Origin of the sequence: Ponticoccus litoralis, assembly GCF_039769985.1 — a bacterium.
Taxonomy (GTDB): Bacteria; Pseudomonadota; Alphaproteobacteria; order Rhodobacterales; family Rhodobacteraceae; genus Ponticoccus; species Ponticoccus litoralis.
The window spans coordinates 3,363,475-3,421,145 of sequence record NZ_JBDNCH010000002.1 but is presented as its reverse complement, the minus strand read 5'-3'; the positions used below and the strand labels follow the sequence as shown (position 1 = coordinate 3,421,145).

Here is a 57,671-nt window from a genome sequence, read left to right as displayed (position 1 = left end):
AATGCGCCGATCCTCTTCCTTGTGGTGGCCTTCTTTGCCTATATCTGGTCGATCATCGGCATGATCGTCGCGGTGCCGATCCTGATCGTCATCAAGATCTTCTGCGACGAGATCGCGCCCCTGCACAATGTCGGCCATTTTCTTGGCGGCGCCGAGGCCGAAGAGGATTTCGACGTCGACGATACAACGGTGATGCCGCAGCCCGCTCCGGTCGAGGGTCTGGCGTCCTCCCATATCGAGGCCGGGCGGGAGGCGCATCGCGGCTGACCGCAGGGCGCCGCCGCCTGCCCCGATCCTGCGGATTTGATTCACATCATATTCAAATTATAAAATTCGTTTAGGCTGCGTGGAGGTACCCAACCCAGGAGATCTTACGATGTTTGCAAAGAACATGGGCCAGACAGACCGCATTATCCGCGCCGTGATCGGTGTCGTGGCCATGATCCTATTCTTCACGCTCGCGGGCGGGCTGAAATGGCTGGCCCTGATCGTGGGCCTGCTGATGTTGGCCACCGCAGCCATGGGCTCTTGTCCGCCCTACCGGCTGCTGGGGATCAACACCTGCAAGAATAGATAACGCCCGGCAGCCGGACCGCCCGCTGCAGGACAATTTTTCTCTTCTCGGCCCCCTTCGGGGGAACGCAATCTTTGCGACCTGCGTTGCCCCCCGAAGGAAAGGCATCGCTCATGGAAAAGATCATTCTGGGAAGCGTCGTCGCATTTGCGCTGACGACCTCTGCCCTGTCCGCAAATCCGCTCTTCCAGCCCCATGCGGGCGACACCGCCGTGGCGAGTGACCCCGTCTGGCTCGCGAAGAACGAGAAGGGAAACGGCCATAAGCCCTTGGTCAAGGGGAGCGGAAAGCCCGAGAAGGCCAAGGGCAAGCCCGAGCATGCCGGCGGAAACAAGAAGCCCAAGCCTGGCGGAAACGGCAATCCCCAGGCGGCTGGCGGCAAGCCGGACAAACCCGGCAAACCCGCCGCGACCGAGAACGGCAACGGGCAGGGCAAGGCCAAAGCCAAGGCCGGTCCCAAATGGAGCGAGCCCGAACGGCAGGAGCAGGTCAGGCGCTTGGTCGGCACCTCCGCCCCCGAAGGCCGCGACATGGTCCGCATCCTCGGCCTGGCGGCGCTGGCCCTCGCCACGCCGCAGCTTGTGGTGGCGGATGTGCCCGACGACGAACTGATCGGCTATGCCAACTGCCCGCCGGGTCTGGCCAAGAAGGATCCGCCCTGCGTTCCGCCCGGTCTCGCGCGCAAGGGCGTGACCTCTGAGGAATGGCTGGGCTACGACGCGGACCGCTACGACGAGATCTGGATCGAGCGCCGCAGGTCGCTTCTGGATGCCTACGATATCCCCGGGGTCGACGGGCTTCTGTTGCGCTCGGACGAGATTGCCGAGCTCTACGGGCTTGCGCCCGCGCCCGAGGGGCAGCGCTACGCGCTGATCGACGGTCTGCCGATCCTGCTTGATCGGGACGATTACACCGCGCTCTTGCTGCTGAACGAGCTGGCCGAGGTCGCGCGGCTGGACGACGGGTTGCGCGTCGCGCCGACCGCCGCCCTGACGCAACGCGAGCTGATGAGCCTGTATCGCCTGCCGCAATTGGCCGATGGGCAGAACTACAGCGTGGTGAACGGGCAGATCCTGCGCCTCAGCGACAGCGAGTACGAGATGCTGCAACTGATCCGGATCGCGCGCGCGGTGCTCTGATCCGCGCCTCTTCCAGCCCGTGAACGACGAAGGGACCCCTTTCGGGGTCCCTTTTCATGTCTGCCGCAACAGCCGCACCGAAAAGAGCGCGGCTTACTCTGCCGCGACCTTCTTCCGGGCTTCCAGCATCGGTTTCAGGTAGCGGCCCGTGTGGCTGCGCTCGACCTCGGCCACCTGTTCCGGTGTGCCGGTCGCCACGATCTCTCCACCGCCGTCGCCGCCTTCGGGGCCAATGTCGATCAACCAGTCGGCGGTCTTGATGACGTCGAGGTTGTGCTCGATCACCACGACCGAATTGCCCTGCTCCACCAGTTCATGCAGCACTTCCAACAGCTTGCGCACGTCTTCGAAGTGCAGCCCGGTGGTCGGTTCGTCAAGGATGTAAAGGGTCCGGCCGGTGGACCGCTTCGCCAGTTCCTTCGACAGCTTCACCCGCTGCGCCTCGCCCCCCGACAGCGTCGTCGCCTGCTGGCCGACCTTGATATAGCCAAGCCCCACGCGCATCAGCGCATCCATCTTGTCGCGGATCGAGGGCACCGCCTTGAAGAACTCTTGCGCATCCTCGACCGTCATATCAAGAACGTCCGCTATGCTCTTGCCCTTGAAGCGAATTTCCAAGGTCTCGCGGTTGTAGCGCGCGCCCTTGCAGGTCTCGCAGGTGACGTAGACGTCGGGCAGGAAGTGCATCTCGATCTTGATCACGCCGTCGCCCTGACAGGCCTCGCAGCGCCCGCCCTTGACGTTGAACGAGAAGCGACCGGGCTTGTAGCCGCGCGCCTTGGCCTCTGGCAGACCGGCGAACCAGTCGCGGATCGGCGTGAAGGCCCCGGTGTAAGTCGCTGGATTCGAACGCGGAGTCCGCCCGATGGGGCGCTGATCGATGTCGATGACCTTGTCCAGATGTTCCAGCCCCTTGATGGTCTCGCAGGGCGCGGGCGTCTGGCGGGCACCGTTCAGCGCCATCGAGGCGGTCTTGAACAGCGTTTCGATGGTCAGGGTCGACTTGCCGCCGCCGGACACCCCGGTCACGCAGACGAACTTGCCCAGCGGGAACTCTGCCGTGACCTCCTTGAGGTTGTTGCCGGTGGCCTTCACGACCTTCAGCTTTTTCTTGTTGCCCTTGCGCCGTACCGTCGGCACCGCGATCTCGCGCGTGCCCGCCAGATACTGCCCGGTCAGGCTGGCCGGGTCGTTGGTGATCGTCTCGGGCGTGCCATGGGCCACCACCTGCCCGCCATGCACCCCGGCACCCGGCCCGATATCGAAGACGTAATCCGCCTCGCGGATCGCTTCCTCGTCATGTTCGACCACGATCACCGTATTGCCCTGATCGCGCAGGTTTTTCAGCGTATCCAGCAGCCGCGTATTGTCGCGCTGGTGCAGCCCGATAGAGGGCTCGTCCAGCACATACAGCACCCCGGTCAGGCCGGACCCGATCTGGCTGGCCAGCCGGATGCGCTGGCTCTCGCCCCCCGACAGCGTGCCCGCATTGCGCGAGAGGGTCAGATACTCCAGCCCCACGTTGTTCAGGAACCCCAGCCGCTCGCGGATTTCCTTGAGGATGGCGCGGGCGATCTCGTTCTTCTGGTTGGTCAGGTTGGCGGGCACCGTCTGGCACCAGTCGAAGGCCTGCCTGATCGACATTTCAACGACTTGCCCGACGTGCCTCAAGTCATCCCGCGACCCGATCCGCACCGCCAGGGCCTCTTCCCGCAGGCGATAGCCACCGCAGGCACCGCAGGGGCGATTGTTCTGATACCGCTCGAACTCTTCCCGGATCCAGGACGAATCCGTCTCGCGATAGCGCCGCTCCATATTCGGAATGACACCCTCGAAGACGCGGGTGACATTGTAGATGCGCCCGCCCTCGTCGTAGCGGAAGGCAATCTCCTCCTCGCCCGAGCCGTACAGAAACACCTGCTGCACATGCGCCGGAAGATCCTTCCACCGCGCGTTCTTGTCGAAATCGTAGTGTTTCGCGATGGCGTCGATGGTCTGCAGGAAATACGGCGACTTGCCCTTGCGCCAGGGCGCCAGCGCGCCGTCCTTGATCTTCAGCGTCTGGTCCGGCACCACCAGCCGCTCGTCGAAGAACAGCTCTACCCCCAGACCGTCGCACTCGGGACAGGCACCGAAGGGCGCGTTGAAGGAAAACAGCCGTGGCTCGATCTCGGGAATGGTGAAACCGCTGACCGGACAGGCAAAGTTCTCGGAGAAGGTGATGCGCTCGGGCTCACCCTCCTTGGCGCCGTTTCGAGGATGGCAATGCCATTGGCAAGGTCCAGCGCCGTGCGGAAGCTGTCCGCCAGCCGGGTCTCCATCCCCTCGCGCACCACGATCCGGTCGACCACCACGTCGATGTCATGGCGGAACTTCTTGTCCAGCGTCGGCGGCTCGTCCAGCTCGTAGAAGCTGCCGTCCACCTTCACCCGCTGAAAGCCCTGCTTGCGCAGTTCTATGAATTCCTTGCGGTATTCGCCCTTCCGGTCGCGGACGATCGGCGCCAGAAGATAGCCGCGGGTGCCCTCTTCCATGCCCATGACCCGGTCGACCATGTCCTGCACCTGCTGCGCCTCGATGGGCAGGCCGGTGGCGGGCGAATAGGGGGTGCCGACCCGGGCGAACAACAGCCGCAGGTAATCGTAGATCTCGGTCACCGTGCCCACGGTCGAGCGCGGGTTCTTCGAGGTCGTCTTCTGCTCGATGGAAATCGCCGGCGACAGGCCGCTGATGTGGTCCACATCGGGCTTTTCCATCATGTCCAGGAACTGCCGCGCATAGGCCGAAAGCGACTCGACATAGCGGCGCTGCCCCTCGGCATAGATGGTGTCGAAGGCGAGGCTGGACTTGCCCGAGCCCGAAAGCCCGGTGATCACCACAAGCTCATCCCGCGGAATATCCACGTCGATATTCTTGAGGTTATGCTCGCGCGCGCCGCGCACCTCGATATGCTTGAGTTCTGGCATCGCTCGTTCCCCGGTCTCGGCAGTGGTTAAGACATAGTTGAAATGACTCGCGGCGCCAATCGGAAAAGAAGAACGCAACAGGAACACTTGCGCGATGCCAAAAGGACGGTCAGGAATTCCGTCCTTGCCCGGACAGGCGGCGCTGCGCCACTGTGCCCGCACGTGAACCGACCGGGAGATTTCACCATGCAGGCTCGCCTGATTTATGCGGCGGCGCTGACCGCGCTGCCCTTTGCCGCGTCCGGGCAGGACTATGCCAATTCGATCCTCGTGCTTGATGCCTCGGGGTCGATGTGGGGCCAGATCGAGGGCGTGACCAAGATCGAGATCGCGCAGGGCGTGGTCGGCGACCTGCTGAACACCCTGCCCGAAAGCCAGCGCATCGGCCTGACCGCCTATGGCCACCGCACGCGCGGCGACTGCAGCGACATCGAGACGCTGGTGCAGCCCGGCGACAGCTCTCGGGCGCAGATCGCGGCGGCGGTGAACGCGCTTCAGCCGCGCGGCAAGACGCCGATGACCGACGCCGTGGTGCAGGCCGCCGAGGCGCTGAAGTACACCGAGGAGGCGGCCACCGTGATCCTCGTCTCGGACGGGATCGAGACCTGCAACCCCGACCCCTGTGCCGCCGCCCGGGCGCTGGAACAGGCGGGCATCAACCTGACCGTGCACGTGGTGGGCTTCGACGTCACCGATCCCGAGGCGCGGCGCCAGATGCAGTGCCTTGCCGACGAGACCGGCGGGCAGTTCCTCTCGGCTGGCAATGCCACGGAACTGGGCTCCGCGCTCGAAGAGGTCACGCAGGCGGCGCCCTCCTACACGGTGACCTTCGTCGCCATCGAGGGCGAGAACGGCCCGCAAAGCACCGACACGCTGATGTGGGACATCCAGCGCGGCGAAGAGATGCTGGCCGAGTTCGAGCCGGGCGCAACCCTGACCAAGGCGCTGACCGATGGCCGCTACAGCGTCTCGGTGATGCGCCCGCTGGACGAATCCACCGCAGAGGCCACCTTCGACGTATCGGGCGCCGAGCAGACCGTGACGCTGGTGCTGCCCTCGCTTCTGCCCGATGCCACCGTCAGCGGCCCGGCAGAGGCCACTGGCCGGCGCCACCATCCCGGTTGACTGGACCGGCCCGAACACGGATGGCGATTACATCGACGTCAGCCCGCTGGATGACACTGGATACATCAACTACGCCTACACCCGCGACGGCACGCCCGCGCAGCTGGTCATGCCGCCCGAGGCCGGCGATTACGAGATCCGCTACATCATGCGCGACGGGCGCACGGTGCTGGCGACGCAGGCGGTGACGGTCACGCCCGCGCCCGCCTCGATCGAGGTCGCCGAAACCGCCCCGGTCGGCGCCACGATCCCCGTGACATGGGAAGGCCCGAACTACGACGGCGACTACATCTCCGTCGCCCCGCTCGAGGAAGGCGGCTACATCAACTACGCCTATACCCGCGACGGCTCTCCGGCGCAGCTGGTCATGCCGCCCAAGCCGGGCACCTACGAGGTGCGATACGTCATGCGGCAGGACCGCACGGTGCTGGCCAGCCGCATCGTCGAGGTGACAGAGGTCGCCGTGACGCTGGACGCGGCAGAGACCGCCGCCGCAGGCGCGGCCCTGCCGGTGACCTGGGACGGCCCGAACTACGACGGCGACTACATCTCGGTCGCGAAACCCGGCGACAACGGCTACGAGGCCTATGCCTATACCCGCAACGGCAGCCCGGCCTCGGTCACCATGCCCGCCGCGCCCGGCACCTATGAACTGCGCTACGTGATGCGGCAGGACCGCACGGTTCTGGCCTCGCGCACGGTCGAGGTCGGCGCGGTTTCCGCCGCGCTGGACGTGGCCGAGACCGCCCGCGCCGGCGCCCCGATCCTGGTCGGCTGGGAGGGCCCCGGCTACGAACCCGACTACATCTCCGTCAGCAAGGCCGAAAACGAGGGCTACGATTTCTACGCCTATACCCGCAACGGCAACCCGGCGCTCCTGCAACTGCCCATCGAGCCCGGCGACTACGAGATCCGCTACATCGCCGCCAGCGACGGCAAGGTCGCCCTGACCCGCAAGACCATCACCCTGACCCCGATCGAGGCCACGGTGGAAGCCCCCGCGACCGCCCCGCGCGGCGGCTCGCCTCGGCGTGACCTCGGGAGGGGCCGGACTACAAGGGCGACTTCATTTCCGTCGCGGTCGCGGGCGACCCGGACAACAAGTATGCCGCCTATACCTACACCTCCGAGGACAGCCCGCTGCAGGTCAAGCTCCCCGACCTGCCCGGCAACTACGAGGTCCGCTACGTGACCGGTCAGGACAAGAAGGTCCTCGCCAGACAGGCCGTGACCATCGAATGACCCCAAACGGGCCGACCCCATACCGGTCGGCCCGCCCCGGTCCCGGCAAAGCCCGAACAATCGGCGCGACCAGCCCTTCTTCTGTCCCTAAATATCCTGGGGGAGCGCGCGCAGCGCGCGGGGGCAAAGCCCCCCGGTCGCCTGCCGCAGGGCAGGCGACACCCTTCTCAGCGATACAGCAGCGACCGCCCCTCGTGGAACAAATGCACCTTCCCGGGCGCCGCCCTCAGCGACACCTGCCGCCCGCGCATGTCGCGGTGAATACCCGGCAGCTTGCCGATCACCGCCTCCTGCCCCGCAGCCTTCCCGAAGTACAGCAGCGTCACCTCTCCCAGCGCCTCGGTGAAGGCCACCGTTCCGGTAAAGGCCGCCTGCCCCGGCTCGGCGGTCACGAAGTCCTCGGGCCGGATACCGACGTTCACCGCCAGCCCGCTGTCGGCATCGGTCGTCGGATAATCCGAGACCGCCGTGCCGCCGCCCTCCAGCGCCACGGTGGTCTGCGCGCCGGTCGCCGTCACCTTCCCGGGCAGCAGGTTCATCGCGGGCGAGCCGATGAAGCGCGCCACGAACTCGCTCTTGGGCTTCTCGTAAAGCTCCAGCGGCGCACCGACCTGCGCGATGCCCTTGTCGGCCAGCACCACGATGCGCGAGGCCAGCGTCATCGCCTCGACCTGGTCGTGGGTCACGTAGATCATCGTGCGGTCGGGCATCTGCTCCTTCAGTTGCGCGATCTCGATGCGCGTCGCCACCCGCAGCGCCGCGTCGAGGTTCGACAAGGGCTCGTCGAAGAGGAAGACCTTGGGCTCGCGCACGATGGACCGCCCGATGGCGACCCGCTGCCGCTGCCCGCCCGAGAGCGCCTTGGGCAGGCGGTCGAGGTAGGGTTCCAGCTGCAGCATCTTCGCCGCCCGCGCGACCGAGGCCTCGATCTCTGCCGCCGGCTTCTTCGCCAGCTTCAGCGCAAAGGCCATGTTCTCGCGCACGGTCATATGCGGATACAGCGCGTAGCTCTGGAAGACCATGGCGATGCCGCGCTGCGCGGGCGGCACGTCGTTGACCACCTGCCCGTCGATTTCCAGCCTGCCGCCGGTGATCTTTTCCAGCCCCGCGATCATCCGCAACAGCGTCGACTTCCCGCAGCCAGACGGCCCGACGAAGACGATCAGCTCGCCCTGCCGGATGTCGAGGTTGATATCCTTCAGGACGTTGACCGTCCCGCCATAGGTCTTCTCGACATCCGTCAGTTTCAGATTGGCCATAGGTCCTCCCCCTTCGACCGCGGTTAACCCGCCTTCAACGCCAGCGCAGGCTGCCACGGCCCGAGATGCAGCTTGCCGTCCGGCGCCGGTGCCGCGCTGCCCAGCTCCTGCCCGATCTGATGCCAGCCCCCCGCCGGCATCGCGATGGTCGCCGGCTCGGGGCTGAGGTTGATCGCGACGAAGATCTCCTCGCCGCCGCCGATGCGCGTGAAATGCACCACCTCGCCGGTATGCGAGACGCCACCGTGGTCACCGCCGATCAGCGCCGGATGCGCGTGCCGGAAATGGATCGCCTTGCGGTAATGGTGCAGCAGCGCGCCCGGCTCTTCCTCCTGCACGGCCACCGCGCGGTTCAGATGCTCGTGGCTGACCGGCAGCCAGGGGTGGCCACTGGTGAAGCCGCCGTTCTGGTTCGACTGCTCCCAGACCATCGGCGTGCGGCAGCCGTCGCGGCCCTTGAACTCGGGCCAGAACTCTATGCCATAGGGATCCTGCAGATCCTCGAAGGCGACATCGGCCTCGGGCAGGCCCAGCTCTTCGCCCTGATACAGGCAGGCAGAGCCGCGCAGGGTCAGGATCAGCGTGGCATAGGCGCGCTGCGCGGCGGGCGTCAGATCCCAGCGCGTGACATGGCGCGGCACGTCATGGTTGGAAAACGCCCAGCAGGCCCAGCCGTCCGAGGCGACCCGATCCACCTGCCCCATCACATCCGCCACGCGGGCGGCGGTCAGCTGGTCCCCGGCGAGGAATTCGAAGGCGTAGCACATATGCGCCTTGTCATGACCCGAGGTGTATTCGCCCATGATCTCCAGCCCGCGCTGCGCGTCGCCGACCTCTCCGACGCAGGTGGTGCCGGGGTATTCGTCCAGAAGCGCGCGGAACCGCTTGAGAAACTCGAGGTTCTCGGGCTGGTTCTTGGAATAGAGGTGTTCCTGATGATTATAGGGGTTCACCGAGGGCGCGATATTGGCGTTGCGCTTTTCGGGCGGCAGCGCGGGATTGCTGCGCAACTTCTTGTCATGGATGTAGAAGTTGATCGTATCCAGCCGGAAGCCGTCGACGCCGCGATCCAACCAGAAGCGGGTGACGTCCAGAAGCGCGTCCTGCACCTCGGGGCAGTGGAAATTCAGGTCCGGCTGCTCGACGAGGAAATTGTGCAGGTAATACTGCTCGCGCCGCGCATCCCATTGCCAGGCCGGGCCGCCGAAGATCGACAACCAGTTGTTGGGCGGCGTGCCGTCGGGCTGCGGGTCGGACCAGACGTACCAGTCGGCGCGCGGGTTGCCGCGGCTGGCGCGGCTTTCCATGAACCACGGATGCTGCGCCGAGGTATGCGACAGCACGAGGTCGATCATCACCTTCAGCCCCAGCGTATGCGCCATCTCGACCAGCGCATCGAAATCCGACAGCGAGCCGAACATCGGATCGACGTCGCAATAATCGCTGACGTCATAGCCGAAGTCCTTCATCGGCGAGGTAAAGAAGGGCGAAATCCAGATCGCGTCGACGCCCAGAGAGGCCACATGCGGCAGCCGCGCCGTGATGCCGTTGAGGTCGCCGATGCCGTCGCCGTTCGAATCCTGAAAGCTGCGCGGGTAGATCTGGTAGATGACCGCGCCGCGCCACCAGTCCTTGTGTTTGCTGCTCATCTCTGTCCTTTCCCGGCGGGTGCCTGTCCCGCCGTCTTTCCACAGGCCGGGCCTCTCGCCCTGCATTACTTCACCGATCCCGCCAGCAAGCCGCGCACAAGGTAACGCTGCATGGCGAAGAAGACCGCCAGCGGCACCGCGATACTGACGAAGGCGGTCGTGGCGAGGATCTCCCAGTTGCCGCCGCGCGTGCCCAGAAGCTCGACGATCTGGTTGGTCATCACCGTGGTCTGCCCGGTGGCGTCGATCAGGAAAACCTTGGCCACCAGAAGGTCGTTCCACGTCCAGAGGAACTGGAAGATGGCAAAGCTCGCCAGCGCCGGAAACGACAGCGGCAGGATGATCTTGGTGAAGATCTGGAACTCTGTCGCGCCGTCCACGCGGGCGTTCTCGATGATGTCGCGCGGCAGGCCGACCATGTAGTTGCGCAAGAGGTAGACCGCCAAAGGCAGGCCAAAGCCCGTATGCGCCAGCCAGACCCCCAGGTAGCCCTTCCCGATGCCGATATTCAGGTGCAGCTTCAGCAGCGGGATCAGAGCCAGTTGCAAGGGCACCACCAACAGGCCGACCACGAAGGCGATCAGCAAAGCCCGGCCCGGGAAATCCATCCAGGCCAGCGCATAGGCCGCGAAGGCCGCCACGACGATGGGAATGATCGTCGCCGGGATCGTCACCGTCAGCGTGTTGAAGAAGGCCTTGCCCATGCCCTCGGCGCTGTTCGAGAACAGCAGGTAGCGGTAGTTGTCCAGCGTGAACTCGGGCGGGGTGGTGGCGGTGACAAAGACCCGCTCGCCGCGCCGCCCCGCCATCTCGACCTGCGATTCCAGCCGGTAATCGCCGTTTTCCATCACCGTGATGCGCTCGCCGCCGCGCATCTCGGCGGTATCGCCGGGCCGGTAGGCCGCCACGTCGCGCGCATTTGTCCCCCATGCCGAGATCGGCGCCGGGGCCACACCCTCCTGCGCGTAGAGATTGCCCTCGATGACGAAAAGCGCGCCCTCCTGCACCTGCTCTGACGGCGCGGCGGTGCGCAGGGTCAGGCTCTGCTCGGTGGGAACCAGCGCCTTCCACCAGCCCGAGCCGGAGATCTGGTCGGCGGTCCGGAAGGACGAGACCAGCAGCCCCACGGTCGGAAACAGCCAAAGCGCCACCAGCAGCACGACAGAGATATGCACCGCCCATGTCAGCGAGGATTTGGTGCCTGCAATCGTGTCCATCTCTCCGCCCCCTACCGCATTTCCCGGCGCGCGTTGCGCACGTTCCAGACAAGGATCGGTGTCACCAGAACCATGATCACGATGGCCGAGGCCGACCCCACACCCCAGTCGTTTGCGCGGAACAGCTTGTCGTACATGTAGTTGGCCAGCACCTGCGTCTGCCATTGCCCGTTGGTCATGGCAAAGACGATGTCGAAGACCTTCAGAACGACCAGCGTGATCGTCGTCCAGACCACCATGATCGTGGACATGATCTGCGGCACCTTGATCCTGAAGAAGATCTGGAAGGGGTTGGCGCCATCGACGATGGCGGCCTCGACGGTTTCCTCGGGGATGCCGCGTAGGGCCGCGCTCAGGATCACCATGGCAAAGCCGGTCTGGATCCAGATCAGCACGATCATCAGGAAGAAGCTGTTCCAGAACGGGATCGTCAGCCATTGCACCGGCCCCTCGCCCGACAGCCAGACATAGACCGCGTTCAGCACCCCGATCTGCTCGGACCCTTCCGGGCGGGCGTCGTAGACCAGTTTCCAGATCACCGCCGCGCCGACGAAAGAGATCGCCATGGGCATGAAGATCAGCGACTTGGCGATATTGCCCCATTTGATCCGGTCGGTCAGCTGCGCCGCCAGCAGGCCGAAGGCGGTCGAGGCGGCGGGCACCACCACCAGCCACAGCATGTTGTTGCGCATCGCCTCCCAGAACTTCGGCTCGGCCATCATGCGGCTGTAGTTGTCGAAGCCGACGAAGGCCCCACCCTGCGCGCGGCTGGTGAAGGACAGGCGCAGGGTCTCGAAGACCGGGTAGGCAAGGTAAAGCGTCAGCGCAAAGAGCGCCGGAAACAGGAACAGCCAGGGCCGGACCATGTTGGCGCGGTTGATATTGCGCCCGGCGTTCGGCCCCTTCGCCGGGAACAATACCCGGTCCAGCAGCATGTTCGAGAAGTAGAAATAGCCGAGACAGGCGCCGACGCCGATCACGATGGTCAACAACCCAAGCAGCGCCGGATGCATGGCCTTTCCTCCCCCGGTGTCGGGTGGCGGGGACCGGTCCGGCCCCCGCCCGCCGCCTTACTTCAGCGCGTCCCAGCTTTGCTGGATCTCGCCCGCCACGTCCTGTGCCGACTTGCCACCGACATATTCCACCATGCCGGTCCAGAAGGTGCCCGCGCCCACGCCACCGGGCATCAGGTCAGAGCCGTCGAAGCGGAAGGTGGTCGCGTTGGTCAGCACCTCGCCAAGGGCGCGCTGGGTGTCGTCGATATAGGCCTCGGGGTTGGCTGCGGTCAGCGGCGTCAGAAAGCCGGGCTGCGCCATCATCACCTCATGCGCGAAGGGCGTCTGCAGGAACCGCAGGAAGGCCTGCGTGGCCGCGCTGTCCTTGGTGACGCCCATCAGCGTGCCCGCGCCCAGCACCGGCTGGCCCAGGTCCTTGCCCTCGTAGGCCGGGAAATAGAAGAAATCCGCGTCCAGACCGACCTCTGTGCCTTCGGGGAAATAGGCCGGGATGAACGAGGCCTGACGGTGCATCATGCATTGCGGCGGCGCCTCGAAGAGGCCCTTGGGCGAGTCGCGGAAATCCGTCGCCGCCACCGACCCGGCACCACCAGCCACGTAATCGTCGTTCAGCGCGAACCAGCCGAATTCCTCGATTGCCCCCACCACCTCGGGCGAGTCGAAGGAAAGCTCGTTGCTGACCCATGCGTCATAGGTCTCGGGCGGCTGGGTGCGCAGCATCAGATCCTCGACCCAGTCGGTCGCGGGCCAGCCGGTCGCACCGCCCGACCCCAGCCCGATGCACCACGGTGTCTCGCCGTCCGCGACCATCTGCTCGGTCAGGGCCTTCAGCTCTTCCATGGTCTGGGGCACCTCGTAGCCGAAGTCCTCGAAGGTCTCGGGCACGTACCAGACCAGCGACTTCACGTTGACGTTGAAGAAGAAGCCGTAAAGCGCGTCCGTGCCGTCGGGCCCGGCGGCGGTGCCCAGATCGACCCAGGACTGGCCCGCGGCGTAGTTGTCCGTCACCCAGCCTGCGGTCTCTTCGCCCAGCGGTGTCAAAAAGCCACCTGCGGCCATATTGGCGGCCAGCCCCGGCTGCGGGAAGACGGCGATGTTGGGCGGCGATCCGGCCTCGGCGTCGATGACGATCTGCTGCTCCATCGAGATCCGACCCGACATAGGTGGCGTTCGCCCCCGTCGCCTCGTTGAACAGACCCACCAGAATTTTGAAGGCCTCGGCCTCTCCGGCCAGCCAGGGGCCAAGGATGGTGACGCTTTCGCCCGAAAAATCGCTGGCCTCGGCAAAGGCGTCGTAGCCGTCCCAGTCAAAGGGCCCCTCGCCCGGCGTCGGCATGGTCTGCGCCTGCGCCTGCGCCGTGCCCGCGACAAGCGCCGCAAGGGCCAGGCCGAGATAAAGCCGTCTCTTCATGGTATCTCCTCCCGCCGGGGCAGCCGCCCAAGGCCACCTGCCCCTTTTGAAATCCAAGGACGCCTGACCCGCTTTAGCCAAAGCGCTTTGAGTGCAGTCACACTTTCTGACTCGCCCCATCCTGTCAACCAGACATAACTTATTCGTAAAGGAATTTCACGCTGCAACGCAGCTACCAGCGCCGCGATGCGGCATCACCCGGGTGCATGGAATGCCTTGAATAGCCGAAGCGCTTTGGGTCATATGAAGCCATGAACCTGAAGCAACTCTCGGAACATCTGAAGCTTTCGCAGACCACGGTCAGCCGCGCCCTGAACGGCTACCCCGAGGTCAGCGAGGCCACCCGCCAGCGGGTGATGAAAGCCGCGCGCGACCTGCACTACAGCCCCAACCTGCGCGCCAAGGGCCTTGCCACCGGGCGCGCGCAGGCCATCGGTCACGTGCTGCCGATTTCCACCCAGCACGAGATGGTGAACCCCATCTTCGGTGACTTCATCTCGGGCGCCGGGCAGGCCTATGCCGGGGCCGGCTACGAGATCGTCATCAGCCTTGTCGGCGACGACGACGAGGAAGCCGCCTATCGCAACATCCGCCTGCGCGGCAGTGTCGACGGCATCATCGTGCACGGGCCGCGCATGAAGGACCCGCGCATCCCGCTGCTGACAGAGCTTGGCCTGCCCTTCGTGGTGCATGGCCGCGCGTCGCAGATCGACACGCCCTATTCCTGGCTCGACACCAACAACCTGCGCGCCTTCACCCGGGCGACAGAGTTCCTTCTGGATCTCGGCCACCGCCGGATCGGGCTGATCAACGGGCTGGAGTTCATGGACTTCGCCTTCCGCCGCCGCGAGGGCTATGTCACCGCCCTGACGGCGCGCGGACTTGCCCCCGACCCGGCGCTGATGCGGTCCGGCGAAATGACCGAGGTCTACGGCTTTCGCAGCGCGCAGGAGATGCTGGCCGGGCCGGATGCACCGACCGCCTTCCTGGCCTCTTCGATGATCGCCGCGCTTGGCGTGCGCCGCGCGATCCACGCCGCCGGGCTGGAGATGGGGCGCGACGTCTCGGTGATCACCCATGACGACGACCTCGGCTATCTCGGGAACGGGCAGGATGTGCCGCTCTTCACCGCGACGCGGTCCTCGGTGCGCGCCGCCGGGACCCGCGCCGCCGAGATGCTGCTGCAGCTGATCCGCGAGCCGGGGCATCCGCCCCTGACCCAGATGATGGAGGCCGAACTGATCATCGGCAGCTCCACCGGACCGGCCCGCCGCTGAGGAGAGACATGCGACACAAGCGATCCGACTTCCCCGAGGGCTTTCTGTTTGGTGCCGCCACCTCCAGCTATCAGATCGAGGGCCAGTCCTTCGGCGGCGCCGGGCGCACCCATTGGGACGATTTCGCCGAGACGCCGGGCAATGTGGTGCGGGGCGAAACCGGCGCGCGAGCCTGCGACCATTACCACCGCTACGCCGAAGACCACGACCTGGTCGCGGCAGCGGGCCTCGATGCCTACCGCTTCTCGATCAACTGGGCGCGGGTGCTGCCCGAGGGGCGCGGGGCGGCGAATGCCGAGGGTCTCGATTTCTACGACCGGCTGACCGATGCCATGCTGGAGCGCGGGCTGAAGCCCTGCGCGACGCTCTACCACTGGGAAATGCCCTCGGCACTGGCGGACCTGGGCGGCTGGCGCAACCGCGACGTGGCGCAGTGGTTCGGCGATTTCACCGAACTGGTCATGCGGCGGCTGGGCGACCGGATGTTCTCTGTCGCACCGATCAACGAGCCCTGGTGCGTGGCCTGGCTGTCGCATTTCGAGGGCCACCATGCGCCGGGCCTGCGCGACATCCGGGCGACGGCCCGGGCCATGCACCATGTGATGCTGGCCCATGGCACCGCGATCCAGCGGATGCGCGGGCTGGGCATGGGCAACCTCGGCGGGGTCTTCAACCTGGAATGGGCCAGCCCCGCCGACGACAGCCCCGAAGCGCAGCAGGCGAGCCGCCCGCCACGACGCGATCTACAACCGCTGGTTCATGGGCGGCGCTTTCAAGGGCGCATACCCCGCGCTGGCGCTGGAGGGGCTGGAGCCGCATATGCCGGCGGGCTGGCAGGACGACTTCGGCACGATCACCGCGCCGCTCGACTGGTGCGGGATCAACTACTACACGCGCAGGGTGCTGGCCCCGGCCCCCGGCCCATGGCCGCATCTGCAACCCGTGGAAGGCCCGCTGCCCAAGACCTTCATGGACTGGGAGATCTACCCCGACGGCCTGCATGCCTTCCTGACCCGCACGGCGCGGGACTACACCGGCGACCTGCCGCTTTACGTGACCGAGAACGGCCTTGCCTCTTCGGACGAACTGCACGGTGAAACGATCGACGATCCCTGGCGCAGCGAATTCCTCGACGCGCATCTCGACGCCTGCCGCCAGGCCATCGCCGAGGGGGTGCCGCTGAAGGGCTACATGATCTGGTCGCTGCTGGACAATTACGAATGGGCGCTGGGATACGAGAAGCGCTTTGGCCTTGTCCACGTCGATTTCGACACGCTTGAGCGCAGGCCGAAAACATCCTACCACGCGCTTGCCGAGGCACTGAAAGGCTGACCCCCCATGCGAGACGCGCTCTCTGTCGTGGCCGATATCGGCGGCACCAACACCCGCGTCGCACTGGCGCGCGGACCGCAGGTGCTGACCGACACGATCCGGCGCTACCGCAATGCCGAACACCCCGGGATCGCGCCGGTGCTGGAGGATTTCCTGTCGCGCCACGACGCGCGGCCAGAGGCCGCCTGCGTCGACATGGCCGGGCCGGTGAAGGACGGGGTCGGCACGCTGACGAACCTCGACTGGCGCGTCGATGCCACGGCGCTGCAACAGGCGACCGGCGCGGGGGTCGTGGCGGTGCTGAACGATCTTCAGGCGCAGGGCCACGCGGTGGCCCATATCGCCGGCGACGCCCTTGTGCCGGTGCTGCCCGGCGCCGCCGCCGCCCCGGATGCCGCCCGGCTGGTGGTGAACGTGGGCACCGGGCTGAACGCCGTGCCGGTGTTCCGGCAGGCCGGGCTGACGCTGGTGCCCGCCGCCGAGGCCGGGCACCTGACCCTGCAGGCGCTGAACGACGAGGAGATGCGGCTGCTGAAATGGATGCAGGCGCGACACGGCAATACCGGGATCGAAGAGATCCTGTCCGGCCGCGGGCTGGAACGGCTTTACGCCTGGGCCTGCGAGGACGAGGGCGCGGGAAGGCCGCTGGAGGCTGCCGCGATCATGGCGGCCTATACCGCCGGAGAGGCCCGGGCGGCGCGGGTCGTCCGGATCTTCGTGCGCTATCTCGCGCGCTATACCAGCGACCTCGCCCTGATCACCCTGCCCTTCGGCGGCATCTACCTTGTCGGCGGCGTGGCGCGCCACCTCGGGCCCCACCTCTTGGACGCGGGCTTTGCCGAGGCCTTCGCCGACAAGGGCCGTTTCGCCGATTTCATGGGACAGTTCCCCGTGCACCTGGTGACGGATGATTACGCGGGGCTGCGCGGCTGCGCGGGCCATATCGCCGAACGGCTGCCCGGGTGAATGTGGTTTCGCCTGCCCTGCGGGCAGGCGACCTAGCCGGGGAGGCTCTGGCTCCCCGGACCCCTCCGAGGTATTTTGGGACCAAAGAAGCACGGGATCGCCCGGGCCCGCGCGACCCCGAGCCGACCGTCGGCGGCCGAGCCCTCGGGGTGTTGCACCGGGCACAGGGCGCCGGACCTGACGGTGACAGCCGGGCGGATCGGGGCCGCGCCGGTTTGCGCCCCGCTCTTGCACCCCGGCGGGAAACCTGCGTCTTGTCCGCGCGCAACCACCCCGGAGGCCCCATGATCCTGCGCGCCATTTCCCTGATGATCCTCGCCATGGCCCTGCTGGCCGGATCCGACGTCTTCTTCAAGCTCTCGACGGCGCTGGCGCCAGCCGGGCAGGTCATGACGCTGGTGAGCCTTGGCGGCACCGCCGCCTTTGTCGCGCTGGCCGGCGCGATGGGCGCCCCGGTCTTCGGTCGCGACGCCCTGCATCCGCTGGTCATGCTGCGCAACGGGCTGGAGATCCTCGCCGCGATCGGATTGCTGTATGCGCTGAAATACGTGCCGCTGCCGATCTTTGCCGCGATCATGCAGGGCGGGCCGCTGGTCGTGGTTCTGGGCGCCGCGATCTTCCTGAAGGAGCAGGTCGGCTGGCGGCGCTGGACCGCCGTGGGCGTCGGCATCCTGGGCATGCTGCTGGTGATCCGCCCCTTCGGCACCGGCTTCACCGGGCATGAGTTCTGGGCCATCCTCGGCGTCGTCAGCCTGGCCGCGCGCGATCTGGTGACGCGGCTTTCGCCGCCGCATATCCCCTCGCTGGCCATTTCGACCCGGGGCTTCGCCGCGACGATCCCGGTGGGGCTGGTGATCTGGAGCATGGAGGGCCTGCCGCCACAGCTGGAGGCGCCCGCGCTATGGGCCATCGCCGGGGCGATCCTGTTCACCACCACCGGCTATCTTGCCATCACCACCGCCATGCGGCTGGCCCCGGCCTCGGTGGTCTCGCCCTTCCGCTATGCGCGGCTGGTCTTCACCACCGGGCTGGGCATCCTGATCTTCGGCGACCGGCCCGATGCCATGACGCTGCTGGGCGCCGCCATCATCCTCTGCGCCGGGCTCTACACCTTCCTGCGCGAGCGCCGCCTTGCACGCGAGGGCGAGACCGGTGCCTGAGAGCGTTTCCCCGACCCGTTATCGCTAACGCCGTAACATTTGCACGTTCCCCCGCGTTTGCTATGACTGCACGCGACTCAATCCACCGGAGGTTGCCCCATGAGCACCATCATCGACATCCATGCCCGCGAGATCATCGACAGCCGGGGCAACCCCACCGTCGAGGTCGACGTGACCCTCGAAGACGGCACGATGGGCCGCGCCGCCGTGCCCTCGGGCGCCTCGACCGGCGTGCATGAGGCGGTCGAGCGCCGCGATGGCGACAAGGCGCGCTACATGGGCAAGGGTGTGCTGGAGGCCGTGGCCGCCGTGAACGGCGAACTGGCCGAGGCCATCGTCGGTTTCGACGGCATCGATCAGGTCGGCATCGACATGGCGATGATCGAGCTCGACGGCACCGAGAACAAGGGCAGGCTGGGCGCCAATGCGATCCTCGGCGTCTCGCTTGCCGTGGCCAAGGCCGCCGCCGATTACACCGGCCAGCCGCTCTACCGCTATGTCGGCGGCGCCTCGGCGCGCACCCTGCCGGTGCCGATGATGAACATCATCAACGGCGGCGAGCACGCGGACAACCCCATCGACATCCAGGAATTCATGATCATGCCGGTCGCCGCGGAGAACATCCGCGAAGCCGTGCGCATGGGGTCGGAAGTCTTCCACACGCTGAAGAAAGAGCTTTCGGCGGCGGGCATGTCCACCGGCCTCGGTGACGAGGGCGGCTTTGCGCCCGAACTGAAGGGCACCCGCGACGCGCTCGACTTCATCCTGAAAAGCATCGAGAAGGCGGGCTACAAGCCGGGCGAGGACATCCACCCGGCGCTCGACTGCGCCGCGACCGAGTATTTCCGCGACAACACCTACGAGATGAAGGGCGAAGGCAAATCGCTGTCGATCGCCGAGAATGTCGACTACCTTGCCGCGCTGGTCGCGGACTACCCGATCATCTCGATCGAGGACGGCTGTTCCGAGGACGACTGGGAGGGCTGGACCCTGCTGACCGAAAAGCTGGGCGACAAGGTCCAGCTTGTGGGCGACGACCTCTTCGTCACCAACCCCCGGCGCCTCGCCATGGGGATCGAGAAAGGCGCCGCCAACTCGATGCTGGTCAAGGTCAACCAGATCGGCACCCTGACCGAGACCCTGCAGGCGGTCGAGATGGCGCATCGCGCGCGCATGACCAATGTCATGTCGCACCGCTCGGGCGAGACCGAGGACGCCACCATTGCCGACCTCGCCGTCGCCACCAACTGCGGCCAGATCAAGACCGGCTCGCTGGCGCGCTCTGACCGGCTGGCCAAGTACAACCAGCTGATCCGCATCGAAGAGATGCTGGGCGAAACCGCCATCTACGCGGGCCGCTCGATCCTGCGCTGACGACAGATACGGACCGGCCCCTGCCGCAGGGGGCCGGTTCGACGTCTGGCCCCCGGGCCTTTCCCGCTTGGCCGGAAGGCGGCGCAGCGGTCGGGCTGAACAGCCCGCGCAGGGTCAGGTCTTGCGATAGGCGATAGCCGCGGCTCCGGCACGGCAGAGGTTTCGTCCTCATTGCCCTGCGAACAGTCCGGCGCCTCAGTCTCCCTCACGCCTCGGGAACAAAGCCCTGCGCGGCATCAGTCGCAGGCCCGCCATGCCACGGCCACCGAGGCCCGCGCCGCCACTCGGACACCGACCCGAACAGAGCCGCACCCACCCCTGCGCGCTCCGTCAGCTTTCCGGGTCCTGGTAGACCCCCTGCTCCTTCAGCGCGTCCACGACTTCCTTCGGCATGTAGGTCTCGTCATGCTTGGCCAGGATCTCCGAGGCCTGAAAGACCCCGTCGACATACCGCCCGGTCCCCACCATGCCCTGGTTCTCTTCGAAAAGATCCGGCAGCACGCCGGAAAAGACCACCGGCACCGTCGCCCCGCCATCGGTCACGCTGAAGCGGATCTCGCTGCCCGCGCCGCGCACAAGCGTGCCCTCCTCGACCAGCCCGCCGATGCGAAAGACCTCGCCGGGCTGCGGCGGCTCGGCCATGATCTGGCTGGGGGAGCGGAAGAAGTTGATGCCATCGCGCATGGCATAGCCGATCAGCCCGCTGGACACGATCAGGGCCACCGCCGCCAGCGCGATCACCTGCACGCGGCGCTTCTTCTTCAGGGACATCAGGGCCACAGGTCACCTCCCTCTCCGGCACTCGGGCGCAATATAGTCCACGCGGCCCGATGTTGCGAGAGACCGCGCCTTTTGCCGCAGCCCCCTTCTCTTTGGCGAAAGTACCGCGGGGTCCGGGGCAGCGCCCCGGCGGGGGTTTGGGGGCCTCAGCCCCCAAGAGGGGATGCGCGCCGAAGGCGCCCCGCCGGATCACCCCGCCGCAGCCCGTTCAGGGGAAACAGGGCGCCAGCATCAGACCGGCGGTCTCTTCGACCCCCAGCATCAGGTTGGCATTCTGCAAGGCCTGCCCCGAGGATCCCTTGCACAGGTTGTCCAGCGCCGCGACGACGATCACCCGCCCCGGGCGCCGGTCCGCGACCACCCCGATATGCACGAAGTTGGACCCCCGGACGTGATGCGTCGACGGGGTCTCGCCCATCGGCAGCACCTCGACGAAGGGTTCCTCGGCATAGGCCTGCTGCAGCGCCTCCAGCACCGCCTCCGCCTCGCCCCGGACATAGGCCGTGGCAAGGATGCCCCGGTTGAACGGCCCCGGGTGCGGGGTGAACTGGATCTCTACCGGGCGCCCTGCCAGCGCGCTGAATTCCTGGTCGAACTCGCCCAGGTGCCGGTGCGTGCCGCCGACCGCATAGGCATTGGTGCCCTCGGACAGCTCTGCATGCAGCAGGTTTTCCTTCAGCGACCGGCCCGCGCCGGACACACCGCATTGCAGGTCGAGGATGATCTCGTCGAGGTCGATCAGGTCGCGCTCGATCAGCGGCTGCAGGATATACTGACCCGTCGCCGCGTTGCAGCCGGTGCCCGCCACCAGCCGGGCCTCCGCAATGGCCTCGCGGTAGAACTCGGTCAGGCCGTAGACCGCCTCTTCCTGCATCTCGGTGGCGCCATGCGCGTTGCCGTACCACTTGCGGTAATCCTCGGGGTCGCGCAGCCGGAAATCCGCCGAGAGGTCGACGATCTTCACCGTCTTCGGCAGCTTCGAGATCACCTCCTGCGAGGTCTTGTGCGGCAGGGCGCAGAAACACAGGTCGATCGCGTCGAAGTCGATCTCTTCCCATGTCACCGAGGTCCGGCAGGTCGAGGTGGCGCAGGTGCGGAAAGACCGCCCCCATGCCCTGCCCGGCTTTCGAATTCGCGGCCAGCGCCTTGATCTCGAAAGAGGGATGCGTGGCCAGAAGCCGGATAAGCTCTGCCCCGGTATAGCCCGAAGCGCCGATGATGGCGATGGAATGAGACATGTGGGTCCCCTTGGTCTGAGGCGCCTCGCGCGCCGCGTCATGATGGAAGGCAAAGGAAGGGAGGCCGCGAAACGGCCCCAACGGTCACTGTCGTCGCAATACCTGGATGGGCGCTGGGGCCATGAGACGTCTCCTTTGGCAAACAGATAGCCGCCCCCTGCCCGGCAATCAACGCCAAAGGCGCGCGGGACCCACCCCGCGGTGGGCGGTGACAGCCTGCGCCGCACCGGATGCGGCGGGCGTCACGGGCCGAGGGCCCAGGCAGGGAATGCCCGACTTGCCACCACCGCCGACAAGCGCCACCCTGTCAGGGCACGCCCCCCGTCGAAGGACACCCCATGGCCCATGTCGCACAGGATCACCCGGTCTCATTCCTGCGCCTGTTCTGGCGCATGGGCGGATGGCTGGCGCTGATATGCGGGTCCGTCCTGCTGCTGCTGACCCTTGTCAGCCACCTCACCCTTGGCCTTGCGCAACGCTTCGAGGCCGAAGGCATCGAGACCCGCGCCCGGGTGATCGACCGCTATTACACCGAAAGCACCGACAGCGACGGCGACAAGACCATCACCTATTACCTCGAGATCGACTTCGAGACCGACGGCGGCCGCCCGATGCGCCTGAAACCCTCGGTCGGCAGCGGGCTCTACAACCGCACCCGGATCGGCGACGACATCCCGGTCTGGTATCTGCAATCCGATCCCTCGCGGATCGAGACCCGGCGCGGCCAGAACCGCAGCGCCGCCACCGTGACGCAGGTCATCGGCGCGGTCTTCGGGCTGCTCATGCTGGGGGCGCTCTGGTTCCCCGGCAGCAAGACGGTCGCCGCGCTGCGCGCCCGGCGCTACGGGCGCCGCGACAGGGCCGAGGTGACCGGGCTGAAAAAGACAGGCTGGACCGTCAACGGCGAACACCGCTACCGCCTGCAATGGCGCGACAGCGCGGGCCACAGCGGCGAGAGCCTCGCCTACAGGCGCGACCAACTGATACCCTACCGCACCGGCAGCACGGTGCCGGTCTACCACGGCCTCCGGCGGACCTGGTGGGAGGGCGATGTCGGCCCCTCGCGCCACACCCGCGACGCAGAGGGCTACCCGGTACACGGCGGCTGACCCGGCACCCGGATGCCCCGCGGCGGGATCGCTCAATCGTGCGGGCGGTCAGGTCATGCCGGTCCGCAACGGAAAACCCGGCTGCCACAGGGGCGGCTCCAGCCAGCGCGCGAACCTCTACCGGCTAGCCTGCCGGACCCCGGTCGGTGCCGCCCGCGACGCGGACGGCCCCCGACCATGACCGGCACAAACCAAGGCGCCCAGGCCTCGCGCAGAAGCGGCGACGCGGCCCCTGCCGCCTCGGGCAACCACCAAGCGGAACCGCTCAGGCCTTGGTGAAGACGATCTGCCGCTTCAGGAACTGGGTGGCATTGCGCGACACCCGGGCCGGGTCGCCGGTGGTCAGGAACCCGCTTTCCGTCCCCGGGCCGATCATCGAGGGATGGCGCGTCAGGTAATCCGCCAGCGAGGCCGCCACCAGATTGGCCTGCGAATAGACCGAGACCTCGGGCCCCAGCGCGTCCTGAAAGACCTCGTCCATCAGCGGGTAATGGGTGCAGCCGAGGATCGCCGCCTCGGGATGCGGCAGCTTGCGCTTGAGCGCGTCGACATGGCTGCGCACGAGCGCCTCGGCAAGGATCATGTCCCCCTCTTCGATGGCATCGACCAGCCCGCCGCAGGCCTGCGCCTCGACATCGACGCCGATGGCGCGGAAGGCCAGTTCGCGCTGGAAGGCGCGGCTGCTGACCGTCGCGGGCGTCGCGAACAGCGCCACATGTTTCACCGCCACCTCGCGCGGGGGCGAGTTGTCGCCCCACTGGCGCTCTGTCAGGGCCTCGATCAGCGGCACGAAGACGCCCAGCACCCGTTTGTCGCGCGGCACCCGGGATTCCTGCATCCGGCGCAGCGCCGCCGCGCTTGCGGTGTTGCAGGCGAGGATCACCAGGTCGCAGCCCGCCGCCCAGAGCCGTTCCACCGCCGCCGTGGTCAGGCGATAGATGTCATCCGCATCGCGCACCCCGTAAGGCGCGTGACTGTTGTCGCCAAAGTAGACGAAGGGCACGTCGGGAAGACGCTTCGACACCGCGTCCAGCACCGTCAGTCCCCCAAGCCCGGAATCGAAAATCCCTACTGCCATCTTGCCTCTCCCGGCGCGCTCGTTCGTCTCGATCGGGGTGGGAACCGGATCGCCACCGCAACGGCCCGATCCGCTATGTCCCGCCGTGCAATCGACCCGTTCTAATGCCGCGCCTTGTGTTTTTCCTCGAACTCGAAGCCGTAATCGTAAGACCTCAGCGGCACCGGGGAAAGCTCATAAGTGGCGCGCCGCAGGAAATCCATCAGCGCGCGCGGATCGCCGGCGCGCGCCGCGATCTGGTCGGGCGCGATGGGGGCACCGATGGCCACGCGCACCGGCGTATCGACGCGCTTGCGGAACTCCTTGATCAGCAGCCCCATGCGCAGCGTGACGTGCAGGTGGCTGGCCAGCTGGAACAGCCGCGAGGTGTGGCCGTCGAAGTAGATCGGCACCACCGTGGCGTTCGACCGGGCGATCATCTTGGCGGTGAAGGTGCGCCAGCCCGGGTCCATGGGACGACCGAAGGGCCGCTCTGCCGTGGCCACGGTGCCGCCCGGGAAGACGCCGATGCAGCCGCCCTCCGAGAGATAGCGCAGCGCCTCCTTGCGGGTGGCGAGGTTTTCCTGCACCGCCGCCCTTGTCTCGGAGAAGTTGATCGGCAGGACGATGCGGTCCAGCTCTTCGGCCTTGCGGAACACATGGTTGGCGAGAATGCGGAAATCGCCGCGCACGACCGACAGGATGTGCCCCAGCATCAGCCCGTCGAGGATGCCGTAGGGGTGATTGGCGATCACCACCAGCGGGCCCTCTGCGGGCAGGTTGTGCAGCGCGCCGCCCGTGACCTCCAGCGCCAGCCCGTAGCGTTCGACCATGACCTCCCAGAAGTCGCGGTCGCGCTCGACCTCTGCCTCGTAGCCCTCGGCGCGGCGGATCAGGCCCAGACGCCCGGTGGCATTCTCCATCAGGCGGATCATCGCCCGCCCGCCCCGCGTGCTGGCCGAGTAGGAATAAGAGATGTCGCGCGCGATCTGACGCCGGTTCGGCAACGGTGAAGCCCCTTGCTGGTTGAGTCCGGCTGTCTAGCGCCGTCCGGACCTTGTGGCGAGTCTGTGTAACAGAACCGTAAAGGTTTCATGTCGCCGGGTTTTGTCGGGGGAAGCGGCTTCGAAGCCGCTTCCCGAAAGGCCCTTCGAAGGGCCTTCCCGCCTACTCCGCTGCCTGCGCCAGCGGCGCGCCGCCCTGCCGCAACACCGCCAGAAGCTCTTCGCGCCGCTTCGACGCCCGGGCCTCGTTCGCCGCCTTGACCGGGCCGAAACCGCGAATCTGCAGGGGCAGCTCCGCCAGCGCAACGAGAGCATCCAAGGTCTCCGGCGCCGCCTTGGGCAGCCACTCGGCCATGTCGGCCTCGTACTGCGCGATCAGCGCGCGTTCCATGCGGCGCTCTGCGCTGCGCCCGAAGACATCCAGCGGCGTGCCGCGCAGGCCCTTCAGCCGGGCAAGGATGCGGAAGGCGGTCAGCATGCCCTCGCCGTAGTGCTTCTTCACCGGGCGCCCGTCCGAGCCCTCTTTCGAGAAGATCGGCGGCGCGAGGTGGAAGGTCATCTTCGGATCGCCGTCGAAGGCCTCGCGGACCCTGTCGCGGGTGGCAAGGTGCAGGCGCGCGACCTCGTATTCGTCCTTGTAGGCAAGCACCTTGTGATAGCCCTTGGCCACCGCCTCCTTCAGGCGCGGATCGGTGACGCCCTCCACCAGCCTGCGATACCGTTTCGCCAGACGGCGCCCTTGGTAGCGCGTCAGGTGATCGGCGCGGAAGGCGATCTTCTCGTCCAGCGACTTCGGGCGCTCGACCACCTCGGACTGGCCGATCCGGGCGGCCTCCTGCGGGTGCAGCACGGCCCAGCGGTACGACCTCGAAGGCGCGCAGGTTCTTCTCGACCGCCGCCCCGTTCAGCTCGATCGCCGCCGCGATGGCCTCGTGGCTCAGCGGCACCAGCCCCTGCTGCCATGCGGCGCCGAGGATCATCATGTTGGAGAAGATCGAATCCCCCATGACCACGCGGGCCAGCTCCGAGGCGTCGAAGAGCGCCAGCCGGTCCTGCATCCGCGCCTCCAGCGCCAGCCGCAGGCGGTCGGCGGGCAGCGTGAACTCGGTGTTGCGGGTGAATTCTCCGGTGACGATCTCGTGGCTGTTGACCACCGCACCGGTGCGCCCGGTGCCGGTCAGCCCCAGCGTCTTGGCCCCCGCCGAGACCACCAGGTCGCCGCCGATCAGCGCATCGGCCTCTCCGGTGGCGACCCGCACGGCGCTGATGTCCGCCGGGCGCTCGGCAAGGCGCAGGTGGATATGGACCGCGCCGCCCTTCTGGGCGAGGCCCGCCATCTCCATCATCGCGGCGCCCTTGCCGTCGATCTGCGCCGCCTGCGCCAGCACCGCGCCGATGGTCACCACCCCGGTGCCGCCGACGCCGGTGACGATGACGTTCCAGGTCTTGTCGATGGCGGGCAGCGCGGGCGCGGGCATGTCGGGCAGATCCAGCGCCGTGGTCGCCGCCTTCTTCACCTGCGCGCCCTCCAGCGTGACGAAAGAGGGGCAGAAGCCCTTCAGGCAGGAGAAGTCCTTGTTGCAGGCGGACTGGTCCACCGCCCGCTTGCGGCCCAGTTCCGTTTCGGCGGGCACGATGGCCACGCAGTTCGACTGCACCCCGCAATCGCCGCAGCCCTCGCAGACATCGGTGTTGATGAAGACGCGCTTGTCCGGGTCCGGGAACTGGCCGCGCTTGCGACGGCGGCGCTTCTCGGCGGCGCAGGTCTGGATATAGACAATTGCGCTGACACCCACGATCCCGGTGCAGCGTTCCTGCACCGCCGGCATCTCGGCCCGCTCGAAGCTCTCGACACCGACGGGGAAGGCGCCAAGGTCGACCTCTTCCTTCTCGTCGTAGACGACAAAGACGTCGCGCAGCCCCATGGCCCGCAGTTCCGCCACGATCCGCTGCGGCGTCAGCCCGCCCTCGTTCTTCTGGCCGCCGGTCATGGCGACCGCATCGTTGAAGAGGATCTTGTAGGTGATATTGACCCCCGCGGCGAGCGCCGCCCGGATCGCCATCACGCCGGAATGGTTGTACGTCCCGTCGCCGAGGTTCTGGAAGACATGGCCACGGCTGGAAAACGGCGCCTCGCCGATCCAGTTCGCGCCCTCGGCCCCCATGTGGGTGAAGCCGGTGGTCTCGCGATCCATCCACTGCACCATGTAGTGACAGCCGATGCCCGCATAGGCGCGGCTGCCCTCGGGCACCTTGGTCGAGGAATTGTGCGGACAGCCCGCGCAGAACCACGGTGTGCGCGCGGCGATGTCCTGCGCATTGTCCGCGGTCCGCGCCTCGGCCAGCGCCTGAAGCCCGGCCTTCACGCTGTCGGTGCCGCGCCCCTCTTCGACGAGGATCTCGCCCAGCTTCTGCGCGATCCACGTGGGATCAAGCGCGCCCCGGGTCGGGAACAGCTCTTCGCGGTGCATGTTGCCGGCGCCGCCCTTGTACCAGCCATAGACGCGGCGGCCCCGGCGGTCGTCGAAGATCGCCTCCTTGACCTGCACCTCGATCAGCTTGCGCTTTTCCTCGACGATCACGATCAGGTCCAGATCCTCGGCCCAGTCGTGAAAGCCCTGCATATCCAGCGGAAAAACCTGCCCGATCTTGTAGGTGGTGATGCCCAGCCGCTCTGCCTCTGCCTCGTCGATGCCCAGCAGGGTCAGCGCGTGCACGAGGTCGAGCCAGTTCTTGCCCGCCGCGACAAGGCCGATCTTGGCCCCGGGCTTGCCCCAGACGCGCTTGTCCATGCCGTTGGCGCGGGAAAACGCCTCTGCCGCGAAGCGCTTGTAGTCGATCATCCGCGTCTCTTGCGCGTGCGGCGTGTCGCCGAGCCGGATGTTCAGCCCGCCCTCGGGCATGGCGAAATCCTGCGGCGTGACCAGCGTCATGCGGTCCGGACGCCCGTCGACAACCGCCGTCGCCTCGACCGTGTCCTTCATGGTCTTCAGCCCGACCCAGACCCCCGCAAAGCGCGACAGGGCAAAGCCGTAGACTCCGTAGTCCAGCACCTCCTGCACGCCCGCCGGAGAGACCACCGGCATATAGGCATCCACCAGCGCCCATTCCGACTGGTGCAGCACGGTCGAGGATCTCGCCGGTGTGGTCGTCGCCCATGGCCATCAGCACGCCGCCATGCGGCGAGGTCCCGGCCATATTGGCGTGCCGCATCACGTCGCCGGACCGGTCCACCCCCGGCCCCTTGCCGTACCACAGCCCGAAGACCCCGTCGAAGCGCCCCTCGCCGCGCAGCTCCGCCTGCTGGCTGCCCCAAAGCGCCGTGGCCGCGAGATCCTCGTTCAGCCCTTCCTTGAAAAGCACGTCGGCGGCGTGCAGCTGCTTCGCCGCCTTGTTCATCTGAAGATCGACCGCCCCCGCGGGCGACCCCCGGTAGCCGGTCACGTAACCGGCGGTGTTCAGCCCCGCCGCCCGGTCGCGGTCTTTCTGGATCAGCATCAGGCGCACCAGCGCCTGCGTGCCGTTCAGCAGCACATCGTCCTTCGACAGGTCGAATCGGTCGCTGAGGGAAATCTCGTGCTTGGTCATCCTGGCCTCCCCTTGATGAAACTAGCAGCGTTCTGCCCCAAATCTAGGTCACAATTGCTGACCTTCATAGTAAAATCGATCACATACGGCTAAGTTACCCAAAGATGCCATTTCCCTTGAGGATTCTGTCGTATACTGCGCGTGGCGAGGAGCATTCGTATCATGGACTGGGACAAGCTTAGAATTTTCCACGCGGTGGCGGACGCGGGGAGCCTGACGCACGCCGGCGATCTCGCTGCATCTGTCGCACCTACCGTGTCGCGGCAGATCCGCGCGCTGGAAGAGGCGCTGAACACGACGCTGTTTCACCGGCATGCCCGCGGGCTGATCCTGACCGAACAGGGCGAGCTTCTGTTCGACGCCACCCAGTCGATGAACAAGCGCATCGACGCGGCGACCGCGCGCATCCGCGACAGCGAGGAAGAGGTCTTCGGAGAACTGAAGGTCACCACGACCTATGGCTTCGGCGCGCTCTGGCTGGCGCCGCGCCTGACCAAGCTGTATGAGAAATACCCCGACCTCAACATCGACCTGATGCTCGAGGAGCGCGTGCTCGATCTGCCCATGCGCGAGGCCGACGTGGCCATCCGCATGAAGGAACCCAGCCAGGCCGACCTGGTGCGCAAGCGGCTCATGAGCATCCGCATGCGCCTTTACGCCTCGCCGGACTACCTCGCCGCCAACGGCAAGCCGCAACGGCTGGAGGATCTGTCGACCCATCGCCTGATCGCACAAAGCCCGACCTCGGCGCAGGTGACCGCGGGCGCGCAGCTGGTCCAGCAATTGTTGTCCTACGACGTGCCGGCCAAGCTGACGGTGAACAACTACTTCGGCGTGCTGCAGGCGGTGATCTCGAATCTCGGCATCGGCGTGCTGCCCGACTACATCCTCGAGGATTTCCCGAGTGTCGTCCGCGTCCTGCCAGAGATCGAATCGAACGAGGTTCCGGTCTTCCTCGCCTACCCCGAGGAACTGCGCCAGTCGAAGCGCGTCTCGGCCTTCCGCGACTTCGTGCAAGAGGAAATCATCGCCCACCGCCGCCAGCGGCGCGCCATGGGTGACGACTGACCCGGCGTCAATTCAGCACAACCGCAGTGTGACTTGCACACAACGCATAGCCGGATTGCTGCACCTGCGACATGATTTGGCTTGATTGACTCAAGCCCGATGACATATTCGGCAGATGAAGATGAAACGCCTCACGGCGCGTCATTTTCAACCTCCCTGTTGGACTTCGTACCGAGCTTTGTGCTCGGCCTTTTTTTGCGCCGCGCCGCCATGGCCCCGGGTTCAGGGACATGGGCCAGAAGACACCCGCCACGGTGCGGAACGCTCGTCGAGCAGCGCCCCCGGGTCAAGACCTGCCGCGCGAAAAATCCCCCGCACCGCCACCCCTGCCTGAATTTTCGGCATCCTCCCCCGCTCCGCTGCGCCCTCCGGCCTCTTCTGTCCGGAAATATCCCGGGGGGCTGCGCAGCAGCGGGGGCAGAGCCCCTTCCCCGCGCGCGCCCCATTGCCCCCCGCCGCGCCTTGCCCTACACGTCGCCGCGACGTCAGATGCGGGGAAAAGACATGCAGGAACCGGCCATCACCGAAGACCTGATCGAGGCACACGGCATCAAGCCGGACGAATATGCCGAGATCCTCCGCATCCTGAACCGGGAGCCCACGTTCACCGAACTGGGCATCTTCTCGGCGATGTGGAACGAGCACTGTTCCTACAAGTCCTCGAAGATCCACCTGAAGAAGCTGCCGACCACCGGCCCGCAGGTCATCTGCGGCCCCGGCGAGAATGCCGGCGTGGTCGACATCGGCGACGGGCAGGCCGTGGTCTTCAAGATGGAAAGCCACAACCACCCCTCCTACATCGAGCCCTACCAGGGCGCGGCGACCGGCGTGGGCGGCATCCTGCGCGATGTCTTCACCATGGGTGCCCGGCCCATCGCGGCGATGAACGCGCTCAGCTTCGGCGAGAAGGACCACCCCAAGACCCGCCAGCTGGTGCATGGCGTCGTCGAGGGTGTCGGCGGCTACGGCAATGCCTTCGGCGTGCCCACCGTAGGCGGCGAGGTCCGCTTTCACCCCGCCTACAACGGCAACTGCCTGGTGAACGCCTTCGCCGCCGGTCTCGCGGATGCCGACAAGATCTTCTACTCCGCCGCCTCGGGCGTCGGGCGCCCGGTGGTCTACCTCGGCGCCAAGACCGGCCAGGACGGCGTCGGCGGCGCCACCATGGCCTCGGCCGAGTTCGACGAGAGCATCGAGGAAAAGCGCCCCACCGTGCAGGTTGGCGACCCCTTCACCGAAAAGCGCCTGATGGAAGCCACGCTCGAGCTGATGATGACCGGCGCGGTCATCTCGATCCAGGACATGGGCGCCGCAGGCCTGACCTGCTCGGCGGTGGAAATGGGCGACAAGGGCCAGCTGGGTATCCGCCTCGACCTTGAAAGGGTGCCGCAGCGCGAAGCCAACATGACCGCCTACGAGATGATGCTGTCCGAGTCGCAGGAACGCATGCTGATGGTCCTCGACCCGGCGAAAGAGGCCGAGGCCAAGGCCGTCTTCGACAAGTGGGACCTCGACTTCGCCATCGTCGGCGAAACCATCGCCGAGGACCGTTTCCTGATCGTGCACAATGGCGAGGTGAAGGCCGACATGCCGCTCTCGCGCCTGTCGTCCTCCGCACCGGAATACGACCGCCCGTGGCAGCCGACCGAACCGGCGGCAGAGATGGCCGACGTGCCCGGCATCGACCCCATCGACGGGCTGAAGGCGCTGCTGGCCTCGCCCAACTACGCGTCGAAACAATGGGTCTACGACCAGTACGACAGCCGAGGTCATGGCCGACACCGTGCGCACGCCGGGCTTCGGCGCGGGTCTGATCCGCGTGCATGGCACCGAGAAGATGCTGGCCTTCACCTCGGACGTGACGCCGCGCTACGTGCGCGCCAACCCGGTTGAGGGCGGCAAGCAGGCGGTGGCCGAGGCCTTCCGCAACCTCTGCGCCGTGGGCGCCGGGCCGCTGGCCACCACCGACAACCTCAACTTCGGCAACCCCGAGAAGCCCGAGATCATGGGCCAGTTCGTGGGCGCTCTGGACGGCATCGGGCAGGCCTGCCCGGCGCTCGACATGCCCATCGTCTCGGGCAACGTCTCGCTCTACAACGAAACCGACGGCGCGGCGATCCTGCCCACCCCGACCATCGGCGCCGTCGGCCTGATCGCGGCCGGCGAAGAGCCGATCATCGACCTTGCGCGCGACGGCCATGTGGCCCTGCTGCTGGGGCCTGCCGGGTCCCACCTCGGCCAGTCCGCACTGCTGTACGAGGTCTTCGGGCGCGAGGATGGCGACGCCCCCGCCGTGGACCTTGCCGCCGAACGCGCCGCCGGAGAGTTCATCCGCGCCAACCGCGCCCTGATCCGCGCCTGTACCGATCTTTCGGACGGCGGACTGGCCCCGGCCGCCTTCGAGATGGCCGAGGCCTCGGGCGTGGGCGTGACCCTGACCAGCGGCGACACGCCGGAGCTTTTCGGAGAGGATCAGGGCCGCTACCTGATCGCCTGCAACTTCGACAGCGCCGAGGCGCTGATGATTGCCGCCGGTCAGGCCGGCGTGGCGCTGACGACCGTTGGCCGCTTCGCCGGCGACGCGGTGAAGATGGGCGGCTCCGAGGCACCGCTGGCAGAGCTGTCCGCGCTTTACCGCGAGAGCTTCGGCGCGACCTTCGGGTAGGCTTGGGGTGATCGGACACCTGGCGCGGGACAAGGCTGCAAGCCGCCGCGCATCGCCGGGCCGCCCCGGGGCCCGGCGATTTGACCGATGAAGGCGCGGCCTGACTGAGGGCTTGCGGGTTTGCCGCGACAATGTGCCTTCCAGATGTGGCGGATCGCCGTTGCACGGCCCGCCGACGCGCGACTTGTCCCTTCAAGATTGCTTTGGGCCGAACCAAAGCAACCTGTTTGGGAAAAGGGGCCTCCCTGCCCGCAGGAATCCCTTCGAAAGCCTGCGCCGAATCGACCGTTCTCCCTTCCCCGCCGACCGTTTCGGCCCCATATTCCCGACATGCTGAAGTTTACCCCGATCCTGCTGGCCATCCTCTACGCTCTCGCCATGTATCGGTTTTCGGTCTGGCGGACCTCGCGCGAGCTGGACGAACGGTCGACCGAACTGGCCGACGCGCGCCTCAAGACGCTGACCGACCGCATGGCCGAGGCGCTGGACCTGCCCCGGATCAAGGTCCACATCTACGAAATTGACCCGGTCAACGGGCTGGCGGCGCCGGACGGGCGGATCTTCATCACCCGCGGGTTCTACCGCAAGTATCAAAGCGGCGAGGTCAGCGCCGAAGAGCTGTCCAGCGTGATCGCCCATGAGCTGGGTCACGTGGCGCTGGGGCATTCGCGGCGGCGGATGATCGACTTTTCCGGCCAGAACGCCCTGCGCGCGGCGCTGGCCATGGTGCTGGGCCGCATCCTGCCCGGCATCGGCATCTGGATCGCCAACATGCTGACCACGCTTCTGGCGGCGCGGCTGTCACGCTCGGACGAATACGAGGCCGACGCCTATGCCGCCGCGCTGCTGACCAAGGCCGGGATCGGGACAGGGCCGCAGAAGACCCTCTTCACCAAGCTCGAGGCGCTGACGCAAAGCCGCGCCGGGGTTGTCCCTGCCTGGCTGATGTCGCACCCCAAGACGCAGGAACGCATCGCCGCACTGGAAGCGCTGGAGCACCGCTGGCAGCAGGCCTGACGGCCTGCGGCGGTGTCCGCGCAAGGGCGGGCCGGACGTGGACCAACCGGACACAGACCGCGGAAGGGGACGCCCCCCTGCGGATGCAGGCCGGTTCGGGCACGCGCCCGATGCGGGTGCGGGCGGGGCTTGTGCCCGCCCCTTCCCGGCGCCGCAGCCCTTGACGGACAGCTCCCCCCGGCGCCGCTGTCACGCCGCGCCCGCCTCCTCCAGCCGGAACACCCCTTCGGCCACGTCCTGACCGTTGACCTGCACGATCACCCCGTGCTCTCCGGGATACAGCCGGAAGGTCGTGGCGTTGCCCTTCAGGCGGTGGCGCTTCTCCAGCCGCAAGGGCTTGCCCGGCTCGGCCACCCCGGTCTTCAGCTTGAAGACCTTCTCGACCGAGCCCCCGGGCCGGGCAAAGCGCAGGCGGTAGTCCACCATGACCGGCAGGCGCTGGTCGCTCTCGATCTCCACCGCCACCGGCAGCGCCTCGCCGATGCGCAGCCGCGCGGGCAGGCCCACCAGCCGCGCCCGCACGGCACCGGCGCGGTAACCCAGCAGATCCAGCGCGCCGCGCTCGCCGCGCTTGACCGCCGTGCGCAGGGCATGGCGGGTGATCCAGTCCATCTCCTTCGGCGCCTGACGGCCCGCGTCGCGCCACTGCGCCAGCCGCGCCACCACCACATCCGGCATCAGCCGCGACAGGTCGTTGACGTGGTTCGCCACCGACCGCGTGACAAAGCGCGCCGGATCCGCGTGCAGCCGATCGAGAAAGCGCAGCGGCACCTCGGGCGCCAGCGTGATGTTCTTCGCCCATGGCAGGCGCGGGCGCGTGCCCTCGCTCACCAGCCGCCGGACATGGTAATTGTCGTCCCCGGCCCAGAGATCCAGCCGCGCCAGAGTCTCGTCGGGCCAGCGGTTCAGGAAGGGCCGGATCGCGTATTCCATCGAGAACCGCTGCGTCGCGGCATGGATCAGGTCGAGCGCGCGCTCGCGGTACGCCTCCAGCCCGTGGCGCACCGCAAGGATGCCCGGCACCGCGTGGATGAAGCGGCCAAAGTCGTCGTCTCGCAGCCTCGGGTCCAGAGGCGGCACCATGGCCGCCTCCAGCCGCTCGGCCATCTCGGGGAACCGCGCGGGCATCTGCGCCTCGATGCAGTCGGCGAGCCAGTCGAGCCGCTCCATGAAGCCGCGCCCCTCCAAACCCGACAGCGCCGCGTCCCGGAACCGCTCCGCATCGAAGCCGGGCAGAACGGCATATTCCCGCGCCAGATCGCCGACCGAACCCGCGTTGAACACCTGATCGGCCAGCGAGAACCCCGCGCCGCCGCCCGCACCGTCAGGACCGCGGGCCACACCGGCCTCCGCAGGCGCTGAAAGTCCTTGGAAGGACTTTGAAAATTCCATCCATGGAATTTCTCCCTCACAAGGTCATGTTGGTCGCCCCGCCGTCGGCCAGCAGGTTCTGGCCCACGATGAAGCCCGCATGCTGCGAACACAGGAAGGCGCAGGTCTGCCCGAACTCCTCGCGCGTGCCGTAGCGCCGTGCCGGGATCGTCGCCTCGCGCCGGGCCCGGGCCTCCTCCATCGAGATGCCCTCCTGCTGCGACACGCCGCCGTCCAGCGACTGCGCCCGGTCGGTGGCATGGATGCCCGGCAGCAGGTTGTTCACGATCACCCCGTGCTGGGCCACCTGCCGCGCCGTGCCCGCCACATAGCCGGTCAGCCCCGCCCGCGCCGAGTTCGACAGCCCCAGCACCGGGATCGGCGCCTTCACCGATTGCGAGGTGATATTGACCACCCGGCCCCAGCCCCGCTCGATCATGCCCGGCATCAGCGCCTTCATCAGCGCGATGGGCGTCAGCATGTTGGCATCCAGCGCCTTGATGAAATCCTCGCGTTCCCAGTCCGACCACAGCCCCGGCGGCGGTCCGCCCGCATTGGTCACCAGGATGTCGATAGCGCCCGCCGCCTCCAGGACCTCGGCGCGGCCCTGCTCGGACACGATGTCCGCCGCCACCGTCGTCACCGAGACCTGAAAGCGGGCGCGGATCGCCTGCGCCGTCTCTTCCAGCGCCTCGGCGCCGCGCGCGTTCATCACCAGATCGCAGCCCGCCTCGGCCAGCGCCTCGGCGCAGCCCCGGCCAAGACCCTTGCTCGACGCGCTCACCAGCGCCCGTTTCCCGCGAATTCCAAGGTCCATGCTCATCCTCCTGTCGTGCCATTGTCCGAAAGCCGGCAAAACGCCGGGTCGGGGGCCATATGATGACACATTCCCTTCGCATACAATGGGGGCTACCTTACAGGCACACGCTGCCGGGAATTGTCATGAGCGAGAGCCGCCGCACCAGCCAGACACTGCATGTCTACCGCGCCGAGGGGTTCCGCGTGGTCGATGGCGCGAATCTCGGCGATGCCCTTGGCATTGCCGGGGAAGTCGTCCCCGACGACGTCTATCGCCTGACCGCCCTCGCTGCGGAACGTCCGCTGCGGGTGACCCCCGCCCCCGGCTCTGCCTTCCGGGTCGCCGCGGACAGCGAAGAGGGCCGCCCCGGCGCCACGCTCCACCTCGACAGCTGCCTGACCTTCATGTCCGGCGACGGCAGCACGACCGAAGGCCTTGTCCTCGTCGAAGTGACCGACGCGGGCGATGTCGCGCAGGTCTATGTCATGCCGCTGGTGCCGCTGTCGCACAAGCGCGACTACGTGCTGGTCGGCCTCAGCACCGATACGGCGCTGCAACGGTTCGCGCAGGTGGCCTGCGTGTCCTTCACCGCCGGGACGATGATCACCATGGCCACCGGCGCCCAGCGGCCGGTTGAAAGTCTGCGCATCGGCGACCCTGTCCTGACCCGCGACGACGGCCCGCAGCCGATCCGCTGGATCGGCCATCACACCGCCCGCGCCCTCGGGGCCTTCGCGCCGGTCCGCATCCGGTCGGGCACGCTGAACAACACCGGCGATCTCGTGGTCAGCCCCGATCACCGCCTGTTCATCTACCAGCGCCGCGACCACCTTGGCGCCGGTCGCGCAGAGGTCATGGTGCGCGCCCGCCACCTGGTGAACGGCGACAGCGTCACGCGGGTCTCGGGCGGTTTCGTCGATTACTTCCAGATGCTCTTCGACGCGCATCAGATCATCTACGCCGAGGGCATCGCCGCGGAATCGCTGCTGATGGACACCCGGACCCGCGCCGCCCTGCCCGAAGAGGTCGAGCACCGCCTGGCCGATCTCCTGTCCGGGCACCGCCGCTCGGACCATCACAGCCTGGAAGTGCAGGAAGCCCTGCTCGCCCGCCCGGATGCCGCCGCACTGCTGAAGAAATCCTCGGGCGGCTGACAGGAGCACAACGGCCTGCCGGGCCCCAGTCCGGCGATCAGCGCCGTGTCCTTGACCGCCATGCCGTCCGAGGTGCCCTCAATGGTCCCGCAGGGCTTCGATCAATGCCGCCTTGGTCATGGCAGAGCGTCCCTCGATGCCGATCTCCCGCGCGCGCGTGTAGAGGTCATCCTTGGTCCACTCCTCGTAGGGCGATGCCTTCCCGCCCTTCCGGAAGGGGTGCATGTTGGCGTTTGCCTTGGCATTGGCGATCCGGGCCGCCTTCTCCTTCGACATACCCTTGTCGCGCAGTTCGCCGTATCGTTTGTCACGCTTGATACTGGGGCCGTGGTCCCGTGCTTTCGCCATGACAGCCTCTCCTTTGCCGGGAAAACCGGGACCGCCGGCCCCGGGTTCCCGGAAAGCGCAGCCTTGCGCCACGGGGTGCCATGGCCTACCACACCCCTCTGACATCCACGCATCGACCGGACCCCAGCCATGCTCACCCGCCGCACCCTCCTGACCGGGGCCGCCGCCCTGATCGCCGCCCCGACCGTCCTGCGCGCCGCCTACGCGCCCGACAGCGCGGCCTGGCGCCGGTTCGAGGTCACGACGCGCGTGACCCTGCCCCGCAACGGTGCCCCCGCGCAGGCCTGGGTGCCGCTGCCCGCCCATACCGATCCGCTCTGGTCGCTGCCCGGCGAAAGCACGGCCACCGCGCCGGGGGCCACGCTCACCCGCGTCGACCGGCCCGAGGAAGGTTTTGCGCTGTTCCACGCCACCTGGGAAGCCGCCGACACCCCGGCCCAGCTCACCGTGACCTCGACCGTCACCACCCGCGACCGCTTCCCCGGTCAGGGACGCTCCCCGCTCAGCGCCGAGGACCGCGCCCGCTTCACCGCGCCGACGGAACTGCTGCCGACCGACGGCATCGTGCGCGAAACGGCCCTGGCCGCCATCGAGGGCGCCATGACCGATCTCGACCGTGCGCGGATCCTCTACAACTGGGTGGTCGAACAGACCGAGCGCAACCCCCAGACCCGCGGCTGCGGGCTGGGCGACATCGCCTCGATGCTGCACATGGGCGACCTGAGCGGCAAATGCGCCGACCTCAACGCGCTCTTCGTGGGCCTCGCCCGCGCCGCCGGCCTGCCCGCCCGCGACCTCTACGGGTTGCGCGTGGCGCCCTCGGCCTTCGGCTATTCCAGCCTCGGCGCCGGCTCGACCAATGTCACCGGTGCCCAGCATTGCCGGGCCGAGGTCTTCGTCGAGGGCGAGGGCTGGATTCCCGCCGACCCGGCGGATGTGCGCAAGGTGGTCCTGCAAGAGGACGGCGGCCTGACGCTGGACGACCCCCGCGTGCAGGACGTGCGCGCCGCGCTCTTTGGCGCCGCCGAGGGCAACTGGATCCCCTTCGGCACCGCCCATGACGTGGCCCTGCCCGGCTCCGACGGCCCGCTGCTGCCCTTCCTGATGTACCCGCAGGCCGAGGTGGGCGGCAAACGCCGCGACGAACTGGACCCCGAGGGCTTCACCTACGAGATCACCGCCCGCGAAACCGCGGTCTGACGGCACCCGGCCCGGACAAGCCCCCGGGCCGCCATTCCCCCGCCAGCCCGCCGTCAAGCGCCGGTCGCCCAAGGGTCCGGCGGTGCAGCGGTCTTGACAGGCCGCCGACCCGACCGTCCCGGGCCATCTGCCGCGCCGCCCCGGTCCCTGCCCGATCCTCCAGCCACGCGACCGCCTTCTGCTGTCGCTCTCCGCAGGAAGAACCTTCAGGCTTCTTCTTGGCCCAAATACCTTAAAGCACCGCCTGCCGCGCAGACCGCCTTCGCAGCAGAAGTGCATTCTCTGCGCACGGATTGTGCCTCCCCCGAAATCGCTGTAACCCACGCGCTGGAAAAGCGCCCCGGTCGCGCAAGCCTGAGGAGCCGCCATGGACACCAACCGCCCCGCCCTGCCCGCCGAGATAGCCCGGCGCCGGACCTTCGCGATCATCTCGCACCCGGATGCGGGCAAGACGACGCTGACGGAAAAGTTCCTTCTCTATGGCGGCGCCATCCAGATGGCCGGACAGGTGCGTGCCAAGGGCGAGGCGCGGCGCACGCGCTCGGACTTCATGCAGATGGAAAAGGACCGCGGCATCTCGGTCAGCGCCTCGGCCATGTCCTTCGATTTCAAGACCTACCGGTTCAACCTCGTCGACACGCCCGGCCACTCGGATTTCTCCGAGGATACCTATCGCACGCTGACGGCGGTGGATGCGGCGGTCATGGTGATCGACGGCGCCAAGGGTGTGGAAAGCCAGACCCAGAAGCTCTTCGAGGTCTGCCGGTTGCGCGACCTGCCGATCCTGACTTTCTGCAACAAGATGGACCGCGAGGCCCGCGACACCTTCGAGATCATCGACGAGATCCAGGAAAACCTCGCCATCGACGTGACGCCCGCCTCCTGGCCGATCGGCATGGGCCGGGATTTCCTCGGCTGCTACGACATCCTCAACGACCGCCTCGAACTGATGGATCGCGCCGACCGCAACAAGGTGGCGGAATCGATCAGCCTCGAAGGGCTGGACGATCCGCGCATGGCCGATCACATCCCGCCCGCCTTGCTCGAGAAGCTGCGCGAAGAGGTCGAGATGGCGCGCGAGCTGATGCCCGCGCTCGATCCGCAATCGGTCCTCGAAGGGCACATGACCCCGATCTGGTTCGGCTCTGCCGTCAATTCCTTCGGCGTGCAGGAACTGATGAACGGCATCGGCACCTATGGCCCCGAGCCGCAGGTTCAGAAAGCCTCGCCGCGCGAGATCGCGCCCGAGGAAAAGAAGGTCGCGGGCTTCGTCTTCAAGGTGCAGGCCAATATGGACCCCAAGCACCGCGACCGCGTGGCCTTTGTCCGCCTCGCCTCGGGGCATTTCGAACGCGGCATGAAGCTGACCCATGTGCGCACCAAGAAGCCCATGGCGATCTCGAACCCGGTGCTCTTCCTCGCCGCCGACCGCGAGCTGGCGGAAGAGGCCTGGGCCGGTGACATCATCGGCATCCCCAACCACGGCCAGCTGCGCATCGGCGACACGCTGACCGAAGGCGAGATGCTGAAGGTGTCGGGCATCCCCTCCTTCGCGCCGGAACTGCTGCAATCGGTCCGCGCGGGCGATCCGATGAAGGCCAAGCACCTTGAAAAGGCGCTGATGCAATTCGCCGAGGAAGGCGCCGCCAAGGTCTTCAAGCCAATGATCGGTTCGGGCTATATCGTCGGCGTCGTGGGGGCGCTGCAATTCGAGGTTCTGGGCAGCCGGATAGAGTTGGAATACGGTCTTCCGGTGCGTTTCGACGCCTCGCAGTTCACCTCGGCCCGCTGGGTGCACGGCCCAAGGGACGCGGTCGAGAAGTTCACCCAGGCCAACAAGCAGCACATCAGCTACGACCACGACGGAGACGTGGTCTACCTGACGCGCCTGCAATGGGACATCGACCGGATCGAACGCGACTACCCGGACGTGACGCTTTCCGCAACGAAGGAAATGATGGTCTGACGCCGGCTGTCCGGCCCGCCTGAGCGGCACCGGTCCGGGTGTCGGAACCGCCAGGCCCCGCCTGCAACCGGCTGAACGGGCCGCGCGGGGACCTGCCTTCGCCCCGGCCTGAACAAGAAACGGGCGCCACCTTGGCGCCCGTCTGCATTTTCAGACCCCGAGGGTCCGGCCCCACCGGGGGACCGACCCTTCGCAGGGCCTTAGTCGCGGCTTGCGGAATTGCTTTGCAGCAGCGTCGTGATGCGGCGCACCGCGACGCGGCGGTTGGCCTGCTCGGCCGCCTGCGTGTTCACCAGCAGGTCGCCTTCGCCATAACCCTGAAGCACCATGTTTTCCGGCGGCACCTGGAAGTACTCGGTCAGCGCCAGCGCCACCGATTCCGCGCGCCGGTCGGACAGGGCGAGGTTGTAGGCATAGCCGCCGACCGCATCGGTGTGACCCTCGATCAGGAAGACCTCGGAGGGGTTCTTCCGGATCGCGTCCCGCAGGGCATTCCCCAGAGCCGACAGCTCTTCCGCCTCTTCCGGGCGGATCGCCGCGGAACCGGTCTGGAAGTTCACCGAGTCCACCGAGATCTCGGGCACGAGGTAGCGCACCTGATCGATGTTGCGCACCTGGTTGAGCGAGAAGGTCCGGTCGACCGGCTGCGTCTCCTGTGCGGCCAGCGCCCGGGCCAGCGCGTCGCTGTCGCTTTGACGATAGGTGACGCGGTTGTCGCGATCCACCTGCGGCAGATCGTTCACCACGACCTGTTGCACCTCTTGCGTATCGTCGAAAAGCAGAACCTCGCTGCCGTCCTGAAGCGTGCGCACACGGCGCAGGACGCGACCGTCGGCGGCGCGCACGGTTTCCACAGTGCTGCCGTCCTCGTAGGTGACGACGGCGCGGGTGGACCCGTCATTGTAGCGGTAGGTCTCGACATTGGCTCCCGGACGACGCAGCAGCACGTCATCGTTGCGCAACACGCGATAGCGTCCGTCCCGCTCGACCACGACGCGGTCGCCCGAGTTGCTGACCACGTTGTCATTGCTTTCGAGGATCTCGTTCAGCACGACGGCCCCCAGTGCCCACGGCAGCGGCAGTGCCCAGCGTGCGGCGCAGGCGCTCTGCGTCGTCCATCTCGTCATCGTCATCGTCGTCCTCACGGGCGGCAGGCGCGGCGGGAGCTGCGTCCACGGAGGTCTCGAAGTCCTCGTCCGACCGGCGCACCTCGTCGGCCTCGACGGTCTCCTCGACCCGCTCGGCCTCGGCATCGCCATCCGCAGCCGCGGCGGCGGCAGGGGCCGCATCCTGCTCGGCAATCGCATCGGCCTGGGCCTGCGGGTCGGGTTCGGCCACCGGTTCCTCGGCGGTCTCTACCGGCTCTTCGGCAAGGCCATCCTGCGCGGGTTCGGCGGTATCCACCTCTGCCTCGGACGCGTCTGCGGCAGGGTCAGCCGTCTCTACCGGCTCTTCCGATGCCGCATCAGTGGGCTCCGCCGTCTCGACAGGCTCCTCGGGTGCTTCCTCCGCAGGTTCCGCCGTAACGACAGGCTCTTCGGGCGCGTCCTCCGCAGGCTCTGCCGTATCGACAGGCTCCTCGGGCGCGTCCTCCGCAGGCTCCGCCGTATCGACAGGCTCCTCGGGTGCTTCCTCGGCAGGCTCTGCCGTCTCGACAGGCTCCTCAGGTGCTTCCTCGGCAGGCTCTGCCGTATCGACCGGCTCCTCGGGCGCATCCTCGGCAGGCTCCGCCGTATCGACAGGCTCCTCGGGCGCTTCTGCGGCAGGCTCTGCCGTATCGACAGGCTCTTCCGGTGCCTCCTCGGCAGGCTCCGCCGTATCGACGGGCTCTTCCGGTGCCGCATCAGCGGGTTCGGCGGTATCGACCGGCTCACCGGCCTCGTGCCGGTTCTGCCGGGGCCGCAGGCTCGGCAGCCTCCGCCGGTTCCGCGGGCTCCCCGGCAGGGGCCTCCTGCGCTTCGACAGGCGCCTGGCTGTTCGCGGCAGACATCACCTGCCCCATCAACTGTGGGTTGCTCTGCGCCTGACCGACCAGTTCACAGGTCAGCGTCCCGGGCAGTTCGGCGCCTTGCTCGCAGGCCTGCACGAACTGCTCCAGTGGCATTCTCCTGCGCGGCGGCGCCCGTTCCGATCGTCAGGGCCAGAACGCTGGCCGACAGTTTGGTTGCGATATTGGTTTTCATGTCGTCTCCCATTTGCCCGGTAAACTGGGCTTGAGCGGCAAACGCCACGAGGCGTACAAAAGTTCAGCGCCGTTTCGCGGACCCGTGCGAAAACGCCCAACACGCGGCGCGGCGCCCCGGTTCTGGCCGACGGCCCGGCGCGCCGCGCCAGGCCACGCCGTGGCGGGTTGCCCTTGGCCGGACCCGAAGGCCCGACACGTCACAACAAGGCCGTCAGCCGGGCCTTTTCCCCGGCGTCGTCCGGACGGGAGATCGCCTGCGCCAGATCCTCCAGCGAGGCGATGGAATGCCCGGCGCGAAAGCTGTCCACATGGGGCAGCATGGCGCGGATGCCGGTGGCCTTGGGCGCGAATCCATCCCAGCGCAGCAGCGGGTTCAGCCAGATCAGCCGCCGGGCGGAAAGATGCAGCCGCTCCATCTCTTTCTCCAGCGCATTGGCATCGTCCCGATCCAGCCCGTCGGTGATCAGCAGGACAACCGCGCCCTGCCCGGTGACGCGGCGCGACCAGTCGCGGTTGAAGGCGTGCAGGCACTGGCCGATGCGGGTGCCGCCCTCCCAGTCCTGCGCCTCGGCCCCGGCGGCCTTCAGCGCCGCATCCACGTCGCGGGTGGCCAGGTGGCGCGAGATATTGGTCAGCCGGGTACCGAAGGTGAAGGCATGGACCTTGGCCCAGCCCGCGCCCTTTTCGTTGGCGACCGCATGCAGGAAATGCAGGACCATGCGGCTGTACTGGCTCATGGAACCCGAGATATCGCAGAGCACCACCAGATTGGGCCAGCGCGGTACGCTGCTTCGCTCGGGCAAGGGCGCGGATCTCGCCGCCCTGCCGCATGGCGGCGCGCAGGGTCTTCTGCCGGTCCAGCCGCTGGCCCAGAGAGGCCGCCATGCGACGCCGCGAGAGGATCGGCTTCACCGGCAGCGTCAGCCGCGCCAGCATCCGCTTGGCCTGCGCGATCTCCTCTGTCGACATCTGCTCGAAGTCGAGCGAGCGCAGCTTTTCCTCGGCGGACATGGTCATCGAGGCGTCGATCTCGATCTGCGTGCCGCCCTCGCTGTCCTCGGGCTGCGGCAGATCGGGCATCTGGTCGCCCAGCAGCGCCTGCGCCGCCCGCTTCTCTGCCGCCGCCGCGCGCTTTTCCTCCTGCACGCCCCGGATGGCGGGCAGCATCAGGCTCATCATATGCTCGAGAAACCGCGGATCGCGCCAGTACAGCCGAAAGACCTGCGCGAAAACCACCCGATGCTCGGGCCGGTTGACGAAACAGGCGTGCAGCGTCCAGTAGAAATCCATCCGGTCGGTGAACCCCGCCGCCTCGACCGCGCGCACCGCCTCGATCACCCGCCCCGGCCCGACCGGCAGCCCGGCCCGCCTCAGCGCCCGGGCGAAATGGATGATGTTCTGCGCCAGCCGGGGATTGTCCGGCATTTCCAGCGGGACGTATTCAGCCATGACGCATCGCCCCCGGCCCGCGTTGGAGGGGGGCTCTGCCCCCCGCTCCTGTGGAGCCCCCCGAGGGTACTTGGACCAAGAAGAAGCACAGGCCACTCGCGCCCCCTGGTTTCTTCTTGGTAAAAATACCGCGGGGGAATCGCCGCAGGCGATGGGGGCAGAGCCCCCCTTCCCCTGTGCCGCAGGCGCCGCGCATCGCCTAGGCCGCCTCGACCCGGGCCTTGGCCTCGTCGAGGATCCGCCCGGCCTCTCCGCCGCTGATCTTGGCGATGTCGTCCTGGTACTTCAGGATCGCGCCAAGGGTGTCGCTGATGACCTGCGGCGAGAGGTCCACCACATCCAGCGCCAGCAGGCATTTCGCCCAGTCGATGGTTTCCGCGACACCGGGCTTCTTGAAGATATCTTCGGTCCGCAGGCCCTGTACGAAGGCGATGATCTGCTTCGACAGGGTCTCGGAGACCGCCGGTTCGCGGGCGTGCAGGATTTCCACCTCGCGGTCGAAATCGGGGTAGTCGACCCAGTGGTAGAGGCAGCGCCGCTTCAGCGCGTCATGCACTTCGCGCGTGCGGTTCGAGGTCAGGATCACGATCGGCGGTTCGGGCGCCTTGATCGTCCCGATTTCGGGGATCGTGACCTGGAAGTCCGAGAGCGCCTCGAGCAGGAAGGCCTCGAAGGGTTCGTCGCTGCGGTCGAGCTCGTCGATCAGCAGGATCGGGGCGCCGCGCTCGTCCGGGCGCATGGCCTGCAGCAGCGGCCGCTCGATCAGGAAGTCGCGCGAGAACAGTTCCTCCTGCAGGGCACCCCGGTCGGCGCCGCCGCCCGCCTCGGCGGTGCGGATGGCGATCATCTGCGCCGGGAAGTTCCACTCGTAGACCGCGCTTGAGGCATCCAGCCCCTCGTAGCATTGCAGCCGGATCAGCCGCCGGTCGAGGCAGAGCGCCAGCGCCTTGGCGATCTCGGTCTTGCCGACGCCGGCCTCGCCTTCGAGGAACAGCGGGCGGCCCAGTTTCAGCGACAGGAAGACCACCGTCGCCAGCGCCCTCCCGCAGACGTAGCCGGTTTCGGCCAGTTTCTCCTGAACCGCGTCGATGGTGGCGGGTATGGTCATGGCTCCCCCTCTTGTCCTGCCCTTGTAAAGCAAGCGCGCCCGGTCGGGGCAATAGCGCCAAGGTCGCAGATATGCCGACAATCGGCGCGGTCATATTGACGGCGCAGCGGGCCTGCGCCATGATTCCGCGCAATACGCCCGGACGGGGCGACGAAGCAGCAAGGCTCGAGCAGCGATGCCTTCCATCCCAGCGGGGCGCGCCGCCATGCGGATCACCGCCGTGACCTGTGTCAAGAACGAAGGCCCCTTCCTGCTGGAGTGGATCGCCTTCAACCGCCTTCTGGGCGTGACCGACTTCCTATTCTATTCCAACGATTGCACCGACGGCACCGATACTTTGCTGGATGCGCTGGCCGCGCGCGGGGGCGTGGTGCACCTGCCCAACCCCGCCAAGGGGCGCAACTACCAGATGGAGGCGTTGAAGGATGCCGCCCATCAGCCGGTCGTCCGGGATGCGGACTGGGTCTGGATTGCCGACGTCGACGAGTTCCTGAACATCCATGTGGGCGACCACACGATCCCGGCGCTGATCGCCGCCTGTGGCAACCCGCATGCGATCTCTGTCACCTTCCAGTTCTTCGCCAACGCGGGCGTCGACCGCTTCGAGGACAGCCCGGTGATCGGGCAGTTCACCCGCTCGCACAATCCGGACCTGTGGTGTTCGGACACGGCCATCGAGGTCAAGACACTGGTGCGCCGCGATTTCCCGCTGAAGTACTACGGCGCGCATCGCCCGTTCTTTCGCGAGGGGCTGCCCGCGCAGCGGCATCCGGCCTGGACGGACGGCTCTGGCCGCGGTGTGCCGCCGAAGTTCCTGAGCGCCGCCAATCCGCGGCGGATGCGGCGCTTTCCGGCCTCGCGCGCGCGCGTGCACGCGACGCTGAACCACTATGCCCTGCGCTCGCTCGACAGCTATCTCGTCAAGAACGACCGGGGCGACGTGAACCGCGAGCACCGCGCCTTCGACGATACCTACTGGCGCGCCCGCAACGACCCCGCCTTCGAGGACCGTTCGATCCTGCGCTGTCTCCCTGCGCTGACGAAGGCGCTGGACCACCTCAAGGCCGACCCCGGGATCGCCGCCCTGCATGACGCCTGCTGCAGGGCGCACATGGCCCGGGCCGAGGCGCTGCGGGCGCAGCCCGAATACGCGCGGATGGCCGCGCATCTGAAGGCCCTGCCGCCCTATCCGCCCGAGGAATGGGCGTTGATGCAGTCCCTCGGGTATGTCGCATGAGCGGGGTCAAGCTGGTCAACCTCGGGCTGCCGAAGTCCGGCACCACGACGCTGGCGCTGGCGCTCGACCGGGCGGGATGGGTCGCCGCCGACCACAAGGTGCGGCGCATTCATACGCGCGTCGTGGGCCTTGGCGGCACCTTCATCGGCAAGCAGCTTTACGACGCCTATTTTGCCGGGGGTGATCCCTTTGCCCTGCTCGACGACCTGTATGACGCGCTGACAGAGGTAAGCGTGCTGAAGGGTACGCTGTCGCTCTGGCCGCAGTGCGATTACGCCATGCTACGGGCGATGCGGCAGGCCCGGCCCGGGATGCTGTATGTCGCGACCTGGCGCCCGCCCGCCGATATCTCGGACAGCATGCGGCGCTGGACCAACCTTGGCAGCGAACGGCTGCCCCGGGGCGCGGTGCCCGGCCTGCCCTGCGGCTATGGCGACACCGACGATCAGCGCATGCGCTGGATCGAAGGCCATTACGCCATGCTCGACGAGGTCTTCGCCCGCGACCCGCATTTCCTGCGCCTGGACGTGCGCGCGCCCGATGCCGCCGACCGGCTGGCCGCCCATATCGGGCGTCCCGTGCCGTGGTGGGGTCAGGCGAACCGCAACCCCGGGGGCATCGCCTGATGCGGATTTCGCTGCACATCGGGCCGGACGCGGCCTCGGGCGACCGGATATCCCGCATCCTCGCAGCGAAACGCGACCAGCTGGCTGCCAAGGGTGTGCTGTTTGCCCGCGCGCCCGGTGCCCGCAACCACACGCGGCTTTTCATGGCCTGTTCGGCCCCCGGGGCCGTGGACAGCCTGCGCTTCAACCGGGGCTTCATCGACCCTGCGAAACAGGCCCGGCTGTACGACGAGCTCGCCCGCGATCTGGCCGCAGAGGTGGCGCGCGACCGTCCCGACCACCTGATCCTCTGCGCCCACCAGCTTGGCAGCGCGCTGACCGCGCCCTCTGAACTGGAGCGGCTGCGCGCCCTGCTGTGGCCGCTGTCGCGCGACATCCGGGTCGTCGCCCATGTGCAGGACCCGGCGCGCATGCTGCTGCGCTGCTATCATGCACAGTTGCTGGAGGGGCGCGCGACGCCCCTGACGCTGGACCTTCAGGCGCTGGCGCAACCGGATCATCGCGCCGCCGCGCTGGCCACCCGCCCCGCCCCGGACCCGCAGGCCGGGCTGTTCCCCGAGGTTCAGGGCGCCGTCTTCTGGATCGACCTGATGGGCCTGCAACGGGCGTGGCAGAGCGTCTTCGGCGCCTTCGCCCTGCATGGCATCGACGAGGATGAGCTCTACGGCGCGGCCGGGACAGAGACGCTGCGCCGCGCCTTCGACCTGCCCGCGCCCATCGGCAAGGCAGAGCCGGAGGCGCCGCCCGCCGCGCCCTCTGCCGCCTGGCAGACCCGCTGCCGGTTGTTCAACGAGGCCGCCCTGCGCCTGCTGGCCAAGCGCGACAGCGTGCTGCCCCGCCAGCTTTGGCGCAAGCTGCTGGCCGAGATGAAGGTGCCCGGCGATCCGATCGACCCGGGCAGCCTCTTCGCTCTCTCAAACCGTTTCGCCGGGGACATCGCTGCGCTTTGCGCGCGCCACCCCGGCCTCGATCCGGCACAGATGGCGCCCGCCCCAAGGGCCGAACCACTGGCAGGAGGCCGACCCGACCAAGGGCTTTCGCGCCACCCAGTACCTTGCCGCCTTCCACTGGCGCATCCGGCAGGCCACCAAGGAGCACATGTCGGAGCGTGCCCGCGACCTTGCCCAGCTGGCCCAGACCGGGGGCGCCGATCCGGGCAGGGCTACGACCGACACTCTGACACCCTCTCGGCCCGCGCAGACCCGCAGCATCCCCAACAGCGAAACTGGCCACGCGGACACAGCTGTCGCTCCCACCGGGGACGCGATGGCAGAGGCTCCAAAAGCCTCGGGGACCTACGCCAAGGCGCTGCTGGAACAGGTCCCGCTTGCAGGCCATGCGCCTGCGCCCACGGCCTCGCCGCACAGGGCGCAAGACGATCCCGGCGAAGCGGCTGCCGCCCCGCCACCCGCGACCGACATCGACCCGCTGCTGTCCCCCGAGGCGCGGCGCCTGATGCCGCCGCTGGCCAAGCAGAACTTTGCCCGGCTGCAAGGCTCGCGCTTCGCGCCCCACAACCGGCTTGGCGCGGTGAACGAGGACGACCGCGCCGCGCCCTACACCCCCGCGCCGCCGCGCGCGCTGCCCAAGGGCAGCAGCGGCAATGTCATCCTCGCCTGCATGAAGAACGAAGGCCCCTATATCCTCGAATGGGTGGCCTATCACCGTGCCGTGGGGTTCGACGGCTTCCTCGTCTACACCAACGGCTGCGAGGACGGCACGGCGCAGATCCTCGACCGGCTTCAGGCGCTTGGGGTGCTGCAACACCGCAACAACGACGACTGGACGGGCAAGTCTCCGCAGACCCACGCGCTGAACCGGGCGCTGTCGGAACCGGTGATCCGCGACGCCGACTGGATCGCCCACATCGACGTCGACGAATTCGTCAACATCCGCTGCGGCAACGGCACGCTGGCGGATGTCTTCGCCGCCGTGCCAGAGGCCACGAACATCGCGATGACATGGCGTCTGTTCGGCCATAACGGCGTGACCGCTTTCGAGGACCGCCCGGTGATCGCGCAATTCGACACCTGCGCCCCCAGCTTCTGCCCCAAGCCGCACACCGCATGGGGGTTCAAGACGCTGTTCCGCAACATCGGCGCCTATGGCAAGCTGTCCTGCCACCGCCCGAACAAGCTGTCAGAGGCCTTTGAAAGCCGCGTGAAATGGGTCAACGGCTCGGGCCGCGACATGACCCGCGAGGCGGCGAAGAACGGCTGGCGGAACTCCAAGAAGACCATCGGCTACGACATGGTGCAGCTGAACCACTATGCGCTGCGCTCCGCCGACAGCTTTCTGGTCAAGCGCCAGCGCGGTCGCGCCCTGCATGTCGACCGCAGCATCGGGCTGAACTACTGGATCCGCATGGACTGGTCCGTCCACCGCGACCTGACGATCCAGCGCAACCTGCCGCGCCTGCGCGCCGAGATGGACCGCCTGCTTGCCGATCCGGTGCTGGCCGAATGGCACCGCAAGGCCTGCGACTGGCACCGCGCCAAGGCCGATGAACTGCGCGCCATCCCCGAGTTTGCCGAGCTTTACGAGCAGGCGCTGGCGCTGAAACTGACAGAGACAGAGCGCGTGGCCTATGCCCTCGCCCTCGACATGGAGAGCTGAGATGGCCAGACCCGAGACGGACAGCACCGAGGTCGCGGCCACCCACACGGCGGACCATGCGTCGGCGACATCCGACCCCGCATTCACCCGGAGGTCGGAACCCGGAGAGGGCACCGGCACGGCAGAGACCGGCAGCGCAGAGCCTGCCTTGGCGACCCCCGTGATAGCCAAGCCCGAAACGAGTGACCCCAAGACGGCTGGCGCCGAAACGCCGGCGCCCGGGCCCCACGCCCCCGCCCGCAATCCCTTCCTGATCTCGCGCGGCATGAAGATCCCCAAGCACCCGGACCTGACCCGGGGCCGCGTGCGCGGCGCGCTGAAGCAGGGCACCTACGAGCGTAAGGAATGCGACGCCGTCCTGCGCGTGGTCCGCCCCGGCGACCGCGTGCTCGAACTGGGCGGCGGCATCGGCTACATGTCGACGCTGCTTTCGGTCAAGGCGGGCGCCGCCCATGTCACCAGCTACGAGGCCAACCCAGCCCTGATCCCCTACATCCGCTCGGTCCACGCCGCCAATGGCGTGACCAACGTCGACCTGCGCAACGCGCTCCTGTCGCCCGAGCCCGGGGACCCTGTGCCCTTCTACATCCGCCGCAATTTCCTTGCCTCGTCGATGGACCCCTCGACCGAAAAGGACGCCATCACGCAGGAGGTCGCCATCGACCGCCAGGCCCTCGCCCCGGTGCTGGCCGAGGTCAGGCCCGACGTGCTGGTCTGCGACATCGAGGGCGCCGAGGCCACGCTTCTGCCCGCCGGAGACTGGTCCGGCCTGCGCGCCGCGGTGATCGAACTGCACCCGCAATGGATCGGCCAGAGCGGCGTTCAGGCGGTCTTCGACGCCATGATGCGGGCCGGGCTGACCTACTTCCCCAAGGCGTCAGAGGCCAAGGTCGTGACCTTCCTGAAAGGCTGGTAGGCATGCGGATCACCGCCATCCTCTGCGTGCGCAACGAAGGCGCCTTCCTGCTCGACTGGCTGGCGCATCACCTCGCCTGCGGCGTGACGCATGTGGTGGCCCTGTCGAACGACTGCCAGGACGGCACCGACGCCATGCTCGACCGGCTGGCCGAGGTGGCACCGGTCACGCATATCCGCAACGACGGCCCCTACGACAAGGGCGGCATCCAGTTCACCGGCCTGAAACAGGCCGCCCGGGCCGAGGCCGTCCGCCAGTGCCGACTGGCTGCTGCCGCTGGACATCGACGAATTCGTCAACGTCCACGTGGGAAACCGGACCCTGCCCGCGCTGATTGCGGCCCTGCCCGAGGCCACGGCCATCACGCTGACCTGGCGGCTGTTCGGCAACGCGGGCGTGCAGCGCTACCAAGACACCCCCGTCCCGCAGCAATTCACCCGCGCCGCGCCCGAGGTGATGTTCTGGCCGTGGCGTGCCTCGATGTTCAAGACGCTCTACCGCAACGACGGCACCTACCGCCGCCCCGGCGTGCACCGTCCGCGCGGCCCGGTGCCAGAGCGCCTCGGGCAGGCCCGCTGGTTCGACGGGCATGGCCGCGCGCTGGACGAGAGCTTTCGCAGCAAGCGCCTGTTCTCGCCCTACGGGCGCCGCAACTTCGGACTCGCGCAGCTGAACCACTATCCGCTGGGCGCCATGGAAAGCTATGTGCTCAAGGCCGACCGGGGCCGCGCCGTCCATAGCGGCGACCTTCTGGGCATGGACTACTGGGTCGAACGCAACTGGTGTTGCGCCGAGGACCGGACCATCCTCGCGCTGCAGCGCACCGCCGGGCACCGCGCGACCCTTGCCGCCGACCCGCGCCTCTCGGCCCTGCACGAGGCCGCCGTGGCATGGCGCCACGACCGCTTTGCCACGCTGATGCGCCAAGAGCCCTTCCGCGCCCTCTATGCCCGCCTGCTGATGGCACCGCCCTCCGTCCCGATCCCCCGGGACCGCGCGGCGGCGCTGGCCAACCACGCCCTGCGCGGACACAATTAACCACGAATTTCCACGGCAAAACCACAATTCCGCCCAATCCCGGGGGCATTGTTTCCCCCAAACCCCAGGTTCAAGGGGGAAAGGGCACCGGGCATGACAGCGCAGGAAAACCGCTTCGCACCAGACCTCAGCACGCTCTCGCGCAGCGAATGGCTGACCGCGCTGCGGCGCATCGGCGAGGAGTTCGGCTTTGCCGAATCCCTCGGCAAGAAACACGCGGGCATCTTCGTCGAAGAGGGCGACACGCTGCTGGTCAGCTTCGAAAGCATGGGCGCGATCGAAACCCTCTCCGACACCCGCACGCCGCTGGGCTTCGACATGGTGGGCACGCGCGGCTGGTCCTCGCTGTCGCTTCTCAGCCGGGGCGACACATGGTTCCGCGACCCGGAACTCTATGCCTTCTTCGACCAGCTTCTGGACGACGGCTTCTTCGACGAATTCGAAAGGGTGATCTTCTACGGCGCGGGCCCGGCGGGCTACGCGGCGGGCGCCTATTCGGTGGCGGCTCCGGGCGCGCGGGTGATGATGTTGCAACCCCGGGCCACGCTGGACCCGCGAATGACCGAATGGGACGACCGCTTTACCGAGATGCGGCGCCAAAGCTTCACCGACCGCTACGGCTATGCCCCCGACATGATCGAGGCGGCGCAGCAGGGCTACGTGCTCTTCGATCCGCGCGACAGGCTGGACGCCATGCACGCGGCGCTCTTTGCGCGACCGAACGTGGCACGCCTTCGGATGCCCTTCATGGGCACCACCCTGCAGGCCGACCTCAGGACACTGGACCTGCTGCCCGCGCTCCTGAGCGCCGTGGCCGAGGACCGCCTGACCACCGAACACTTCGCGCAGCTGATGCGCATACGCCGCGACCACCCGCCCTACCTGCGCAGGCTTCTGGCCCGCCTCGATGCCGAGGGACGCAAGGGGCTGGCCCGCAGCCTCTGCCGGAACGTGGTCGCCCGGATGGAAGCCCCCGCTTCCGCCGCCGCCTCGCCCAGCTCGAAGCCCAGAAAGACTGAACCACACCTCCGCTTCTCTGGTCTTCAAAATACCCTCGGGGGGGCGCGCGCAACGTGCGGGGGCAGAGCCCCCTCCGACGCCGCCACGGGCGACGCCCTTCCACCCTCTTCTCCCCCGCAAGGACCGCCGCGGCACCGCCCCTCTGACGCGCGCGAAGGCACGGCCCCTCCCTCCGCCGCGCAACCGCGCAAACCCCGCCGCTTCGGCGCTCGCACCTCTGGCGCGCCGCCCCCCGCATGCTAACGCGGCGGCCATGACCCAGATCACGATCCGCCGCCCCGACGACTGGCACCTGCACCTGCGCGACGGCGCCATGTTGCGGGCTGTCGCCCCCGAAAGCGCCCGCCACTTCGAGCCGCGCGATCATCATGCCGAACCTCGTGCCGCCGGTTGTCACCGGCGATCAGGCCGCCGCCTACCGCGACCGCATCCTTGCCGCGCTCCCGGAGGGCAGCGCCTTCGAACCGCTGATGACGCTCTACCTGACAGAGACGACGGATCCCGACGACCTGGCCCGTGCCCATGGCGACGGGCTGATCTCCGCGGTCAAGCTCTACCCCGCCGGCGCCACCACCAACTCCGCCTCGGGCGTGCGCGACTTCGACCGGGTCCGCCCGGTGCTGGAGCGCATGGCAGAGATCGGCTGCCCGCTCTGCGTACACGGCGAGGTCGTGGACGCCGACATCGACATCTTCGACCGCGAGGCGGTCTTCATCGACCGCGTGCTCGACCCGATCCGCCGCGCCACACCCGGCCTGAAGGTGGTGATGGAGCATATCACCACCGCGCAGGGCGTCGATTACGCGCGCGCGGGCGGCGACACCACTGGGCGCGACCATCACCACGCATCACCTCGTGATCAACCGCAATGCCATCCTCGTCGGCGGGATCAAGCCGCATTACTACTGCCTGCCGGTCGCCAAGCGCGAGGAGCACCGCCTGGCGCTGCGCGCCGCCGCGACCTCGGGCGATCCCTCCTTCTTCCTCGGCACCGACTCGGCCCCGCATGTCGATCCGCTGAAGGAAAGCGCCTGCGGCTGCGCCGGTTGCTTCACCGCGACCAACACCCTGTCGATCCTCGCCGAGGTCTTCGAACAGGAGGGCGCGCTCGACCGGCTGGAGGCCTTCACCTCCCTCAACGGCCCGCGCTTCTACGGCCTGCCCGCATCCGAGGACCGCGTGACCCTGACGAAGGGCGCGCCCGTCGCCTACCCCGCGAAGATCGACACGGCGGATGGCCCTGTGACCGTCTTCGACCCGATGATGCCGCTGCACTGGCACGTCACGCCCTGACGCGGGCGGCAAAGCGCCTTCCAAGGCGCTTTCACCGCGCCTGCACGCGCGGTCCAAGGCCCTTCGAAGGGCCTTGCCCCCACCCGGCAGAACCGCCTATCCCCGAAACCGACCCGCCACGCCCCCGGAGACCGCGCTCATGATCCCCTCGACCTACCCCTCGCCCGAAGAAATGGCCCGCCTGACCGCCCGCATGCTGTGGGAAATCGAGGCGGTGAACTTCATGGCGGACGAGCCGTTCAAGCTGGCCTCGGGACAGCTCTCGCCGGTCTACATCGACTGCCGCAAGCTGATCTCCTTCCCGCGCATCCGCTCGACGCTGATGGACTTCCTGACCGTCACGGTCATGCGCAACGCCGGTTTCGAGGCCTTCGACAATATCGCCGGCGGCGAGACCGCAGGCATTCCCTTCGCCGCGCTGGTGGCGGAACGCATGGCCCTGCCCATGACCTACGTGCGCAAGAAGCCCAAGGGCTACGGCCGCAACGCCCGCATCGAGGGCGCCATGACCGAGGGCCAGCGCGTGCTGCTGGTCGAGGACCTGACCACCGACGGCGGCTCGAAGCTGTCTTTCGTGGATGCCATCCGCGACACCGGCGCCACCTGCGCCCATACGGCGGTGATCTTCTACTACGGCATCTTCCCCGAGACGATCAAGACGCTGGGCGACCACGGCGTCGCGCTGCACCACCTCTGCACCTGGTGGGAGGTGCTGGCCGAAGCGCCCGAGAAACACAGGGCCGTGCTCGGAGAGGTCGAATCGTTCCTGAAGGATCCGCAGGGCTGGCGCGCCGCCCGCGCCGACGCCTGAGCGCGGGACACCACTCCCCCGGCGGCCTCTTGCCTGTGACTGTCCGGTCACAGCCCTGCGCCGCCGGGACCAGATATTGACGCACCACCCTGACAGGTGGCAAGATGCGGTAGCCACCCCGCGCCGGGGTTTATCCCCAGAAACATACATTTTGCCTCTGCGCGGGCGGCGTTGATAGGTCACCCGCCACGGGGCAGCAGATGGGGGACAGGCAGGGCAGATGAACGAGATCGCGACAATCAACCCGACCGGCGTGCAGGTCGAGGCGGTCGAGACCATGCCGCATTCCATCGAGGCCGAGCAGCAGCTTCTGGGCGCCATCCTGACCGACAACGAGGTCTTCGACCGCGTCGCCTCGGTCATCAATGCCAACCATTTCTACGATCCGGTCCACCGCCGCATCTACGAGATCGCGGCGGCGCGGATTTCCAAGAACAACCTCGCCTCTCCGGTGACGCTCAAGGCCTTCATGGAGGACGACGAGGGCCTGAAGGAACTGGGTGGGCCGGCCTATCTCGTGCGGCTTGCGGGCGCCGCCGTCTCGACCTTCGCGGTGCGCGACTACGCGCAGATGATCTACGACCTCGCGGTGCGCCGCGACCTGATCCGGCTGGGCCGCGACATCTCGGACCGGGCCTCCAAGGTGGACGTGAAGTCCGAGCCCAAGGAACAGATCGTCGAGGCCGAACAGGCGCTTTACAAGCTGGCGGAACAGGGCCAGTCCGAGAGCGGTTTCCAGAGCTTTCTCAAGGCGGTAACAGAGGCCGTCAATGTCGCGAACGCGGCCTACCAGCGCGACGGCGGGCTGGCGGGCATCTCGACCGGGCTGACCGACATGGACAAGAAGCTGGGCGGCCTGCACCCCTCGGACCTTCTGATCCTCGCCGGGCGCCCCTCGATGGGCAAGACCTCGCTGGCGACCAACGTGGCCTTCAACATCGCCAAGGCCTATCGCAAGGGTGAACGCCCCGACGGCAGCTTCGGCGCGCTGGACGGCGGCGTGGTGGGCTTCTTCAGCCTCGAAATGAGCGCCGAGCAGCTGGCGGGCCGGATCCTGGCCGAGGCCTCGGAGATCTCCAGCCACAAGATCCGCCAGGGCGACATGACGGAGCAGGAATTCCGCCGCTTCGTCGAGGCCGCCAAGACGCTGGAATCCTGCCCGCTTTACATCGACGACACGCCAGCCCTGCCGATCAGCCAGGTCGCGGCGCGGGCGCGCCGCCTGAAACGGACGCATGGGCTGGACCTGATCATCGTCGACTACCTGCAGCTTCTGCGCGGCACCGCCGACAACCGGGTGCAGGAAATCGCCGAGATCTCGATGGGCCTGAAGGCCATCGCCAAGGAGCTGAACATCCCGGTCATCGCCCTGTCCCAGCTGAGCCGCGCGGTGGAAAGCCGCGAAGACAAGCGCCCGCAGCTGTCGGACCTGCGGGAATCGGGCTCGATCGAGCAGGACGCCGACGTGGTCATGTTCGTCTTCCGCGAGGAATATTACGTCGAGCGCGAGAAGCCCGGCGATCACGAGCTGGACAAGATGGCCGATTGGCAGGACCGCATGTCGCGCCTGCACGGCAAGGCCGAGGTCATCATCGGCAAGCAGCGTCACGGCCCCATCGGCACCGTCGAGCTGTCCTTCGAGAGCCAGTTCACGCGCTTCGGCAACCTCGTGAAACCCTGGCAAGCCGAGGGTGGCGACAGCTTCTGACCCGGTTTCGCCGCGCTTTGCGCGCCGACCGGGTGGGGGCTCTGCCCCCGCGCGCTGCGCGCGCCCCCCGAGGTATTTGGAAGACCAGAGAAGGCGGGCACGCGCGCGGGGCTTCTCTGGTCCTAAAAATACCTCTCTTCGGAACAGGTCTTGCCGCCGGGCGCGCCGCTCAAAGGGCGCGTCAGCCCGTCAGAGCCAGAGCGCGAGGCCGAGGTAGAAGCCGACTTCGCCCATCTGCTGCGCGGCGCCAAGGCAGTCCCCGTCCAGCCGCCGATGCGGCGGATAAAGAGGATACGGACGACCTGGGCGCAGAGCACCGCGGCCACGAAGCCGAAGAGCGTTGCAAGGGGGCCGACCGCAAGGACCAGCGGCACCATCAGGACCAGCGTGCTGGCCAAGGCGATGCGGTAGCCGTCCGGCGTCACATTAGGCATCAGCGCCCGCAGGCCGACGAGGTGGGCCGAGGTATTGCGCGCCATGACATGCACCACACCCATGCGCGCCACCCCATGCGCGGCGATCAGCGCCAGCCCCGCCTCGAGCGGCGGCATGGCCGCCAGCAGGGCCACGCGCAGCGCCAGCACCAGCCCCAGCGCCAGGCCGCCGTAGGTGCCGAGGCGCGCGTCGTTCATGATGTGCAGGGTCTGGTTGCGGTCCCGGCCCGCGCCCAGCCCGTCCGCCGCATCCGCCAGCCCGTCCTCGTGGAAAGCCCCCGTCACCACGATGGCCGCGGCCACGCCCAGCAGCACGGCGACCATGCCCGGCAGGACCGCCGATGCCAGCCACAGCACCGTCGCGGCGATGCCGCCCACAAGGGCGCCGACCGCGGGCTGGTATTTCACCGCCCGCACCGTCAGGTCGTCGCTTTCGGGCAGATCGGCCGGCACGGGCAGGCGCGTGAGATACCCCAGCGCCATGAGAAACAGCGTCCCCTCCAACCGCAAGGTCCTGTGCAGCTCCATGGTCTCTCCGTCCCGTTGCACAGCGATCATAGGCGGCAGGGTCCCGCCCGCAAGCGGGCACGCGCATTTCGCACTTGACCCGCGCGCCCATCCTGCCAAAGACGAGGCCATGGCACAGGCAAGACTTTCCATCGATCTCTCGGCGCTTTGCGCGAACTGGCGCATGTTGCGCGATGCCGCCCCCTCGGCCGAAGCCGGGGCCGTGGTCAAGGCCAACGCCTACGGGCTGGGGCTGGACCGGGTCGCCCCCGCCTCGGCCGGGGCCGGGGCGCGCAAGTTCTTCGTCGCGGTCGCCGAAGAGGGCGCACAGCTGCGCGAGATCCTCGGACCGGGGCCCGAGATCCACGTCTTTTCCGGTCACATGGCGGGCGATGCGGCGCTGATCCGCGGCGCCACCCTGATCCCGATGATCAACGGCATCGACCAGATGCTGCGCCACGTCGAGGGCCTGCCGGGCCACCCCTTCGGGATCCAGCTCGACAGCGGCATGAACCGGCTGGGGATGGAGCCGGTACGAGTGGCAGGCGCTGCGCGACATCGCCACTGGCGCAGGGGCCGCGGCTGGTGATGTCCCACCTCGCCTGCGCGGATGAGCCGGACCACGAGATGAACGCCCGGCAGCTCAGCGCCT

Annotated in this window: 37 protein-coding genes and 11 pseudogenes (2 of these 48 only partly in view); 27 read left to right on the top strand and 21 right to left on the bottom strand. The window is 67.7% G+C overall.

The window, feature by feature from the left end; all coding sequences use genetic code 11:
- The 3 genes from ABFB10_RS17975 to ABFB10_RS17965 all read left to right on the top strand — a co-directional run.
- Positions 1-267, top strand: partial view of an AI-2E family transporter gene (locus tag ABFB10_RS17975; RefSeq protein WP_347167540.1) — the final stretch only. 912 nt of this gene lie to the left of the window's left edge; only the last 267 of its 1,179 coding nucleotides appear in the window; its start codon lies off the left edge, out of view; it ends in the stop codon at positions 265-267.
- A gap of 109 nt (positions 268-376) precedes the next feature.
- A complete protein-coding gene (locus ABFB10_RS17970) occupies positions 377-577 on the top strand; it encodes a YgaP-like transmembrane domain (protein WP_206565522.1) in 201 nt (66 codons plus the stop codon).
- Positions 578-687: 110 nt separating this feature from the next.
- On the top strand, positions 688-1,713 hold the full coding sequence (locus tag ABFB10_RS17965; protein ID WP_347167539.1) for a hypothetical protein: 1,026 nt from the start codon (positions 688-690) through the stop codon (positions 1,711-1,713).
- 93 nt (positions 1,714-1,806) lie between these two features.
- On the opposite strand, the pseudogene uvrA reads toward ABFB10_RS17965, so the two are convergent.
- Positions 1,807-4,679 (bottom strand): annotated as a pseudogene (gene uvrA / locus ABFB10_RS17960) (excinuclease ABC subunit UvrA).
- Positions 4,680-4,865: 186 nt separating this feature from the next.
- Here uvrA and ABFB10_RS17955 point away from each other — a divergent pair.
- The gene (locus ABFB10_RS17955; RefSeq protein ID WP_347167538.1) at positions 4,866-5,804 is read left to right on the top strand and encodes a vWA domain-containing protein; all 939 of its coding nucleotides are present in this window, start codon (positions 4,866-4,868) and stop codon (positions 5,802-5,804) included.
- Positions 5,749-6,996: a hypothetical protein gene (locus ABFB10_RS17950; protein WP_347167537.1), complete on the top strand. Its 1,248-nt coding sequence runs from the start codon at positions 5,749-5,751 to the stop codon at positions 6,994-6,996. The genes ABFB10_RS17955 and ABFB10_RS17950 overlap by 56 nt, the downstream gene beginning before the upstream one ends.
- Positions 6,997-7,213: 217 nt before the next feature.
- On the opposite strand, the gene ABFB10_RS17945 is transcribed toward ABFB10_RS17950, so the two are convergent.
- The 5 genes and pseudogenes from ABFB10_RS17945 to ABFB10_RS17925 all read right to left on the bottom strand — a co-directional run bounded on the left by ABFB10_RS17945 (position 7,214) and on the right by ABFB10_RS17925 (position 13,598).
- Positions 7,214-8,305 carry an ABC transporter ATP-binding protein gene (locus ABFB10_RS17945; protein WP_347167536.1) on the bottom strand — a complete coding sequence of 364 codons (1,092 nt, stop codon included), beginning with the start codon at positions 8,303-8,305 and terminating at the stop codon, positions 7,214-7,216.
- Between the two features lie 23 nt (positions 8,306-8,328).
- The gene (locus tag ABFB10_RS17940) at positions 8,329-9,954 is read right to left on the bottom strand and encodes an alpha-amylase family glycosyl hydrolase (protein WP_347167535.1); all 1,626 of its coding nucleotides are present in this window, start codon (positions 9,952-9,954) and stop codon (positions 8,329-8,331) included.
- Positions 9,955-10,019: 65 nt separating this feature from the next.
- Positions 10,020-11,171, bottom strand: a complete 1,152-nt coding sequence (locus ABFB10_RS17935; RefSeq protein WP_347167534.1) for a carbohydrate ABC transporter permease — start codon at positions 11,169-11,171, stop codon at positions 10,020-10,022.
- A gap of 11 nt (positions 11,172-11,182) precedes the next feature.
- The gene (locus ABFB10_RS17930; RefSeq protein ID WP_347167533.1) at positions 11,183-12,184 is read right to left on the bottom strand and encodes a carbohydrate ABC transporter permease; all 1,002 of its coding nucleotides are present in this window, start codon (positions 12,182-12,184) and stop codon (positions 11,183-11,185) included.
- Between the two features lie 57 nt (positions 12,185-12,241).
- Positions 12,242-13,598: pseudogene (locus ABFB10_RS17925) on the bottom strand (ABC transporter substrate-binding protein).
- Between the two features lie 251 nt (positions 13,599-13,849).
- Between ABFB10_RS17925 and ABFB10_RS17920 the strand changes: the two are divergent.
- From ABFB10_RS17920 to eno, 5 genes and pseudogenes are all read left to right on the top strand, one after another.
- Positions 13,850-14,875 (top strand): substrate-binding domain-containing protein, encoded by a 1,026-nt coding sequence (locus ABFB10_RS17920; protein ID WP_347167532.1) that lies wholly within the window; start codon positions 13,850-13,852, stop codon positions 14,873-14,875.
- 8 nt (positions 14,876-14,883) lie between these two features.
- A pseudogene (locus ABFB10_RS17915) lies at positions 14,884-16,207 on the top strand (GH1 family beta-glucosidase).
- Between the two features lie 6 nt (positions 16,208-16,213).
- On the top strand, positions 16,214-17,173 hold the full coding sequence (locus tag ABFB10_RS17910) for a glucokinase (RefSeq protein WP_347167531.1): 960 nt from the start codon (positions 16,214-16,216) through the stop codon (positions 17,171-17,173).
- A 284-nt stretch (positions 17,174-17,457) separates the two neighbouring features.
- On the top strand, positions 17,458-18,333 hold the full coding sequence (locus ABFB10_RS17905; protein ID WP_347167530.1) for a DMT family transporter: 876 nt from the start codon (positions 17,458-17,460) through the stop codon (positions 18,331-18,333).
- A 99-nt stretch (positions 18,334-18,432) separates the two neighbouring features.
- On the top strand, positions 18,433-19,707 hold the full coding sequence (gene eno / locus ABFB10_RS17900; protein WP_347167529.1) for a phosphopyruvate hydratase: 1,275 nt from the start codon (positions 18,433-18,435) through the stop codon (positions 19,705-19,707).
- Positions 19,708-20,037: 330 nt separating this feature from the next.
- On the opposite strand, the gene ccmE is transcribed toward eno, so the two are convergent.
- On the bottom strand, positions 20,038-20,481 hold the full coding sequence (gene ccmE / locus ABFB10_RS17895; RefSeq protein WP_347168058.1) for a cytochrome c maturation protein CcmE: 444 nt from the start codon (positions 20,479-20,481) through the stop codon (positions 20,038-20,040).
- A gap of 214 nt (positions 20,482-20,695) precedes the next feature.
- A pseudogene (gene argC / locus ABFB10_RS17890) lies at positions 20,696-21,725 on the bottom strand (N-acetyl-gamma-glutamyl-phosphate reductase).
- 338 nt (positions 21,726-22,063) lie between these two features.
- Here argC and ABFB10_RS17885 point away from each other — a divergent pair.
- Positions 22,064-22,834: a DUF3592 domain-containing protein gene (locus ABFB10_RS17885; RefSeq protein WP_347167528.1), complete on the top strand. Its 771-nt coding sequence runs from the start codon at positions 22,064-22,066 to the stop codon at positions 22,832-22,834.
- 265 nt (positions 22,835-23,099) lie between these two features.
- Here ABFB10_RS17885 and ABFB10_RS17880 read toward each other — a convergent pair whose 3' ends face one another.
- The 3 genes and pseudogenes from ABFB10_RS17880 to ABFB10_RS17870 all read right to left on the bottom strand — a co-directional run bounded on the left by ABFB10_RS17880 (position 23,100) and on the right by ABFB10_RS17870 (position 28,483).
- A complete protein-coding gene (locus ABFB10_RS17880; protein WP_347167527.1) occupies positions 23,100-23,912 on the bottom strand; it encodes a glutamate racemase in 813 nt (270 codons plus the stop codon).
- Between the two features lie 101 nt (positions 23,913-24,013).
- Positions 24,014-24,898 (bottom strand): lysophospholipid acyltransferase family protein, encoded by an 885-nt coding sequence (locus ABFB10_RS17875; RefSeq protein ID WP_347167526.1) that lies wholly within the window; start codon positions 24,896-24,898, stop codon positions 24,014-24,016.
- 160 nt (positions 24,899-25,058) lie between these two features.
- Positions 25,059-28,483: pseudogene (locus tag ABFB10_RS17870) on the bottom strand (indolepyruvate ferredoxin oxidoreductase family protein).
- A 162-nt stretch (positions 28,484-28,645) separates the two neighbouring features.
- Between ABFB10_RS17870 and ABFB10_RS17865 the strand changes: the two are divergent.
- The 3 genes and pseudogenes from ABFB10_RS17865 to ABFB10_RS17855 all read left to right on the top strand — a co-directional run bounded on the left by ABFB10_RS17865 (position 28,646) and on the right by ABFB10_RS17855 (position 33,233).
- On the top strand, positions 28,646-29,551 hold the full coding sequence (locus ABFB10_RS17865) for a LysR family transcriptional regulator (RefSeq protein ID WP_347167525.1): 906 nt from the start codon (positions 28,646-28,648) through the stop codon (positions 29,549-29,551).
- Positions 29,552-30,055: 504 nt separating this feature from the next.
- Positions 30,056-32,216: pseudogene (purL, locus tag ABFB10_RS17860) on the top strand (phosphoribosylformylglycinamidine synthase subunit PurL).
- Between the two features lie 330 nt (positions 32,217-32,546).
- Positions 32,547-33,233, top strand: coding sequence for a M48 family metalloprotease (locus ABFB10_RS17855; RefSeq protein ID WP_347167524.1), 687 nt, complete (start codon positions 32,547-32,549; stop codon positions 33,231-33,233).
- Positions 33,234-33,422: 189 nt separating this feature from the next.
- Here the strand turns inward: ABFB10_RS17855 and ABFB10_RS17850 are convergent, their stop codons facing one another.
- Positions 33,423-34,574: a hypothetical protein gene (locus tag ABFB10_RS17850; RefSeq protein ID WP_347167523.1), complete on the bottom strand. Its 1,152-nt coding sequence runs from the start codon at positions 34,572-34,574 to the stop codon at positions 33,423-33,425.
- Positions 34,575-34,641: 67 nt separating this feature from the next.
- Positions 34,642-35,421, bottom strand: a complete 780-nt coding sequence (locus tag ABFB10_RS17845; protein ID WP_347167522.1) for an SDR family oxidoreductase — start codon at positions 35,419-35,421, stop codon at positions 34,642-34,644.
- A 125-nt stretch (positions 35,422-35,546) separates the two neighbouring features.
- Between ABFB10_RS17845 and ABFB10_RS17840 the strand changes: the two genes are divergently transcribed.
- The gene (locus ABFB10_RS17840; protein WP_347167521.1) at positions 35,547-36,557 is read left to right on the top strand and encodes a Hint domain-containing protein; all 1,011 of its coding nucleotides are present in this window, start codon (positions 35,547-35,549) and stop codon (positions 36,555-36,557) included.
- A 78-nt stretch (positions 36,558-36,635) separates the two neighbouring features.
- On the opposite strand, the gene ABFB10_RS17835 is transcribed toward ABFB10_RS17840, so the two are convergent.
- Entirely contained in the window at positions 36,636-36,905 is a 270-nt protein-coding gene (locus ABFB10_RS17835; RefSeq protein ID WP_347167520.1) for a DUF7218 family protein, read from the bottom strand.
- Between the two features lie 129 nt (positions 36,906-37,034).
- Here ABFB10_RS17835 and ABFB10_RS17830 point away from each other — a divergent pair, with 129 nt between their 5' ends.
- Positions 37,035-38,105: a transglutaminase-like domain-containing protein gene (locus tag ABFB10_RS17830; RefSeq protein ID WP_347167519.1), complete on the top strand. Its 1,071-nt coding sequence runs from the start codon at positions 37,035-37,037 to the stop codon at positions 38,103-38,105.
- A 367-nt stretch (positions 38,106-38,472) separates the two neighbouring features.
- Positions 38,473-40,071 carry a peptide chain release factor 3 gene (locus tag ABFB10_RS17825; RefSeq protein ID WP_347167518.1) on the top strand — a complete coding sequence of 533 codons (1,599 nt, stop codon included), beginning with the start codon at positions 38,473-38,475 and terminating at the stop codon, positions 40,069-40,071.
- A 200-nt stretch (positions 40,072-40,271) separates the two neighbouring features.
- Here ABFB10_RS17825 and ABFB10_RS17820 read toward each other — a convergent pair whose 3' ends face one another.
- From ABFB10_RS17820 to ABFB10_RS17800, 5 genes and pseudogenes are all read right to left on the bottom strand, one after another.
- On the bottom strand, positions 40,272-41,123 hold the full coding sequence (locus tag ABFB10_RS17820) for an OmpA family protein (RefSeq protein ID WP_347167517.1): 852 nt from the start codon (positions 41,121-41,123) through the stop codon (positions 40,272-40,274).
- Positions 41,095-41,475, bottom strand: a complete 381-nt coding sequence (locus ABFB10_RS17815) for a hypothetical protein (protein ID WP_347167516.1) — start codon at positions 41,473-41,475, stop codon at positions 41,095-41,097. The genes ABFB10_RS17820 and ABFB10_RS17815 overlap by 29 nt, the downstream gene beginning before the upstream one ends.
- A 632-nt stretch (positions 41,476-42,107) precedes the next feature.
- Complete coding sequence (locus ABFB10_RS17810) at positions 42,108-42,254, bottom strand: hypothetical protein (protein WP_347167515.1); 147 nt, start codon at positions 42,252-42,254, stop codon at positions 42,108-42,110.
- Positions 42,255-42,453: 199 nt separating this feature from the next.
- A pseudogene (locus tag ABFB10_RS17805) lies at positions 42,454-43,705 on the bottom strand (vWA domain-containing protein).
- A 199-nt stretch (positions 43,706-43,904) separates the two neighbouring features.
- Positions 43,905-44,813 (bottom strand): AAA family ATPase, encoded by a 909-nt coding sequence (locus ABFB10_RS17800; RefSeq protein ID WP_347167514.1) that lies wholly within the window; start codon positions 44,811-44,813, stop codon positions 43,905-43,907.
- 205 nt (positions 44,814-45,018) lie between these two features.
- On the opposite strand from ABFB10_RS17800, the gene ABFB10_RS17795 reads away from it, so the two are divergent.
- Together ABFB10_RS17795 and ABFB10_RS17790 are read left to right on the top strand one after the other, a co-directional pair.
- Complete coding sequence (locus ABFB10_RS17795; protein ID WP_347168057.1) at positions 45,019-46,050, top strand: glycosyltransferase family 2 protein; 1,032 nt, start codon at positions 45,019-45,021, stop codon at positions 46,048-46,050.
- Positions 46,047-46,676, top strand: coding sequence for a hypothetical protein (locus ABFB10_RS17790; RefSeq protein ID WP_347167513.1), 630 nt, complete (start codon positions 46,047-46,049; stop codon positions 46,674-46,676). The genes ABFB10_RS17795 and ABFB10_RS17790 overlap by 4 nt, the downstream gene beginning before the upstream one ends.
- On the opposite strand, the gene ABFB10_RS17785 is transcribed toward ABFB10_RS17790, so the two are convergent.
- A complete protein-coding gene (locus tag ABFB10_RS17785) occupies positions 46,643-47,317 on the bottom strand; it encodes a hypothetical protein (protein ID WP_347167512.1) in 675 nt (224 codons plus the stop codon). The genes ABFB10_RS17790 and ABFB10_RS17785 overlap by 34 nt on opposite strands.
- A 748-nt stretch (positions 47,318-48,065) precedes the next feature.
- Between ABFB10_RS17785 and ABFB10_RS17780 the strand changes: the two are divergent.
- The 7 genes and pseudogenes from ABFB10_RS17780 to ABFB10_RS17750 form a co-directional block, all read left to right on the top strand.
- A pseudogene (locus tag ABFB10_RS17780) lies at positions 48,066-49,292 on the top strand (glycosyltransferase family 2 protein); the annotation flags it as partial.
- A gap of 1 nt (position 49,293) precedes the next feature.
- A complete protein-coding gene (locus ABFB10_RS17775; RefSeq protein ID WP_347167511.1) occupies positions 49,294-50,208 on the top strand; it encodes an FkbM family methyltransferase in 915 nt (304 codons plus the stop codon).
- A 2-nt stretch (positions 50,209-50,210) separates the two neighbouring features.
- A pseudogene (locus tag ABFB10_RS17770) lies at positions 50,211-51,246 on the top strand (glycosyltransferase family 2 protein).
- A gap of 93 nt (positions 51,247-51,339) precedes the next feature.
- On the top strand, positions 51,340-52,509 hold the full coding sequence (locus ABFB10_RS17765) for a phosphoadenosine phosphosulfate reductase (RefSeq protein WP_347167510.1): 1,170 nt from the start codon (positions 51,340-51,342) through the stop codon (positions 52,507-52,509).
- Between the two features lie 10 nt (positions 52,510-52,519).
- Positions 52,520-53,559 (top strand): annotated as a pseudogene (gene pyrC, locus ABFB10_RS17760) (dihydroorotase).
- Between the two features lie 139 nt (positions 53,560-53,698).
- The gene (locus ABFB10_RS17755) at positions 53,699-54,370 is read left to right on the top strand and encodes an orotate phosphoribosyltransferase (protein WP_347167509.1); all 672 of its coding nucleotides are present in this window, start codon (positions 53,699-53,701) and stop codon (positions 54,368-54,370) included.
- A 220-nt stretch (positions 54,371-54,590) separates the two neighbouring features.
- Entirely contained in the window at positions 54,591-56,078 is a 1,488-nt protein-coding gene (locus tag ABFB10_RS17750; RefSeq protein ID WP_347167508.1) for a replicative DNA helicase, read from the top strand.
- A gap of 122 nt (positions 56,079-56,200) precedes the next feature.
- Here the strand turns inward: ABFB10_RS17750 and ABFB10_RS17745 are convergent, their stop codons facing one another.
- Positions 56,201-57,070: an adenosylcobinamide-GDP ribazoletransferase gene (locus tag ABFB10_RS17745; RefSeq protein ID WP_347167507.1), complete on the bottom strand. Its 870-nt coding sequence runs from the start codon at positions 57,068-57,070 to the stop codon at positions 56,201-56,203.
- Between the two features lie 79 nt (positions 57,071-57,149).
- Here ABFB10_RS17745 and alr point away from each other — a divergent pair.
- Positions 57,150-57,671: pseudogene (alr, locus tag ABFB10_RS17740) on the top strand (alanine racemase) (it continues 521 nt past the right edge of the window).

What these genes read in the sequence shown, in the direction of transcription:
- ABFB10_RS17970 (WP_206565522.1), top strand. Translation starts at nt 377, where the DNA reads ATGTTTGCAAAGAACATGGGCCAGACAGACCGCATTATCCGCGCCGTG.
- ABFB10_RS17965 (WP_347167539.1), top strand. Translation starts at nt 688, where the DNA reads ATGGAAAAGATCATTCTGGGAAGCGTCGTCGCATTTGCGCTGACGACC.
- ABFB10_RS17955 (WP_347167538.1), top strand. Translation starts at nt 4,866, where the DNA reads ATGCAGGCTCGCCTGATTTATGCGGCGGCGCTGACCGCGCTGCCCTTT.
- ABFB10_RS17950 (WP_347167537.1), top strand. Translation starts at nt 5,749, where the DNA reads ATGCCACCGTCAGCGGCCCGGCAGAGGCCACTGGCCGGCGCCACCATC.
- ABFB10_RS17945 (WP_347167536.1), bottom strand. Translation starts at nt 8,305, where the DNA reads ATGGCCAATCTGAAACTGACGGATGTCGAGAAGACCTATGGCGGGACG.
- ABFB10_RS17940 (WP_347167535.1), bottom strand. Translation starts at nt 9,954, where the DNA reads ATGAGCAGCAAACACAAGGACTGGTGGCGCGGCGCGGTCATCTACCAG.
- ABFB10_RS17935 (WP_347167534.1), bottom strand. Translation starts at nt 11,171, where the DNA reads ATGGACACGATTGCAGGCACCAAATCCTCGCTGACATGGGCGGTGCAT.
- ABFB10_RS17930 (WP_347167533.1), bottom strand. Translation starts at nt 12,184, where the DNA reads ATGCATCCGGCGCTGCTTGGGTTGTTGACCATCGTGATCGGCGTCGGC.
- ABFB10_RS17920 (WP_347167532.1), top strand. Translation starts at nt 13,850, where the DNA reads ATGAACCTGAAGCAACTCTCGGAACATCTGAAGCTTTCGCAGACCACG.
- ABFB10_RS17910 (WP_347167531.1), top strand. Translation starts at nt 16,214, where the DNA reads ATGCGAGACGCGCTCTCTGTCGTGGCCGATATCGGCGGCACCAACACC.
- ABFB10_RS17905 (WP_347167530.1), top strand. Translation starts at nt 17,458, where the DNA reads ATGATCCTGCGCGCCATTTCCCTGATGATCCTCGCCATGGCCCTGCTG.
- eno (WP_347167529.1), top strand. Translation starts at nt 18,433, where the DNA reads ATGAGCACCATCATCGACATCCATGCCCGCGAGATCATCGACAGCCGG.
- ABFB10_RS17885 (WP_347167528.1), top strand. Translation starts at nt 22,064, where the DNA reads ATGGCCCATGTCGCACAGGATCACCCGGTCTCATTCCTGCGCCTGTTC.
- ABFB10_RS17880 (WP_347167527.1), bottom strand. Translation starts at nt 23,912, where the DNA reads ATGGCAGTAGGGATTTTCGATTCCGGGCTTGGGGGACTGACGGTGCTG.
- ABFB10_RS17865 (WP_347167525.1), top strand. Translation starts at nt 28,646, where the DNA reads ATGGACTGGGACAAGCTTAGAATTTTCCACGCGGTGGCGGACGCGGGG.
- ABFB10_RS17855 (WP_347167524.1), top strand. Translation starts at nt 32,547, where the DNA reads ATGCTGAAGTTTACCCCGATCCTGCTGGCCATCCTCTACGCTCTCGCC.
- ABFB10_RS17845 (WP_347167522.1), bottom strand. Translation starts at nt 35,421, where the DNA reads ATGGACCTTGGAATTCGCGGGAAACGGGCGCTGGTGAGCGCGTCGAGC.
- ABFB10_RS17840 (WP_347167521.1), top strand. Translation starts at nt 35,547, where the DNA reads ATGAGCGAGAGCCGCCGCACCAGCCAGACACTGCATGTCTACCGCGCC.
- ABFB10_RS17835 (WP_347167520.1), bottom strand. Translation starts at nt 36,905, where the DNA reads ATGGCGAAAGCACGGGACCACGGCCCCAGTATCAAGCGTGACAAACGA.
- ABFB10_RS17830 (WP_347167519.1), top strand. Translation starts at nt 37,035, where the DNA reads ATGCTCACCCGCCGCACCCTCCTGACCGGGGCCGCCGCCCTGATCGCC.
- ABFB10_RS17825 (WP_347167518.1), top strand. Translation starts at nt 38,473, where the DNA reads ATGGACACCAACCGCCCCGCCCTGCCCGCCGAGATAGCCCGGCGCCGG.
- ABFB10_RS17810 (WP_347167515.1), bottom strand. Translation starts at nt 42,254, where the DNA reads ATGAAAACCAATATCGCAACCAAACTGTCGGCCAGCGTTCTGGCCCTG.
- ABFB10_RS17800 (WP_347167514.1), bottom strand. Translation starts at nt 44,813, where the DNA reads ATGACCATACCCGCCACCATCGACGCGGTTCAGGAGAAACTGGCCGAA.
- ABFB10_RS17795 (WP_347168057.1), top strand. Translation starts at nt 45,019, where the DNA reads ATGCGGATCACCGCCGTGACCTGTGTCAAGAACGAAGGCCCCTTCCTG.
- ABFB10_RS17790 (WP_347167513.1), top strand. Translation starts at nt 46,047, where the DNA reads ATGAGCGGGGTCAAGCTGGTCAACCTCGGGCTGCCGAAGTCCGGCACC.
- ABFB10_RS17785 (WP_347167512.1), bottom strand. Translation starts at nt 47,317, where the DNA reads ATGCAGGGCGAAGGCGCCGAAGACGCTCTGCCACGCCCGTTGCAGGCC.
- ABFB10_RS17775 (WP_347167511.1), top strand. Translation starts at nt 49,294, where the DNA reads ATGGCCAGACCCGAGACGGACAGCACCGAGGTCGCGGCCACCCACACG.
- ABFB10_RS17765 (WP_347167510.1), top strand. Translation starts at nt 51,340, where the DNA reads ATGACAGCGCAGGAAAACCGCTTCGCACCAGACCTCAGCACGCTCTCG.
- ABFB10_RS17755 (WP_347167509.1), top strand. Translation starts at nt 53,699, where the DNA reads ATGATCCCCTCGACCTACCCCTCGCCCGAAGAAATGGCCCGCCTGACC.
- ABFB10_RS17750 (WP_347167508.1), top strand. Translation starts at nt 54,591, where the DNA reads ATGAACGAGATCGCGACAATCAACCCGACCGGCGTGCAGGTCGAGGCG.
- ABFB10_RS17745 (WP_347167507.1), bottom strand. Translation starts at nt 57,070, where the DNA reads ATGATCGCTGTGCAACGGGACGGAGAGACCATGGAGCTGCACAGGACC.